Origin of the sequence: Flavobacterium soyae (assembly GCF_045348165.1) — a bacterium.
Lineage (GTDB): Bacteria > Bacteroidota > Bacteroidia > Flavobacteriales > Flavobacteriaceae > Flavobacterium > Flavobacterium soyae.
On the sequence record NZ_CP150845.1, the window covers coordinates 3,921,663 to 3,979,333 of the forward strand.

38 protein-coding genes, 4 tRNA genes and 3 rRNA genes (2 of these 45 cut by a window edge) are annotated in these 57,671 nt (G+C 34.5%); 16 read left to right on the top strand and 29 right to left on the bottom strand.

What is annotated here, in order from left to right:
• From AABD74_RS16850 to AABD74_RS16865, 4 genes are all read right to left on the bottom strand, one after another.
• Window positions 1-1,019, bottom strand: partial view of a glycoside hydrolase family 31 protein gene (locus AABD74_RS16850; protein WP_406843645.1) — the start only. 1,381 nt of this gene lie to the left of the window's left edge; only the first 1,019 of its 2,400 coding nucleotides appear in the window; its start codon is at window positions 1,017-1,019; its stop codon lies off the left edge, out of view.
• A gap of 203 nt (window positions 1,020-1,222) precedes the next feature.
• Window positions 1,223-3,127, bottom strand: a complete 1,905-nt coding sequence (glgB, locus tag AABD74_RS16855; protein WP_406843646.1) for a 1,4-alpha-glucan branching protein GlgB — start codon at window positions 3,125-3,127, stop codon at window positions 1,223-1,225.
• 111 nt (window positions 3,128-3,238) lie between these two features.
• Window positions 3,239-4,519, bottom strand: coding sequence for a glucose-1-phosphate adenylyltransferase (locus tag AABD74_RS16860; protein WP_406843647.1), 1,281 nt, complete (start codon window positions 4,517-4,519; stop codon window positions 3,239-3,241).
• Entirely contained in the window at window positions 4,509-5,936 is a 1,428-nt protein-coding gene (locus AABD74_RS16865; protein WP_406843648.1) for a glycogen synthase, read from the bottom strand. The genes AABD74_RS16860 and AABD74_RS16865 overlap by 11 nt, the downstream gene beginning before the upstream one ends.
• Window positions 5,937-6,054: 118 nt before the next feature.
• Between AABD74_RS16865 and AABD74_RS16870 the strand changes: the two genes are divergently transcribed.
• Both AABD74_RS16870 and nth read left to right on the top strand, forming a co-directional pair.
• Window positions 6,055-6,921 carry an alpha/beta hydrolase gene (locus tag AABD74_RS16870; RefSeq protein ID WP_406843649.1) on the top strand — a complete coding sequence of 289 codons (867 nt, stop codon included), beginning with the start codon at window positions 6,055-6,057 and terminating at the stop codon, window positions 6,919-6,921.
• Window positions 6,922-6,967: 46 nt separating this feature from the next.
• Window positions 6,968-7,618, top strand: a complete 651-nt coding sequence (gene nth, locus AABD74_RS16875) for an endonuclease III (protein ID WP_232677833.1) — start codon at window positions 6,968-6,970, stop codon at window positions 7,616-7,618.
• A gap of 1 nt (window position 7,619) precedes the next feature.
• Here nth and AABD74_RS16880 read toward each other — a convergent pair whose 3' ends face one another.
• The 10 genes from AABD74_RS16880 to AABD74_RS16925 form a co-directional block, all read right to left on the bottom strand.
• Window positions 7,620-8,054: a nuclear transport factor 2 family protein gene (locus AABD74_RS16880; RefSeq protein ID WP_406843650.1), complete on the bottom strand. Its 435-nt coding sequence runs from the start codon at window positions 8,052-8,054 to the stop codon at window positions 7,620-7,622.
• A 14-nt stretch (window positions 8,055-8,068) separates the two neighbouring features.
• A complete protein-coding gene (locus AABD74_RS16885; protein ID WP_406843651.1) occupies window positions 8,069-8,521 on the bottom strand; it encodes a DUF1569 domain-containing protein in 453 nt (150 codons plus the stop codon).
• A 108-nt stretch (window positions 8,522-8,629) separates the two neighbouring features.
• A tRNA-Leu gene (locus AABD74_RS16890) sits at window positions 8,630-8,715 on the bottom strand.
• A gap of 6 nt (window positions 8,716-8,721) precedes the next feature.
• A tRNA-Phe gene (locus tag AABD74_RS16895) sits at window positions 8,722-8,794 on the bottom strand.
• Window positions 8,795-8,862: 68 nt separating this feature from the next.
• A 5S ribosomal RNA gene (rrf, locus tag AABD74_RS16900) occupies window positions 8,863-8,972 on the bottom strand.
• A 172-nt stretch (window positions 8,973-9,144) separates the two neighbouring features.
• A 23S ribosomal RNA gene (locus AABD74_RS16905) occupies window positions 9,145-12,026 on the bottom strand.
• Between the two features lie 195 nt (window positions 12,027-12,221).
• A tRNA-Ala gene (locus AABD74_RS16910) sits at window positions 12,222-12,295 on the bottom strand.
• 169 nt (window positions 12,296-12,464) lie between these two features.
• Window positions 12,465-12,538 (bottom strand) — tRNA-Ile (locus tag AABD74_RS16915).
• 126 nt (window positions 12,539-12,664) lie between these two features.
• Window positions 12,665-14,178, bottom strand: a 16S ribosomal RNA gene (locus tag AABD74_RS16920).
• Together the 16S, 23S and 5S rRNA genes with 4 tRNA genes alongside form the textbook arrangement of a ribosomal RNA operon.
• A 1,053-nt stretch (window positions 14,179-15,231) precedes the next feature.
• Complete coding sequence (locus AABD74_RS16925; protein ID WP_406843652.1) at window positions 15,232-15,915, bottom strand: DUF4294 domain-containing protein; 684 nt, start codon at window positions 15,913-15,915, stop codon at window positions 15,232-15,234.
• 81 nt (window positions 15,916-15,996) lie between these two features.
• On the opposite strand from AABD74_RS16925, the gene AABD74_RS16930 reads away from it, so the two are divergent.
• The 6 genes from AABD74_RS16930 to AABD74_RS16955 all read left to right on the top strand — a co-directional run bounded on the left by AABD74_RS16930 (window position 15,997) and on the right by AABD74_RS16955 (window position 24,722).
• The gene (locus tag AABD74_RS16930) at window positions 15,997-17,085 is read left to right on the top strand and encodes a M42 family metallopeptidase (protein ID WP_406843653.1); all 1,089 of its coding nucleotides are present in this window, start codon (window positions 15,997-15,999) and stop codon (window positions 17,083-17,085) included.
• Window positions 17,086-17,148: 63 nt separating this feature from the next.
• Window positions 17,149-17,829, top strand: coding sequence for a response regulator transcription factor (locus AABD74_RS16935; RefSeq protein WP_406843654.1), 681 nt, complete (start codon window positions 17,149-17,151; stop codon window positions 17,827-17,829).
• Window positions 17,826-19,187, top strand: a complete 1,362-nt coding sequence (locus tag AABD74_RS16940; RefSeq protein WP_406843655.1) for an ATP-binding protein — start codon at window positions 17,826-17,828, stop codon at window positions 19,185-19,187. The genes AABD74_RS16935 and AABD74_RS16940 overlap by 4 nt, the downstream gene beginning before the upstream one ends.
• An 87-nt stretch (window positions 19,188-19,274) precedes the next feature.
• Complete coding sequence (locus tag AABD74_RS16945) at window positions 19,275-20,522, top strand: TolC family protein (RefSeq protein ID WP_406843656.1); 1,248 nt, start codon at window positions 19,275-19,277, stop codon at window positions 20,520-20,522.
• A gap of 12 nt (window positions 20,523-20,534) precedes the next feature.
• Window positions 20,535-21,620 (top strand): efflux RND transporter periplasmic adaptor subunit, encoded by a 1,086-nt coding sequence (locus AABD74_RS16950; RefSeq protein ID WP_406843657.1) that lies wholly within the window; start codon window positions 20,535-20,537, stop codon window positions 21,618-21,620.
• 3 nt (window positions 21,621-21,623) lie between these two features.
• Complete coding sequence (locus AABD74_RS16955; protein WP_406843658.1) at window positions 21,624-24,722, top strand: efflux RND transporter permease subunit; 3,099 nt, start codon at window positions 21,624-21,626, stop codon at window positions 24,720-24,722.
• A gap of 505 nt (window positions 24,723-25,227) precedes the next feature.
• Here AABD74_RS16955 and AABD74_RS16960 read toward each other — a convergent pair.
• The 5 genes from AABD74_RS16960 to AABD74_RS16980 form a co-directional block, all read right to left on the bottom strand.
• The gene (locus AABD74_RS16960; protein ID WP_232681882.1) at window positions 25,228-25,614 is read right to left on the bottom strand and encodes an ankyrin repeat domain-containing protein; all 387 of its coding nucleotides are present in this window, start codon (window positions 25,612-25,614) and stop codon (window positions 25,228-25,230) included.
• 691 nt (window positions 25,615-26,305) lie between these two features.
• Entirely contained in the window at window positions 26,306-27,259 is a 954-nt protein-coding gene (locus AABD74_RS16965; protein ID WP_406843659.1) for a phosphoribosylaminoimidazolesuccinocarboxamide synthase, read from the bottom strand.
• A gap of 211 nt (window positions 27,260-27,470) precedes the next feature.
• On the bottom strand, window positions 27,471-28,295 hold the full coding sequence (locus AABD74_RS16970) for a Cof-type HAD-IIB family hydrolase (protein WP_406843660.1): 825 nt from the start codon (window positions 28,293-28,295) through the stop codon (window positions 27,471-27,473).
• A 137-nt stretch (window positions 28,296-28,432) separates the two neighbouring features.
• On the bottom strand, window positions 28,433-28,795 hold the full coding sequence (locus AABD74_RS16975; protein ID WP_406843661.1) for a DUF1801 domain-containing protein: 363 nt from the start codon (window positions 28,793-28,795) through the stop codon (window positions 28,433-28,435).
• A 190-nt stretch (window positions 28,796-28,985) separates the two neighbouring features.
• Entirely contained in the window at window positions 28,986-29,936 is a 951-nt protein-coding gene (locus AABD74_RS16980) for a PhoH family protein (protein ID WP_053472652.1), read from the bottom strand.
• A gap of 272 nt (window positions 29,937-30,208) precedes the next feature.
• Between AABD74_RS16980 and AABD74_RS16985 the strand changes: the two genes are divergently transcribed.
• The 7 genes from AABD74_RS16985 to AABD74_RS17015 all read left to right on the top strand — a co-directional run bounded on the left by AABD74_RS16985 (window position 30,209) and on the right by AABD74_RS17015 (window position 37,951).
• Window positions 30,209-31,036 carry an S-adenosyl-l-methionine hydroxide adenosyltransferase family protein gene (locus AABD74_RS16985; RefSeq protein WP_406845645.1) on the top strand — a complete coding sequence of 276 codons (828 nt, stop codon included), beginning with the start codon at window positions 30,209-30,211 and terminating at the stop codon, window positions 31,034-31,036.
• Between the two features lie 369 nt (window positions 31,037-31,405).
• A complete protein-coding gene (locus AABD74_RS16990; protein ID WP_232681887.1) occupies window positions 31,406-31,702 on the top strand; it encodes a putative quinol monooxygenase in 297 nt (98 codons plus the stop codon).
• Between the two features lie 379 nt (window positions 31,703-32,081).
• Window positions 32,082-33,167: an IS110 family transposase gene (locus AABD74_RS16995; RefSeq protein WP_406843547.1), complete on the top strand. Its 1,086-nt coding sequence runs from the start codon at window positions 32,082-32,084 to the stop codon at window positions 33,165-33,167.
• Window positions 33,168-33,270: 103 nt separating this feature from the next.
• Entirely contained in the window at window positions 33,271-33,996 is a 726-nt protein-coding gene (gene gldF, locus AABD74_RS17000; protein WP_232681888.1) for a gliding motility-associated ABC transporter permease subunit GldF, read from the top strand.
• Window positions 33,996-35,681 (top strand): gliding motility-associated ABC transporter substrate-binding protein GldG, encoded by a 1,686-nt coding sequence (gldG, locus tag AABD74_RS17005; RefSeq protein ID WP_406843662.1) that lies wholly within the window; start codon window positions 33,996-33,998, stop codon window positions 35,679-35,681. The genes gldF and gldG overlap by 1 nt, the downstream gene beginning before the upstream one ends.
• Window positions 35,682-35,788: 107 nt before the next feature.
• Window positions 35,789-36,907: a DNA polymerase III subunit beta gene (gene dnaN, locus AABD74_RS17010; RefSeq protein WP_232681890.1), complete on the top strand. Its 1,119-nt coding sequence runs from the start codon at window positions 35,789-35,791 to the stop codon at window positions 36,905-36,907.
• A 414-nt stretch (window positions 36,908-37,321) separates the two neighbouring features.
• On the top strand, window positions 37,322-37,951 hold the full coding sequence (locus AABD74_RS17015; RefSeq protein ID WP_232681891.1) for a DsbA family protein: 630 nt from the start codon (window positions 37,322-37,324) through the stop codon (window positions 37,949-37,951).
• A 63-nt stretch (window positions 37,952-38,014) separates the two neighbouring features.
• Here the strand turns inward: AABD74_RS17015 and AABD74_RS17020 are convergent, their stop codons facing one another.
• From AABD74_RS17020 to AABD74_RS17065, 10 genes are all read right to left on the bottom strand, one after another.
• Complete coding sequence (locus AABD74_RS17020) at window positions 38,015-38,914, bottom strand: ROK family protein (protein ID WP_406843663.1); 900 nt, start codon at window positions 38,912-38,914, stop codon at window positions 38,015-38,017.
• Between the two features lie 24 nt (window positions 38,915-38,938).
• Window positions 38,939-40,402, bottom strand: a complete 1,464-nt coding sequence (locus tag AABD74_RS17025; RefSeq protein WP_406843664.1) for a glycoside hydrolase family 125 protein — start codon at window positions 40,400-40,402, stop codon at window positions 38,939-38,941.
• A gap of 5 nt (window positions 40,403-40,407) precedes the next feature.
• Complete coding sequence (locus AABD74_RS17030; RefSeq protein ID WP_406843665.1) at window positions 40,408-42,687, bottom strand: GH92 family glycosyl hydrolase; 2,280 nt, start codon at window positions 42,685-42,687, stop codon at window positions 40,408-40,410.
• Window positions 42,688-42,873: 186 nt separating this feature from the next.
• Window positions 42,874-45,168 carry a GH92 family glycosyl hydrolase gene (locus tag AABD74_RS17035; RefSeq protein ID WP_406843666.1) on the bottom strand — a complete coding sequence of 765 codons (2,295 nt, stop codon included), beginning with the start codon at window positions 45,166-45,168 and terminating at the stop codon, window positions 42,874-42,876.
• 299 nt (window positions 45,169-45,467) lie between these two features.
• Window positions 45,468-47,456: a glycosyl hydrolase 2 galactose-binding domain-containing protein gene (locus AABD74_RS17040; protein ID WP_406843667.1), complete on the bottom strand. Its 1,989-nt coding sequence runs from the start codon at window positions 47,454-47,456 to the stop codon at window positions 45,468-45,470.
• 445 nt (window positions 47,457-47,901) lie between these two features.
• Entirely contained in the window at window positions 47,902-49,416 is a 1,515-nt protein-coding gene (locus AABD74_RS17045; protein WP_406843668.1) for a SusD/RagB family nutrient-binding outer membrane lipoprotein, read from the bottom strand.
• A gap of 11 nt (window positions 49,417-49,427) precedes the next feature.
• Window positions 49,428-52,520 (bottom strand): SusC/RagA family TonB-linked outer membrane protein, encoded by a 3,093-nt coding sequence (locus AABD74_RS17050; RefSeq protein ID WP_406843669.1) that lies wholly within the window; start codon window positions 52,518-52,520, stop codon window positions 49,428-49,430.
• A 294-nt stretch (window positions 52,521-52,814) separates the two neighbouring features.
• Entirely contained in the window at window positions 52,815-53,825 is a 1,011-nt protein-coding gene (locus tag AABD74_RS17055) for a LacI family DNA-binding transcriptional regulator (protein WP_406843670.1), read from the bottom strand.
• Window positions 53,826-54,468: 643 nt separating this feature from the next.
• Window positions 54,469-56,241, bottom strand: coding sequence for a MutS-related protein (locus AABD74_RS17060; RefSeq protein WP_406843671.1), 1,773 nt, complete (start codon window positions 56,239-56,241; stop codon window positions 54,469-54,471).
• A 70-nt stretch (window positions 56,242-56,311) separates the two neighbouring features.
• Window positions 56,312-57,145: a universal stress protein gene (locus tag AABD74_RS17065; protein WP_232681902.1), complete on the bottom strand. Its 834-nt coding sequence runs from the start codon at window positions 57,143-57,145 to the stop codon at window positions 56,312-56,314.
• A gap of 184 nt (window positions 57,146-57,329) precedes the next feature.
• On the opposite strand from AABD74_RS17065, the gene mnmE reads away from it, so the two are divergent.
• Window positions 57,330-57,671 carry the start of a tRNA uridine-5-carboxymethylaminomethyl(34) synthesis GTPase MnmE gene (gene mnmE, locus AABD74_RS17070; RefSeq protein WP_232681903.1) on the top strand. Its footprint extends 1,059 nt past the window's final position, so the window shows 342 of its 1,401 coding nt (coding positions 1-342); the start codon lies at window positions 57,330-57,332; its stop codon lies beyond the right edge, outside the window.

Consider the following 57,671-nt stretch of genomic DNA (forward strand, 5'->3'; position numbering starts at 1 on the left):
TTATCAATTTTTATTCCCGGATCGATAATTACAACAGTTTTAAAACCGTCTTCGGCTAATTCGGCGACCATTCTTTTTGGGTCTGGAAAATAGTTTTTATTCCAGGTAAAACATCGAAAGCCTTCCATATAATCAATGTCGAGATAAATGGCATCGCACGGAATTTTAAGTTCTCGAAATTTTGAAGTGATTTCTTTTACTTTACTTTCAGGATAATAACTCCATTTACATTGGTGATATCCTAAAACCCAAAGCGGCGGCAGTTCCGGTTTTCCGGTCAAATCTGTATAAGTCGTTACAACATCCTGCATTTGAGGGCCATAAATGAAATAATAATTCATTTCTCCACCTTCTGCCCAATAACTGGTTACATTTCTTCTTTCCTGACAAAAATCAAAGAAAGTTCTAAAGGTATTATCAAAGAAGATACCGTAAGATTGTTTGTTATGTAAACCAATATAAAACGGAACTACTTTATAAAGAGGATCTTGTTCTTTTTGATAAGCATATTGATCTGTAGCAAAATTTTCTACTCTTTTGCCTTTTAAATTCATTTGAGTCGCCTTATCTCCAAGACCGTAAAAACATTCACCGTCTTTAGAAGATTTGCTCATTTTTACAATATTTCCGCCATATTCATAACTCTCTTCCCAATGAAAACCAAGCTCATCTTCAAGAATCAGGAAATCATTTAAATCGTAAATTGAAAGACGAAGATCTGCCTTTTGAATTTTACATTTTACTTTACTGGTTCTGATCTGAAAATAGGTTTCTTCCTCTGTAAGTTCAAGAAAATTATAGCCGTGAAGCTGGGTTTTATCTATTGCATACGAAAAATCATTGCTGAAATACCCTTTTGTAGTAAAGCGAAATCGAATTAAACTGTCTCTAAGAATAGTGACTTTTAAGATTACTTTATTATCTGTATTAAAAAAAATAGAATCTCCTTCATGCTCGTACGAAACAATCTTTGATGGATATAAATCGCCTTTGTATTCTAATGATGTGTTTGTAATCATATCGCCAATGAATTAATTATAACAATAATCTCTATTTCAAACATACGAAAAAAGTTAGTAAAGGGCTATGAATAAAAGGTTTATTCACGAAAACGTTTTTTCTGACTGAGTCTTTAATTAGAGATCAAAAAATCGACAAATCGATAATTTAAAAAGGATAAAATGACAAAATAATACCGTAAAAAATATTTGTCAGATTTTATTTAAACGAAAGAATAAACGGTTACACTTAAAGGCGGTAAAATTAATTCGACAGAAAAATCCCTTCCGTCATAAGGTTTTGATTCAATTTTTAATGATTTTCCGTTTCCAACACCGCCGCCGCCATAAATTACGGCGTCGCTATTAAAAATCTCTTCTAACTGACCTTTTTTCGGAATTCCAATTCTGTAATTTTCTCGTACCACTTGCGTGAAATTGCAGACTACAATTACATTTTCATCTTGATTATTTCCTTTTCGAATATAAGATAAAACCGCATTTTGATGATCTGAATAATTAATCCATTCAAAACCTTCACCCGTAAATTGCTTTTCATACAATGCTGGACGTGATTTATACAATTGATTTAAATCTGTAATTAATCTCTTTATTCCCGAATGAAAATCATATTGTAATAAATGCCAATCTAAACTTTGTTCGAAATTCCATTCGCTGGTTTGACCAAATTCAGCTCCCTGAAACAATAATTTAGTTCCGGGATGTGTAAACATATAACCATATAATAGTCTCAAATTGGCAAATCGCTGCCATTCATCGCCCGGCATTTTATAAATAAGAGATTTTTTGCCGTAAACCACTTCGTCATGAGAAAACGGAAGCATAAAGTTTTCGGTAAAAGCATATGTCATCGAAAAAGTCAAATCATTTTGATGGTATTTTCTATAAACGGTTTCTTTTTGAAAATACTTTAAAGTATCATGCATCCAGCCCATCATCCATTTCATTCCGAAACCTAATCCTCCTGTAAATGTTGGTCTTGAAACCATCGGAAACGAAGTACTTTCTTCTGCAATAGTTTGAACTCCATTAAAATTAGCATAGATAACTTCATTAAATTCTTTAAGGAAACTTATACTATCTAAATTTTCTCTACCGCCAAAAATATTGGCTTCCCACTCGCCTTCTTTTCTGGAATAATCAAGATACAACATTGAAGCTACAGCATCAACTCTTAATCCGTCTATATGATAATTTTGAAGCCAAAAAACAGCGTTACTAATTAAAAAAGCACGAACTTCATTTCTACCATAATTAAAAACCAAGCTTTTCCAATCAGGATGATAACCTTTTCTGCGATCCGGATGTTCATATAAATGCGACCCGTCAAAATAGCCTAAACCATGTGCATCGTCTGGAAAATGCGACGGAACCCAGTCTAAAATCACACCAATTCCTTCCTGATGCAGCCTATCGACCAAAACCATAAAATCCTGTGGTTTCCCAAAACGCGAAGTCGGCGCAAAATATCCCGTCAACTGATAACCCCATGAAGGATCATAAGGATATTCCATAATAGGCATAAATTCTACGTGTGTAAAACCGGTTTCTTTTACGTATTTAACCAAATCATCCGCGAGTTCTAAATAACTTAAAAACCGATTATGTTCTGCTCGTTTCCAGGAACCCAAATGAACTTCATAAACAGAATAAGGTTTGTCTAAAGCATTTTTCTCCTGACGATTCTGCATCCAGTTTTCATCTTTCCAGTTATAATCTAAATCCCATACTACAGAGGCTGTATGCGGAGGTTTTTCACAATACAAAGCAAAAGGATCTGCTTTTTCAGTTACGATTCCGTCAATATTCGATTGGATTTTATATTTATAAAGTGCACCTTTTGAAATATCCGGAATAAAACCTTCCCAAATTCCCGAAGAATCCCAGCGAACATTTAAAAGGTGTTCTCCCTGTGTCCAGTAATTAAAATCGCCCACAACCGAAACAGAATGTGCTGTAGGTGCCCAAACGGCAAAATAAACACCTTTAACTCCATTAACTTCAACTAAATGCGCTCCTAATTTTTCATATAATTTGAAGTGTTTTCCGGCTTTGAATAAATCAATATCAAAATCAGTAAATAGAGAATGTGTAATTACTTTAGTCATATTTGTTTTTTAAGGCAAAAATTGATATTGAATTGATATTGAATTGATATTGAATTGATATTGAATTGATATTGAATTGATATTGAATTGATATTGAATTGATATTTTATTCTATTCTATTCTAAAATTATCCGATAATGTAACTCCTTTTTTAATTACAACAATTCCGTCTTTAATACTGTACAATTCATTGGTAAAATTGTCCAGATGCTTTCCGCCGCTTATGTGAACATTGTTTCCAATTCGTACATTTTTATCTACCAATGCATTTTTTATAAAACAGTTTTCACCAATACCAATATGAATTTTATTAATGCTGCTGTCATGATTCATCTCATCAAGGTCCTGATAAAAATCGTTCCCCATGACATAACAGTTTTCTAAAATAGTACCTTCGCCAACTCTTGAACGAATGCCAATTACCGAACTTTTAATCTCTTTAGCATTTATGATACAGCCTTCAGAAATTAAAGATTGATTGATAATTGAATTTCTGAATTTTGACGGCGGTAATAATCTTGGTCTTGTAAAGATTTTGTTTTCGTTATCAAATAAATTAAACTCAGGAATATCAGCTGTTAAACCAATATTAGCTTCAAAAAATGATTCGATGTTTCCAATATCTGTCCAATACCCTTCGTATTGATAACTTAATATTTTATGTTTTCCAACAGCTTGCGGAATGATTTCTTTACCAAAATCTTTTGTTTCCTTATTCGCCATTAATTCCTCCAACAATGGTTTATTAAAAATATAAATTCCCATTGAGGCAAGGTATTTTTTACCTTTTTCCTGCATATATTCGCTCACTTCAGATTCCCATTCAGGCAGCAATGAAGCGTTTGGTTTTTCGATAAAAGCATGAATATTATTTTCATTATCAGTTTTAAGAATTCCAAACTCTGGAGCATCTTTAGCATTTACTGGCAGAGTTGCAATCGAAATTTCAGCGTCAGCGGCAATATGAGCTTCCAGCATTTCGTTAAAATCCATTTGATACAATTGATCGCCCGAAAGAATTAAAGCATGGTCAAAATCGTGTTTCAAAAAATGCGACATACATTGTCTAACAGCATCTGCCGTTCCCTGAAACCAGGTTGGATTATCGGGAGTTTGTTCTGCCGCCAGAATATCAACAAACGACTGGCTGAAAATACTAAAATTAAAAGTGTTTTTGATATGTGCATTTAAAGATGCAGAGTTAAACTGTGTCAAAACAAATATTTTAAAAATATCAGAATTGATACAATTCGAAATTGGAATATCAACCAATCGATATTTTCCTCCAATCGGAACTGCTGGTTTTGATCTTGTTTCTGTCAATGGAAACAAACGTGATCCTTGCCCTCCTCCTAAAATAATGGCAACTACATTTTTCTTTTTAAATTTCATTTTGCTGAATTATTAAGTTGTATATTTCGATATATTCTTGGCAAACACTTTCCCAGGAATGGTCTGCCGCCATTCCTCTTCTTAAAACTGTCTTAAAATTTATTTTATCATCGTACAATTTAACCGCACGATTTATTGAATAACAAATATCTCCAACCGAAGCCTGATCGTGGCAGATTCCGTTTCCTTCATCGCCAAAATCAATAACAGTATCACGTAAGCCTCCGGTTCTCCTAACAATTGGAATTGTTCCATAACGCATAGCATACATTTGGTTTAAACCGCAGGGTTCTACTCTTGAAGGCATTAAAATATAATCTGAACCTGCGTAAATCAAATGCGCTAATTCTTCGTTATAACCAATAAAAACATTATAATTTCCTTTATAATCATTACGCAATTGGGTTAATTGCGATTCAATTTCAGCGTTTCCTGAACCTAAAATTAAAATATTGATCTCTTCAAAATGTTCTGATAAAGCTAAAGCAGAAGCCTGAGGCAGTAAATCACCGCCTTTTTCTTCAAACAAACGTCCTATAAAACTAAACAAAGGCTTTGAAGGATCTAAATCAAATTGGTCACACAGTTTTTCTTTATTTTTCTGTTTTCCAATTTCAAAGTTTTCTATTGAATAATTTTCTGCAATCATTTGATCTTTTATTGGATTCCAGACTTCAATATCAATTCCGTTCAAAATTCCTTTAGATTTGTTTCTAACGGATTGAAACAAGGATTCTAAACCATTTGCATTATAATTGATTTCATTTAAATAGCTCGGAGAAACTGTTGTTACTGTATTGGCACATTTTACACCAACTGCCAATGAATTAATCGAATTACTCCACTCTAAAAACCCAACATGTTTTAAATCGAATTCCGGCAGATAATATAATTTATCAAAACCAAACCAGCCCTGATATAAACCATTATGAATTGTTATAACAGTTTTAACATCCTTTAATGTTCCATATTTATAAGCAAATTGCAGCAAAAACGGAATTAGTCCGGTATGATGATCGTGACAGTTAATTATATTAGGAATTTTATTTCGGGCGATAATCCAATCTAAAACTGCAATTTGAAAAGATAAAAAACGTTCAATATCATCTTCATAACCATATACATTCGGACGATTAAATAATTCATTAATTTCAATGAGATACAATTCGTAGCCTAATTTATCTGTGCTTTCTTTTAAAACGCTGAAAGGGAAATTAAAATTTCCCAATTTAACTGTTCCCCAATGTACACAGTCAAAATTATTTTCATTTCTAAATTTTGTATCATAAGCCGGAACAACAACCCTTACATCATGCCCTGCGTTCTCCTGGTACTTTGGTAAAGCACCAACGACATCAGCCAAACCACCGACTTTTGCCATTGGATAACATTCTGCGCTAATATGAAATATCTCCATTTCAGAAATTAATTTGTGATTATTTTTCAAGAAACAATCATTAATATGCTATTTTTATCTTTTTTTAAATTTAGCAAAAAAATAGGCAAAGTACTGCTTCTAAATCAGATTTATTGAAATGGCAAAAAAGGCAATTAATCCTACTAAATCATTAAAAATTCCACAGATAATTATACTATCTGCCAAAATTTGCGCATTTGTATCCACTAAGTTGGCAACTAAATTTGCTGCAAGACTGTTTACAACGCCTATAAAACATAAGGTTCCCAAACGTGAACTTGAAATGGACAATAAAAGCATTCAAAAAATTATTCGCGTGCCAGCCATTAATAAAAATGTTGTCACTTATCAATATGGTCAGAGTGAACGTAAAGTTTTACTAGTTCATGGCTGGTCAGGCAGAGGAACCCAATTATTTAAAATAGCCGATGAACTTTTGCAAAATGGCTATTCAACTATAAGTTTTGATGCACCTGCACATGGGAAATCAGAAGGAAAAACAACTATAATGTCTGAGTTTATTGCATCTATTTTGGAAATTGAAAAAGAATTTGGTCCTTTTGAATTTGCAATTGGACATTCATTAGGCGGAATGTCTGTATTAAATGCAATTAAAGATGGTTTAAAAGTAAATAAAGCTGTAATAATTGGAAGCGGAGATATTGTACAAGATATTTTAGACGAGTTTATTTTTAAATTAAAGCTGAAAAAGGAATTCAGCGAACGTTTAAAACTATTTTTCGAAGATAAATACCAATTAAAAATGGATGATTTTTCGGCGTACAGAGCTGCGCAAAAAATTAAAATTCCTGTATTGGTAATTCATGATAACGATGATCCGGAAGTTTCTGTAAAAGCAGGAATTCATATTCATGAAAACCTTCAAAATGGATTCTTATTTTTAACCGATGGATTGGGTCATAGAAAAATACTTGGGAATCAAACTGTTATTAAAAAAACTTTAGAATTCATTAAAAATAGTTAACTTTATATATAACTATTTAAATATCAAACACTAAAGAACAGTAAAAATGGATTTATTTGGAAAGACATTAAATTGGGAAACTAAATTAAAACCCATTTTAAAAAAATATAAAGGCAAAAAACACCCGTTAGATTATCAAAACACTTACCAGCTTTTGGTTATGGTAGTTTTATCAGCTCAGGATTCTGATGCTAATATTAACAACATTGCTCCAGCTTTATTTGAAAAATATCCGACTCTTACAAGTTTATCAAAAACTGATTTCGAAACTTTTATTCCTTACATAAGTAAAGTTCGAAATAATGCAACTAAAGCTAATTGGCTTTTAGAAATTGCCAAAACAATTCAAAATGACAAAGATATTCCTTTAACAATGCCTGAATTGACTGCTTTGAAAGGTATTGGAAGAAAATCTGCGAATGTAATTTTAAGAGAAACCAATAAACCTGCAGAAGGTATTATCGCCGATTTACATGTTATAAGAGTTGCACCCAGAATTGGCATAATAAAAGAAGCGAAAGACGGAAATAAAGCAGAAAAAGACTTGATGGAAGTTTTACCAAAAAGTATATGGTCAGAAATTGGGATGGCGATTTCTTTTCTAGGCCGGGAAATCTGCAGACCAAAACCTAAATGTGAAGAATGTCTTCTAACTGATATATGTTTGTATTACAACACTGTAGTTCTAAAAAATTAGATTATTTTCTACGTGTATCAATTAAGTAAATGATTTTCCAGGAATCTTTTTCTTTAAATAATGTGAAAGAATTTACTCCGGTATGACTTAATTTATCATTTAAATAAAATTCATATGGTGCCCAAACATGAGCCATACTACCATCAATTTGAACGTTATAGCTCAAAATTTTCTCCAGAAATTTCATAGTTGAGGGAATCGTACCAATAGATTTATAGAATTCACCTGCACTTTCATTCGATAATTTGTTTCCTTTTACAGAACTTTCACTAATAGATTGCAGAATCATTTTATCCGCACAAACGGTTTTTATTTTCACTGAATCTTTTTGATGAAATCCTTCAAAGAATATTTCAATAGCCTTTTGAACTTCCTGTTTCTGTGCATTAGATGATAATCCTAAAAGCAGAAAAAATAGAATAAAATAAATTCTCATATAATAAACTTAAATTAAACGCCAAATTGAGATAAATGATGGTCTAAATGTTTAGCAAACATATTATTCCATTCCGAAGAATTTAATTTACCCAAAGAAAGAGATTCTTTTCCCTGAAATTCACTTTCTCCTAATTCTTGTGTTTTTAAAATATAGGAAATCAATCTGCTTTTTTCCAGTTCAAAATCACGACCTCCTGCAATAATAAATTGTGGAGCTGTATGAATATTCCTTGCATAAGGTTTTTCGCTTACTATTGCATTTTTAGCTAATAGTTTTAAAATTAACCTCATAAAAACATTTGGCTTGGCATGAATATTATCATAGACCATTTCATACGTTACATTACAATGGGCCAGCATCTGATCAACAGACATTTTGCCCCAAAGTGGTTGTGAATCTATTTTAAGCTGATTGATTCTAGTAATAAATTGATCACAATCTTCTTTAAGAAAAACGTTTTGCATAGTTTAATTATAAGGTAAAACATTAAAGTAAAAGTATAAAATTTACTATTAAAATTAGTTTTATGGCAAAAAAAAACTTCAATTAGCCTAGCCAATTGAAGTTTTTAGTACTCAGAGCGGGACTTGAACCCGCACGAACATTGCTGTTCACTGGATTTTAAGTCCAGCGTGTCTACCAATTTCACCATCCGAGCATTATGTGGTACCTCCAGGGATCGAACCAGGGACACATGGATTTTCAGTCCATTGCTCTACCATCTGAGCTAAGGTACCTTTGTTGCTTATAAATAAGCAAAATTTAGAATAAAAAACCCCGTTTCTTGGAAACAGGGTTTTCAAAAGAAAGGCGACGACATACTCTCCCACAATACTGCAGTACCATCTGCGCAGGCGGGCTTAACTTCTCTGTTCGGGATGGGAAGAGGTGAGCCCCGCCGCAATAACCACCTTAAGGTTTTTAGTTGTTGGTTTGTGGTTGTCGGTTGATGGATTTCTCCAACAACTATCAACTCTTGACCATCAACTGCTCTGCGTCGAGCTAATATTTTAACATACTGAGATAAAGAAAAGTAAGTTTTTGTTTAGAAAGTTTCTTCTCCCGACCGTAGTCGGGAGAAAAGGGTGTACATAAGCTTACGGATTATTAGTACTACTCGACTATGACATTACTGCCTTTACATCTATAGCCTATCAACGTGGTCATCTTCCACGATCCTTAAAAGAAATCTCATCTTGTGGTGGGTTTCGCGCTTATATGCTTTCAGCGCTTATCCCTTCCAAACGTAGCTACTCTGCGGTGCCCCTGGCGGGACAACAGATACACTAGAGGTTTGTCCAATTCGGTCCTCTCGTACTAGAATCAGATCCACTCAAATTTCTAACGCCCACAGTAGATAGAGACCGAACTGTCTCACGACGTTCTGAACCCAGCTCGCGTGCCACTTTAATGGGCGAACAGCCCAACCCTTGGGACCTTCTCCAGCCCCAGGATGTGACGAGCCGACATCGAGGTGCCAAACCCCCCCGTCGATATGAGCTCTTGGGGGAGATCAGCCTGTTATCCCCGGCGTACCTTTTATCCTTTGAGCGATGGCCCTTCCATGCGGAACCACCGGATCACTATGCTCTACTTTCGTACCTGATCGACCTGTATGTCTCTCAGTCAAGCTCCCTTATGCCATTGCACTCTACGCACGGTTACCAAGCGTACTGAGGGAACCTTTAGAAGCCTCCGTTACTCTTTTGGAGGCGACCACCCCAGTCAAACTACCCACCAAGCAATGTCCCCCACACTATGGGGTTAGGCCTCAGATAAACAAAGGGTTGTATTTCAACAATGACTCCACAACGCCTGGCGACGCCGCTTCACAGTCTCCAACCTATCCTACACATCATTTATCCAAGGTCAATACTAAGCTATAGTAAAGGTGCACAGGGTCTTTTCGTCCCACTGCGGGTAAACGGCATCTTCACCGTTACTACAATTTCACCGAGCTCATGGCTGAGACAGTGTCCAGATCGTTACACCATTCGTGCAGGTCGGAACTTACCCGACAAGGAATTTCGCTACCTTAGGACCGTTATAGTTACGGCCGCCGTTTACTGGGGCTTCAATTCAATGCTTCTCCGAAGATAACATCTCCTCTTAACCTTCCAGCACCGGGCAGGTGTCAGGCCCTATACTTCATCTTACGATTTTGCAGAGCCCTGTGTTTTTGATAAACAGTCGCCTGGACCTCTTCACTGCGGCCCCGATTGCTCGGGGCGACCTTTCTCCCGAAGTTACAGGTCTATTTTGCCTAATTCCTTAGCCATGAATCTCTCGAGCACCTTAGGATTCTCTCCTCAACTACCTGTGTCGGTTTACGGTACTGGTACTAATTACCTGAAGTTTAGAGGTTTTTCTTGGAAGCCCTTAGGCGCACTATCTCTTTGTCCGAAGACTCCGAGTACTATCGTATTTCACCAGTCTCTGCGGATTTGCCTGCAGAGCCTATAGCTAGGTACTTTAACGAACTATTCCGTCAGTTCGCGGCGCTTTCATCACTCCGTCACCCCATCACAGTAATTAGTAGTACGGGAATATTAACCCGTTAGCCATCGACTGTCCCTTTCGGGTTCGCCTTAGGACCAGACTAACCCACAGCTGATTAGCATAGCTGTGGAAACCTTAGTTTTTCGGTGTGCGGGTTTCTCGCCCGCATTATCGTTACTTATGCCTACATTTTCTTTTCTAACCAGTCCAGCTCTCCTTACGAAAAACCTTCTGCCCTGTTAGAATGCTCCCCTACCACTTACAATTGCTTGTAAATCCATAGCTTCGGTAATATGCTTATGCCCGATTATTATCCATGCTCGTCCGCTCGACTAGTGAGCTGTTACGCACTCTTTAAATGAATGGCTGCTTCCAAGCCAACATCCTAGCTGTCTGGGCAGACAAACCTCGTTCTTTCAACTTAGCATATATTTGGGGACCTTAGCTGATGGTCTGGGTTCTTTCCCTCTCGGACTTGGACCTTAGCACCCAAGCCCTCACTGCTGAGAAACATTATACAGCATTCGGAGTTTGTCAGGAATTGGTAGGCGGTGAAGCCCCCGCATCCAATCAGTAGCTCTACCTCTATATAACTTAATTCAGCGCTGCACCTAAATGCATTTCGGGGAGTACGAGCTATTTCCGAGTTTGATTGGCCTTTCACCCCTACCCACAGGTCATCCGAAGACTTTTCAACGTCAACCGGTTCGGACCTCCACTGTGTGTTACCACAGCTTCATCCTGCCCATGGGTAGATCACACGGTTTCGCGTCTAACACTACTGACTAAAGCGCCCTATTCAGACTCGCTTTCGCTGCGGATCCATGGCTTAACCACTTATCCTTGCCAGCAGCGTTAACTCGTAGGCTCATTATGCAAAAGGCACGCCGTCACCCCACGAAAGGGCTCCGACCGCTTGTAAGCGTATGGTTTCAGGATCTATTTCACTCCGTTATTCACGGTTCTTTTCACCTTTCCCTCACGGTACTGGTTCACTATCGGTCTCTCAGGAGTATTTAGCCTTAGCGGATGGTCCCGCCAAATTCAGACAGGGTTTCACGTGCCCCGCCCTACTCAGGATACCACTATCTATTACATTTATTACCCATACGGGGCTGTCACCCTCTATGGCCCGACTTTCCAGTCAGTTCCGGTTCTGCATGCATAAAATGTCGTGGTCCTACAACCCCATCATTGCCGTAACAACAATGGTTTGGGCTAATCCGCGTTCGCTCGCCACTACTTACGGAATCACTTTTGTTTTCTTCTCCTCCGCCTACTTAGATGTTTCAGTTCAGCGGGTTTGCCCACCTATCGGTGTACTATGTCTTCAACATAGTGGGTTGCCCCATTCGGGTATCTGCGGATCAATCAATGTGTGCTTGTCCCCGCAGCTTTTCGCAGCTTATCACGCCCTTCATCGCCTCTGAGAGCCTAGGCATCCCCCATACGCCCTTATTTTGCTTATTGTACCAATCTTGTTAATTAAAACAAGACCGTTTTTTTTTGTTTTTTGTTATAAATAACAAAAAACGCTTTCTACTTTCTTATTATTTTCTTATCTCAATATGTCAATGAACTTTTATTTAGCCCAAGGTCTAAAGTCTAAAGTCTTAAAGTAAATCACTTTGGACTTTATGACTTTAATCTTTATGACTAAAATCGTGGAGAATAACGGAGTCGAACCGTTGACCTCCTGCGTGCAAGGCAGGCGCTCTAGCCAGCTGAGCTAATCCCCCATTTTTCAATCTTAGATTGTAGAATTCAGATTTTAGATTTAAATTCCTATCTAATTTCTTTGGTGAATCCCAGCTTCCAGAATTTCCTTTATTTCTTAAGTTTTCAGTTTTTAATTTGTTGTTTTTATAATTTACAATTCATAATTTATAATTAACAATTCTTAAAAAGTAGTCCCGGGCAGACTCGAACTGCCGACCCCTACATTATCAGTGTAGTACTCTAACCAGCTGAGCTACGAGACTCTGTTTTACTTAAGTTTTCATTATTTTTTTTAAATTAACAGCAAGAGTAATACAATCTCAGACTAAAACCAATAGGTTTCGCATCTTTTTCCCTCAGCGTGCATATAGCTAACACTAAGGCTCTAGAAAGGAGGTGTTCCAGCCGCACCTTCCGGTACGGCTACCTTGTTACGACTTAGCCCTAGTTACCAGTTTTACCCTAGGCAGCTCCTTGCGGTCACCGACTTCAGGCACCCCCAGCTTCCATGGCTTGACGGGCGGTGTGTACAAGGCCCGGGAACGTATTCACCGGATCATGGCTGATATCCGATTACTAGCGATTCCAGCTTCACGGAGTCGAGTTGCAGACTCCGATCCGAACTGTGACCGGCTTTATAGATTCGCTCCTGGTCACCCAGTGGCTGCTCTCTGTACCGGCCATTGTAGCACGTGTGTAGCCCAAGGCGTAAGGGCCGTGATGATTTGACGTCATCCCCACCTTCCTCACAGTTTGCACTGGCAGTCTTGTTAGAGTTCCCGACATGACTCGCTGGCAACTAACAACAGGGGTTGCGCTCGTTATAGGACTTAACCTGACACCTCACGGCACGAGCTGACGACAACCATGCAGCACCTTGTAAATTGTCTTGCGAAAGTTCTGTTTCCAAAACGGTCAATCTACATTTAAGCCTTGGTAAGGTTCCTCGCGTATCATCGAATTAAACCACATGCTCCACCGCTTGTGCGGGCCCCCGTCAATTCCTTTGAGTTTCATTCTTGCGAACGTACTCCCCAGGTGGGATACTTATCACTTTCGCTTAGCCACTGAAGTTGCCCCCAACAGCTAGTATCCATCGTTTACGGCGTGGACTACCAGGGTATCTAATCCTGTTCGCTCCCCACGCTTTCGTCCATCAGCGTCAATCCATTAGTAGTAACCTGCCTTCGCAATTGGTATTCCATGTAATATCTAAGCATTTCACCGCTACACTACATATTCTAGTTACTTCCTAATAATTCAAGTTCAGCAGTATCAATGGCCGTTCCACCGTTGAGCGATGGGCTTTCACCACTGACTTACTAAACCGCCTACGGACCCTTTAAACCCAATGATTCCGGATAACGCTTGGATCCTCCGTATTACCGCGGCTGCTGGCACGGAGTTAGCCGATCCTTATTCTTACGATACCGTCAAGTCCCGACACGTCGGGATGTTTCTTCTCGTACAAAAGCAGTTTACAATCCATAGGACCGTCATCCTGCACGCGGCATGGCTGGATCAGGCTTGCGCCCATTGTCCAATATTCCTCACTGCTGCCTCCCGTAGGAGTCTGGTCCGTGTCTCAGTACCAGTGTGGGGGATCTCCCTCTCAGGACCCCTACCCATCGTTGCCTTGGTAAGCCGTTACCTTACCAACTAGCTAATGGGACGCATGCTCATCTTTCACCGTTGTGACTTTAATAATTAAACCATGCGGCTTGATTATACTATGAGGTATTAATCCAAATTTCTCTGGGCTATCCCTCTGTGAAAGGCAGATTGCATACGCGTTACGCACCCGTGCGCCGGTCTCTATATCCGAAGACATATACCCCTCGACTTGCATGTGTTAAGCCTGCCGCTAGCGTTCATCCTGAGCCAGGATCAAACTCTTCATCGTATATTGTAATATTATATATTCGACGCTTCCTCTAGTGGTTTATTCTAATCTTACCGATTCTATTACTCTTATTCTTTTGTTCCGATCTGCATCGGAACGGCTGTCAATTCAATATGTCTACGAACGTATTTCTTTTTGTTTTCCGCTTGTCTCTCAAAGCGGGTGCAAAACTAAAACTTCTTTTTGTTTCTCGCAAGAAAAATTTAAAAAAATTTGAAACTTTTTTTTCGTTTCTTTTTTCTTAATTTCTCCTCCAGTCTCTCAATGAACTTCCGTGTTTTGCGGGGTGCAAATGTAAAAAGCATTTTCAAATCTCACAAGCTTTTTTTAATCTTTTTTCTGAAAAATTTTTCAGTTTTGATTTTCATTTCTTGCCAGTGTTTCAGGGAACGTCTTTCGCTGTTGCGGGTGCAAAAGTACACAACAATTCCAGTTACGCAAGCCTTTTCGCAAACTATTTTTAATCTTTTTTATAAACCGCTGGTTTTGCGTTTTTTACAACGCAAAGTTTTTTTCATCGTTTTATCTCTATTGCGGTTTTTAGCCATTTTGCCCTGCTTGGTCCGGTTCTGCCGCGAAGGCAGTAAGTCTCGAAGTCTGGTTTTTTCGGGGTTCTTTTTAATCTCGCAGAGACGCAAAGACGAAGAGTTTTCTTTTTTTTCTTCGTTTTTTCTTCTGAGATTGTCTTTTCCTTCGGGAATTTTATTCTGGAAACTCATGCCCCAGTCCCGATAGTAGTGGAAATCCTTTTATGTTGGAGTTCAAAATAAAAGATTGGAACGGATAGCGGGAAATAGCTCCTTATTGAAAGTAAATTCCAAATTTTTTAAATTCCAAACTCAAAAGGGCTTCGACTTCGCTCAGCCGGACATTACTATATAGTATAGTATCGTGAATTAAATTTTCTTTATACGTGACGTAGACGCACTGCTGTGCGTCTCTACGGAAAATTGGGATTCAATTTATCTATACATATATATGTATAAAAAACAAACCCGACAGGTTTTTTAAATCTGTCGGGTTCTTTGAATGAAATTTACACTCTTATATATATTATTTTTTATTGAGTTCCTTGGCTTTTGTTTCCCAATGTTCCATAAGGTTATTATAATTTACAGGGTTGGCTGGAGTTTGATTCAATAGACGTCCAGATTCAAATGCTCGTACCAGGATTGTTTCTATCAAATAATCTTCGTTTACTTCGTAGGGTTTGTATTCAGTCTTTAAACTTATATCGAATAAATTGGCTGTTGTATTTGAAACGAAGGCTTTGAAACCACTTTTTAGGTTTTTGATTAACTCATAAGTTGTTTTTCCGGTTTGGCGATGCACTAGTTTTACAAGAATCTGCCCTTGTTTTCTGGAAAGCTTTTTAAGTCTGTCTTCGAATTCATTATTAAGGTAGTCCTCTACAATCTTAAAATATTTCTTTTTTTCACGATTGGTTTTCAATCGCGCCATTCCATTATTAAGTGCTGTCAATCTATCTGCAGCCAGTCTTGCATACGGATACACTTTATAAACTCTGTTTTGCAGGATCTGAAACTGCTTCATTTCCTCGGCACTCATCTTTTCTCCTTTCGAAATGATTATCTCAGGGAGCTGAATTGTATCACTCAGAATAGAGTCTTGCTCGGTTAATATATAACCCATTTCCTGATTTTCTTTTGGAGTAACCTGGGCTTGACTTGTAAATGCAATCAATACTAAAAACAAAATACTATAGCTAAATCTCATGGAGTCTTAATTTAAATGTAAAATTATATATTTATACACAACTCTAATACCAAATTTATAAATTAGCGCAAAAATATTTTTATGAGTACAAAATCTATCTTAAATGATACTTCTGTTGCTTTCCTGGAAAGCTATCTAAATAACGCTTCGCCGACTGGTTACGAAAGTGAAGGGCAAAAATTATGGATGAATTATTTAAAACCTTATGTTGATACTTTTATTACTGATACATATGGTACGGCTGTGGGAGTTATTAATCCGGATGCTCCTTTTAAAGTTGTAATTGAAGGGCACGCTGATGAAATTTCATGGTATGTAAATTATATTACGGATGATGGTTTACTATATGTAATAAGAAATGGTGGTTCAGATCACCAGATTGCTCCTTCGAAAAGGGTTAATATTCATACTAAAAAAGGAATTGTAAAGGGTGTTTTTGGATGGCCGGCGATTCATACTCGTTTGCGTGATAAAGAAGAAAATCCGAAATTGAGTAATATTTTTATTGATTTGGGCTGCGAAACTAAAGAGCAGGTTGAAGCAATGGGCGTTCATGTGGGCTGTGTGATTACTTATCCTGATGAATTCATGATTTTGAACGAAAACAAATTTGTCTGCCGCGCGATTGATAACAGAATGGGTGGATTCATGATTGCTGAAGTGGCTCGTTTATTACATGAAAATAAAAAGACGCTTCCTTTTGGTTTATATATTGTAAATTCGGTTCAGGAAGAAATTGGTCTTCGTGGTGCAGAAATGATTGCACACACGATTAAACCAAACGTTGCCATTGTGACTGATGTTTGTCACGATACCACAACTCCAATGATTGATAAAAAGGTTGAAGGTGATTTAAAAATGGGAAAAGGGCCTGTTATTGCCTATTCTCCGGCTATTCAAAATAAACTTCGTGATTTAATTGTAGATACTGCCGAAGAAAATAAGATTCCGTTTCAGCGTCATGCAACATCGAGAGCGACCGGAACTGATACTGATGCTTTTGCTTACAGTAATGGCGGTGTGGCATCGGCATTGATTTCTCTTCCGCTGCGTTATATGCATACAACAGTTGAAATGGTTCACAAAGAAGATGTAGAAAATGTGATCCAGCTGATTTATGAATCGCTGCTGAAAATAGAAAACAATCAAAATTTTTCTTATTTTAAATAATATTTTAAAAAACATAAATTCGGCTGTTTGTTCTAGACAGCCGAATTTATAAATAAACAAAGTATGAAAATTTTACTACTCGAAGATGATTTTACTTTATCTAAAGAAATCTCCGCATTCTTTACTACTAAAGAATTCGAGTGTATACCTTATTATGATGGTTCTTTATTATTAAAAAAGTATTTTCCTTACGAGTATGATTTAATTATTCTCGATATTAATGTTCCCGGCACAAACGGTATTGATGTTTGCAAAGGAATTAGAGAGGTTGATAAAAAGACTCCTATTATAATGCTTACGGCTTTTAGTGAAATTGAAGATAAACTGGCTTCTTTTGATAATGGTGCCGATGATTATTTGGTTAAGCCTTTTCATTTTGACGAATTGTACGCCCGAATTCTATCTTTATTACGACGAAAAGAAATCCCGCAGCAAACAGAAAAGAAAATTATCATTGAAGATTTAGAAATTCTGGAAGAAGAAATGAAAGTTTTTCGTTCTGGCGAAGAAGTTAAACTTACTCCAAAAGAGTTTAAATTGATTTTAATTTTGGCTCATGCCAAAGGAAAAGTTTTGTCTAAACAATTTATTGCTGATAAACTTTGGGATTATCATATTGAAACGAATCAAAATACGATTGAAGTTTATATTAATTTCCTTCGAAAAAAAATCGATAAAGATCACGAGATAAAACTTATCCGTACCAAAATTGGCTACGGGTATTATTTAAGCAGCGAAGAATGACTTTAAAAAACAGAATATCACTTTTGGTAAGCTTACTATTTACAATCCTTTTTGGGTTGGCTTCTACGGTGATTTTTGTTTTGTATTCTAATTTTAGAAAAGAAGAATTTCGGGATCGTTTAGAAATTAAAGCACTTTCAAACATTAAACTTTTGGTTAATGTAAAAGAAGTTGATGACCAGCTTTTAAAGATTATTGACCAAAATTCCATTAATAAGTTGTATGATGAAAAGACTTTGGTTTTTGATTCTCATTTTAAACTTATCTACAGCAGTATTGATGATGCTAAAATAAATTGGTCTGTTGAGGATTTAAAATATCTTAAAAAACATAAAACTTTCTTTAAACAGCAAGGTGATTATGAGGTTTACGGTGTTTTTTATGATACGAAAGATAAAGATTTTTATGCTTTAATTTCGGCTACGGATGATTACGGAAAGAGAAAACTGCTTTTTTTAAGATATACTCTCATTATATCTTATATTCTATTTACTTGTATCTGCTGGGTTTTAACTTCGTTTATGGTTAAAAAGGCCATGAATCCTTTAAGTTTATTCCATCAGAAAATAAAAAATATCAACGAGAATAATCTTGATACCCGTATTGCTTCAAAAAGCAACAAGGATGAAATTGATTTGATTGCCAATGAATTTAATTTCATGATGGACCGCATTGAGGTTTCTTATCAAAAACAAAAAGAATTTACGGCCCACGCATCGCATGAGCTTAGAACACCTCTTTCGAGAATAACGGCGCAAATAGAAAATACAGTTGCTGATCCTGCAACATCTGTAAAAGGAAAAACTTTTTTAACTACTATTTTATCAGATATAAATCACTTAACAGAATTGATTAGTTCTTTATTGATATTGTCTAAAATTGATAACAATAAAAATAATGAGGACAATGAAGTTCATAGAATGGATGAAATCCTATTCTCTGCAATTGAAAATTTAAAGAGAAGCTTTCCTGAATTTATTATTTTATTTGAAATTGAAGAAAGCGACAATTTAGATACGGCATTAGAAGTTAAGGGCAATAAAAACCTTTTGGAGATTGCTTTAATAAATGTTTTAAAAAATGCCTGCGTCTACTCAGATAATAAACAGGCTTTGGTAAAAATAAGTACTCAGGAAAATCATTTGGTTATTTCTGTTTTGAATACTGGAAAAACTTTGACCGAAACGGAACAAAAAAATCTTTTTCAGCCTTTTATGCGTGGAAAAAATTCTAAAGGAACATCTGGTTTTGGTCTTGGTTTACGCATTGTAAACCGCATTTTAACCCTACACAAATCATACATAACTTACAGTATACCAAATAGTAAAGAAAATTTATTCCAATTATTCTTTCATTAATATTTTATTTTAAGCTAATTTTAAGGTAGATTTTAAGCACTCTTAAAGTCTGGTGATAGCATATTTGTACAAAATAAAATAGATACAATGAGAAAACTATATGCATTATTGCTACTTGTACTGCTAAATCAGGTAGTTACGGCTCAAAAAACAGTCACACTTCAAGATTGTGAGAGCCAGTTTCTTAAAAACAATCTTTTTTTGCTGGCATCTCATTATAATATAGATGCAGCAAATGCAATGACAATTCAAGCCCGAATATGGGATAATCCTACAATTACTGCAGAATTAAATGCTTACAATCCAGATAGAGATAAACTCTTTGATGTTGGAAAAGAGGGACAAAAATCATTTGGCATTGAGCAATTAATTTATTTGGGCGGTAAAAAACGTAATGAAGTAAAACTGGCACAAACTAATGAGCAATTAGCAGAACTTCAGTTTAATGATTTGCTTCGAACATTAAAACTGCAATTACGCCAGAGTTTTTACACGGTTTATTACAACACTAAAAGTCTTGAAATAACAGATAAACAGCTTGTTCATATTGAAGACTTAATCAACTCCTACTCTATTCAGGCTCAAAAAGGAAATATTCCTTTGCGAGATGTTGTTCGTTTACAATCTCTGTATTTAAATTTTAAAAATGAAAGAATGGAAGTTGTTAATAGCAGCATTGAAGAGCAGGCAAATTTAAAATTGTTATTGAATTCGACTGAAACGATAATTCCGGATATTTCTAAAGACGATTTTAATAAATACTTAAAAGTTATTCCGTTTGATTTAAAATCTCTTGAATACGAAGCGATTGCCAATCGTCCTGATTATTTAGCTAAACAAAAAGAAATTGAAGCAAATGAATTGAATGTTAAATGGCAAAAATCTCTTTCAGTTCCTGATCTTACATTAGGTGCAAACTATGATCAAAGAGGCGGTGCTTTTAACAAAGAAGCTAATGTTACTATTGGAATTCCGCTGCCGCTTTGGAACAAAAATAAAGGAAATATTAAAAATGCCCAGGTCGTCTTAGCTCAATCAAAAGTAGAAAAACAAAATTTTGAACTTCAACTGGAAACTGAAATTACATCGGCATGGAATAAATGGGACGAGTCCCGTAAAAACTATGCGGTTATTAAACCTACTGTAAACTCAGATTTTGAAGCTGTTTACAATGGAATCTTAACCAATTTTCAAAAGCGAAATATCAGCTTATTAGAATTTACAGATTTTATGGAAAGTTATAATCAGGCTAATATTCAGCTAAATGAATTGAAGAAAAAACTGGCTCTATCTGGTGAAGAATTTAGTACTGCCATCAACAAGGATTTATTTTAAAATTAAATAATAATGAAACATACACTAATTATAGGAATTGCAATTGTAAGCTTATCGCTTACCAGCTGTAAAAAGGAAGTAGAAAATCCTCAAACTAATACTTCTTTCGCCTTAAGCGATAGTATGCTAAAAACTACAAGTACAGCAACTGCAGAAAAACAAACTGTAAAAAACGAATTGAATTTTTACGGAAAAATCACAGCCGACAATAATAAATTAATTGACGTTTATCCGCTTGTTGGTGGAAATGTGGTTAAAGTAAATGTTGAACTTGGAGATTATGTAAAAAAAGGACAAGTTTTAGCAACGATAAAAAGTACCGATGTTGCTGATTTCGAAAAACAGTCTATCGATGCTAAAAGTGATTTACTGGTTGCAAAAAATAACTTAAAAGTGGCAACAGAATTATTTGATGGGAAATTAAATTCTGAAAGTGATGTGCTGCAGGCAAAAGCTGAAGTAAATAAAGCACAGTCTCAATTGAGTAAAATTCAGGAAACTTATAAAATCTATAATATTAAAGCGGGTTCTATTTATGAAGTAACAGCACCAATCAGCGGGTTTATTATTCAAAAAAGTATCAATCAGGATATGCTTTTACGTTCTGACCGTTCTGAAAATATTTTTGATATAGCTGAAATCAGTGAAGTTTGGGCTATGGCCAATATTAATGAAATCGACATTAATAAAATTAAACTGGGAATTGATGCCAATGTAACAACCTTAAGTTATCCTGATAAAGTTTTTAAAGGAAAAGTAGATAAAATTTTCAATGTAATTGATCCTGAAACCAAAGCTATGCAGGCGCGTATTAAACTTCAAAATCCTGGTTTTTTATTGAAACCTGATATGAATGCGAATATTAAATTATCATATAACGAAAATCAAACAATGATTGCAATTCCAAGCAATGCGATTGTTTTTGATAAAAGTAAAAATTTTGTTATGATTTTTAAAGATCGTCATAATATCGAAACAAGACAGGTTGAAGTTTACAGAGTTGTTGGCGATACGACTTATATTTCAAGCGGTTTAAAGGAAAATGAAAAAGTCATTACCAATAATCAATTATTTATTTATCGCGCTTTAAACGATTAAGACATGAACAAATTCATACGAAATATAATTGCTTTTTCACTTAAGAATAAAGCATTTACCTTTTTTTGGGTTGGAATATTGGCGGTTGCCGGATTTATTTCCTTCAAAAATATGCCTATTGATGCTTTTCCCGATGTAACGAATACTCAAATTATCATCATTACGCAATGGAATGGTAAAAGCGCCGAAGAAGTAGAACGTTTTGTTACTACTCCTATCGAGATCTCAATGAACTCGGTGCAGAAAAAAACAAGTGTTAGGAGTATTACCATGTTTGGTTTATCAGTTATCAAAATTATTTTTGATGATGGTGTTGATGATACTTTTGCCCGCTTTCAGGTAAACAATTTACTTAAAAATGTAACACTTCCAGATGATGTTGAACCAGACGTTCAACCGCCTTATGGACCAACTGGTGAAATTTTCAGGTATATTGTAAAAAGTAATAGCCGCGACAGCCGCGAATTGCTGACTTACCAAAACTGGGTTATCGACAAACAATTACGTGCAGTTCCGGGAGTTGCTGATTTGAACGTTTTTGGAGGACAAACAAAAACTTATGAAGTTGGTGTTGATCCGGTAAAATTGGCTAAATACAATATTACGCCGCTTCAGGTTTATAATGCTATTGATGCCGGAAACTTAAATGTTGGGGGTGATATTATTGAAAAAAACGGACAGGCATTTGTAGTTCGAGGTGTTGGACTTCTTAAGTCGATTCAGGATATTGAAAATATTATTGTAGATGACGCTGGAGGAAATCCAATTTTGGTAAAAAATGTAGCTTCTGTTTATGAAAGCTCGATGCCAAGAGTCGGGCAAACCGGAATTGGTAAAAATGATGATGCCGTTGAAGGGATTGTTGTAATGCGTAAAGGAGAAAATGCGCAAGAAACTTTAGCCTTGATTAAAGATAAAATAAAGGATTTGAATGATAATGTTCTTCCGAAGGATATTAAAATTGAAACTTTTTATGATCGTGATAACTTAATGAATTTCACTACCGAAACGGTAATGCATAATTTATTTGAAGGTATTATTCTGGTTACGTGCGTTGTGTTTCTTTTCATGGCCGACTGGAGAACTACTTTTACGGTTTCTATCGTAATTCCGCTTTCTTTATTATTTGCCTTTTTATGTTTGAAAATGATGGGAATGAGCGCCAACTTACTGAGTTTAGGTGCGGTCGATTTCGGGATTATCATTGATGGTGCGGTTGTAATGGTCGAAGGATTATTTGTTGTACTCGATCACCGAGCGCATCAATTAGGAATGAAAGCTTATAATAAAATTGCAAAAGGAAGCATTATTAAGAAAACAGGAACAGAAATGGGTAAAGCCATCTTTTTCTCTAAATTAATTATTATTACCGCTTTACTACCCATATTTTCATTCCAGAAAGTAGAAGGAAAAATGTTCTCCCCCCTTGCCTATACGTTAGGTTTTGCCTTAATGGGAGCATTACTTTTTACCTTGACTTTGGTTCCGGTTTTATCTCATATTTTATTGAATAAAAATGTAAAAGAAAAAAATAATCCGTTTGTAAACTTTTGGGACAGAAATGTGGCAAAAGGTTTTGCCTGGACATTTAAGCATAAAGTAAAAACTTTAGTTATTTCATTAAGTGTGATTGCTGCTACTTTTTTCTCTGCAACTTTTTTAGGAACAGAGTTTTTACCTCAGTTAAATGAAGGTGCATTATGGGTAACGGCTGAATTACCGATGAGTACTTCGTTGCCTGAAAGTGTGAAAACTGCGGCAATGATTAGAAAAGATCTGGAAAGTTTTCCTGAAGTTAAAAATGTGCTTTCGCAAACCGGACGAAGTAATGACGGAACAGATCCAAATGGATTTGGATTTATTCAGCTTCAGGTTGATTTAAAACCAAAATCAGAGTGGAAACGAAAAATCAGTATGGATGAATTAATTAATGAAATGGATAACAAACTGAAAGTTCACCAAGGAATTACGTATAATTATTCTCAGCCTGTAATTGATAACGTTGCCGAGTCTGTGGCTGGTTTTAAAGCTTCAAATGCGGTTAAGATTTATGGTGATGATTTAGATAAATTAGATGAATTATCGAATCAGGTTCTGGAAAAAATCAAAAATATTCCTGGTATTAAAGATGTCGGAATTCTTAGAAATGTCGGGCAGCCGGAAATTAGTGTAATTCTGGATCGAGAAAAAATGGCTGCTTACGGCGTAACATTAAGCGATGCACAGGCTGTTTTAGAATTGGCTTTTGGAGGAAAAACAGCAACACAAAAATATGAGGATGAAAAGAAATTTGATGTTCGAGTTCGTTTTTCTAAAGAATATCGTAAAGATGAAGAAGATTTAGCCGAGTTAAAAGTACCAACCATAAGCGGTGCAAAAATTCCGTTGAAAGAAATCTGCGACATTAAAACGATAACTGGTCCTGCATTTATTTACAGAGATAATACAAAACGTTTTATTGGAGTAAAATTCTCTGTTCGTGACCGAGATTTAGGAAGTACCATTGCCGAAGCACAATCTAAAGTGGCAGAAGTAAAAATGCCGCCAGGATATACAACAGGCTGGACTGGAGAATTTGAAAATCAGGTTCGTGCAAGTGCGCGTTTAGCTCAGGTTGTACCAATCAGTTTAATTGGAATATTTGTGCTTTTGTTTATTTTGTTTGGAAATATCAAAGATTCGCTGTTAGTTTTAACTAATGTTCCGTTTGCTGTAATTGGAGGAATTATTGCTTTGCACTTAACCGGAATGAATTTTGGAATTTCGGCAGGAGTTGGTTTTATTGCTTTACTGGGAATTTGTATACAAAATGGTGTAATTCTGATATCGGAATTTCATCATAATCTCAAGGCAAAATTCTCACTTGAAGAATCCATTTTTATGGGCGTAAAAGCCAGAACAAGAGCCGTAGTTATGACTGCGCTCATGGCTTCGATAGGTTTAATGCCAGCAGCAATTTCAACAGGAATTGGTTCTGAGTCTCAAAAACCTCTTGCAATTGTTATTATTGGAGGTTTGGTAACAGCAACAATCCTGACGTTATTAGTTTTCCCAATTTTATTCTGGATATTCAACAAGAAAAAACATGCTCCTATAGAATAGAGGTATTTAAGATAGAATTAATTTGGTTAGGTTAATTTTGGTTTTAAAAAAAAAAGAGACTGTCTCAAAGGTCAAGACAGCTCTTTTACTATAATTATTTGTTTGTTTTTAAAGCAAACTTAACTTGTTTCTACAAATGAAATGTTCCTACGGAACAAAGAATATAACTTGTTATTTTTTGATTTCGGGTTTCATTCCATTAGGAATGTTTCATAGGTAGAAAAAATAGAGGTCATCCACATTTACGTTCCGTAGGAACGTTTGATTTTGACATCGTTTTTTAATAATCTGGTATATCAAACGTTCCTACGGAACGTAAACGATAATAATAATATAATTTCTACCTATGAAATGTTCCTACGGAACAAAGAAACGTGTAAAATAAATAGGGGCTGCTCTGACTTTTGAGACAGCCTCTTTTTGATTTCTGGAATTATTAAATAAAAAAACAGCCTTCCGCTCAAAGAAGGCTGTTTGTATACTAACTCAAACTTTTTAAACTATATTATTTTAAATCTTTCAAAAGTGCAATAGCTTCAGTTGCATTTGATAATTGTGCATATTTTAAAGCTGTATATCCTTTTTCATTTTTATCTGATGGACGAGCACCAGCTGCTAATAAAACTTTAATGATTTCTGCTTTGTTATAACGAGCAGCAGTCATTAATGGAGACATATCATCTGCTTTTTCGTTTACATTAACTCCGTATTCAATAAATTTCTTAACAGTATCGATATCTCCTTTGCTTACTGCAACTACCAGAGGTGTTCCGTCATCGTATACAGCTGATACTGCAACTTGATTTTTAACAGCAGATGTGTTATTTGAAGCTGCTGCAACATTTGCAAATGTTACTAAAGCTAATCCTAAATAAATAATTGAATTTTTCATAATGATTGGGTTTGTTAAATTGATTGATAAATATTTGATTGATAATGAATTGATTTTAAATCCTTGACAAATGTAATCTAATTTCAGTACATTGCATTACAAAGTACCTTGTTTCAACTAATTCTTAACGTTTTATTAATGAATTCGAAATATTGACTTTCTAAAATTGAAATTCTATATAAAAGACGCTGCAAATGTAGAAATGTTACACGAATTCAAATATTTTTTCAATTTAGACAGCAGATTTTTTAAGAAAAATTAAAAGCAATACTCTATCTTTTTAACTATACAGTATTATTATGCGCAAAAAAGACAGAAATTTTTCATTAAAACAAAATTTTTAAGCAAGATTTTGTAGATTTCTCACTAAAATAAAAAACTTTCAATACAAATACATAAAGTAAGAAAAATCATAAGATATAACGAAATAGTTTTCCGTTTTTAACATATCAAAAAACTTAAAAAAGGCAATTATCGTAATGATTCCTTCTCATAAATATTTTTAAAATCAGTTACTAATTTTGTATTTGATTTGTTTGGTTCTTATAACATAGAATTTTGGCTTCTTTTTTGACATTTTTATCAATCTGCACAAAAAGAAAATGCCCTGTTATCATAAATATTGATAACAGGGCATTTTTTATTTGAAATAAACTTCATGGCTTAAAGGTTAGTTTAAGCCAAAGAATTACTATTTAGAGGCTAAGTATTGTAACACGTTTTTATTAATACGCTGGTCAATATTATCAATATCTGCTTTCACGAATTTTTCTCCTAAAATATTCTCATACAATTCAATATATCTTTCAGAAACAGATTCAATATAAGTATCTGTCATATCAGGAATCTGCTGTCCTTCCTGACCTTGAAAACCATTTTCGATTAACCAGCGGCGAACAAATTCTTTAGAAAGCTGTTTTTGCTCCTCTCCTTTTTCTTGTCTTTCAGCATATCCTTCAGCATAAAAATAACGAGAAGAATCCGGAGTATGAATTTCATCAATCAAAACAATAACGCCGTCTTTAGTTTTTCCAAATTCATATTTAGTATCAACTAAAATTAATCCGCGAGAAGCAGCTATTTCAGTTCCTCTTTGAAATAAAGCGCGAGTATATTTTTCTAAAACCAAATAATCTTCTTCTGAAACAATTCCTTTAGCCAGAATATCTTCGCGAGAAATATCTTCATCATGTGAACCATTATCTGCTTTTGTAGTTGGTGTAATAATTGGTTCCGGGAATTTATCATTTTCTTTTAAACCTTCTTCCATAGTTACGCCGCAAATTTGTTTTCTTCCTGCTGCATATTCACGTGCTGCGTGTCCCGAAAGATAACCGCGAATTACCATTTCTACTTTAAAAGGCTCGCATAAATGTCCAACAGCAACGTTTGGATCTGGAGTTGCAATTAACCAATTCGGAACAATATCCTGCGTTAATTCCATAAATTTTGTCGCTATCTGATTCAAAATTTGTCCTTTGTACGGAATTCCTTTTGGTAAAACCACGTCAAAGGCCGAAAGTCTGTCAGTTGCTACCATTACTAAAAGATCGTCATTGATGTTATAAACTTCTCTAACTTTTCCGCGGTAAACTGATTTCTGATTCGGGAAATTAAAATTGGTGGTTGTAATTGTATTACTCATTATCTTAGTTGTGTTGTTTTTTATGAATGCAAATTTAAAATTATTTCAGAGAGTTACATCATCAAAGAAAAAGATAAATAAGAAATATGATAATTTGTATTTGGTTTGCCACGAATTACACAAATTTTCACGAATTTTTTAGCAGCTAAATCGGTTTGATTACTTCAATAAATAATTCGTGGAAATTTGTGTAATTAGTGGCAAAAAAACTCTAGACTAGTTCTTTGTCTAATATTTTTGAAGCGATATATTTTGCTACGCCATCTTCGGCATTTGTTTTAATAACTTCTAAATCTGGCAAAGTTTCTTTTAATAGTGCTGGAGCATTTCCCATAATTAAACCTTTTCCAGATGCTGATAACATTTGAAGATCATTGAAACCGTCTCCAAATGCAACTGCTTCAGACAAAGTAAAACCTTCTTTTTCTAAAACCTGCTCAACTGCGACAGCTTTATCTATCGATTTGTCCATAAATTCCAAACAAGTTGGTAAACTAAAAGCATGGTGTAAATATTCTGATGAATTGGTTAAAACGGCATCTTTTAGCTTTACTAATTTTTCATGGTTATCACATGAAAAGAATATTTTAATAGCTTCAAAATCTTCCAGCGTTTTATAATCTACTAATTCTGGGCGATATTTTAATTCAGCTTGAAAAGAATTAAGTCTTTCGTTCCATTTATTAGTCTGCCAAACATTTTCTTTAAATAAAACAACAGTGATTTCAGAGTCGATTTCAACATTTAAAGCTGCTTTTACAATATCACTATCTAAGTTAAATGCAAAAAGTTCTTCTTTATTTGGCGAATGAATTCTTGCTCCGTTTGAACTCACTAAATAAACGGGAACTCCAAGCGTTTCAACAATAGCCATTGCATCAAGATGATGGCGGCCAGTTGCAACAACTAAAAGATAACCTTGATTGTGAAGTTCCTGAAAAATTGATTTGGTATAATCTGAAATTTTGTGCTGAGTGTTTAGTAAAGTTCCATCTAAATCACTTACTACAACTTTTATATTTTTAAGTTTTGTCATATCAATATCAAATATTTATGATGTGCAAATTTACGGCTTTACGCTCAGCTGAGCAAAGATTACAAGCCTTGAAAGCCAAAAATGAGGCAAGTTTATTATTTATTTAACTATTCCGTTAAATACTGCATTTTAAACAATTAAACTTTAACAATTCCAGATTTGTATAAATTTATTGCTTTCTGAATAACCAATTCAATCTTTTCTAAAGGCAAGTCTTCCTCAGAATTAAACATCATAATTTTCATTCTGGAACGCTTTTCCTGAATCAAAAAAGATTCTTCAAAATGTTTTCCTTCTACAATTCCAATATATGGCTGTTTCAGTTTTTTATGAATCCATAAATAGCAGAACATTTTTCCTTTATAGCAGAAAAATGGCATTCCGTATTTTAAAACATGTGTAATGTCTTTGTCTTGTTTTAAGATAATATCTTTTAATGCCAGAAATGTTCCTTTTATGGGTTCTTCTTGGTTTAGGTAGAAATCATCTAGTTGTTTCATTTTTTTTGATATAAAAAATATTCGTTTTACTCAGTTCTAAATAACATGAATAAAACGAATACTTTATAGCTTTATTTATTCTGCCACAGATTAAAAGATTAAAAAGATTCTCACAGATTATAAAAATCATTTTAATCTTTTAATCTGTGGCAGAATTTATTAAACATTCACTAACCATCTACACACGAAATTAGTCGTGGTTTTCTATTTGCTTATAAGCGTCGATTACCTTTTTGACTAATCTGTGGCGTACGATATCTTTATCATCAAGATAAATAATTCCGATGCCGTCTATATCCTTAAGAACCAAAATAGCTTCTTTAAGACCCGAAATAGTTCTGCGTGGTAAATCGACCTGACCAGGATCTCCCGTAATCATAAACTTGGCGTTTTTTCCCATACGGGTCAAAAACATCTTCATTTGTGAGTGCGTTGTATTCTGCGCTTCATCCAGAATTACAAAGGCGTTATCAAGTGTTCTCCCGCGCATAAATGCCAAAGGCGCAATCTGAATAATTCCTTTTAAAATGTAATCTTCGAGTTTTTCATTTGGTAACATATCTCTCAAAGCATCATAAAGAGGCTGCATGTAAGGATCTAGTTTTTCTTTCATATCGCCGGGTAAAAAACCAAGATTTTCTCCTGCTTCTACCGCCGGACGCGTTAATATGATCCTTTTTACTTCTTTGTCTTTAAGTGCTTTAACAGCCATTGCAACACCCGTGTAAGTTTTTCCGGTTCCGGCAGGTCCAATTGCAAATACCATATCATTTTTTCTGATTGTATCTACCAGTAACTGCTGGTTAGGTGTCATGGCTTTAATAATCTTACCACCAACTCCGTGAACTAATATTTTGTCATGATCGTATGCTTTTTTTTCATCCTGACCATCACTCATTATTACACGTTCAATTACATTATCATCAATGTTGTTGTATCTGGTAAAATGAAGCATAAGCCTCTGAAATCTCTTTTCGAATTCATCTAAAACATCTTTTTCGCCAAAGGCTTTTAAAGTTGTCCCTCGCGCTACGATTTTAAGCTTTGGGTAGTACTTTTTAATTATTTCAAGATGAGAATCCTGCGCGCCCCAAAAGTCTTTTGGAGCGATGTCTATAAGCTCGATAATTCTTTCGTTCAAATGAGATAAATTTAAATTAAAAATAAATTTGTTTTGTAAATCTATTGCTGTCGGGTATTTTTTTAGTTCACAGTTTGCAGTCGCAGAATGCAGCAGCAGTTTTTCTCAAAAAAAATTAACTCTATATTTTAGACTGATAACTGAAACTGAAAACTGAGACTATAATAATTGTATTTTCTTTCTTTCAATTTGCATTTACTATTACTAGATTTGCATTTCTCAAATTTAATGAAAATTCGAGTTAAATACTATCAATAGTTATAAACAAAATGATGTCAATAATTACCCTCACTACTGATTACGGCTTAAAAGACCACTTTGTTGGTTCGCTGAAGGGTAAAATTATTTCTGAACTTCCAGATGCAAAAATCATTGACATTTCGCATGACATTGATCCATTTAACACAGCCGAAGCAAGTTACATTATTGGAGCCTCTTATTTGAGTTTTCCAAAAGGGACAGTACATTTAATTGGAGTTGATATTGAACGCAATAAAGAGAACCAGCATATCGCTATGCAATGGAACGATCACTATTTTATTTGCGCCGATAACGGAATCTTAAGCATGCTTACGCAGAAGATTGTACCGCAAAAAATTGTAGAAATTAATATTCATGACCGTTTTCCTATTGAATTCAGCGATTTGGATATTTTTATTCAGGTGGCCTGCCATATTGCAAAAGGCGGTTTACTGAATGTTATTGGCAAAGAAATTCCAGCAGTTAAAGAAGTAACGGAATTGCAGGCCGTAGTTGCTGCAGATGGAAATTCATTAAAAGGCTACGTTATTTATATTGATCATTTTGGAAACGTGATAACAAACATTTCAAAACAGCAGTTTTTAGAAGTGGCAAAAGGTCGTCCGTATGAAATTGTGATGAAGCCAAAAAGTATTAAAACGATTCTTCCAAATTATTCGGCTATAGCGACTTCAGACAAATATCCTATTAAAACTTATGAAGGTGAAAAACTGGCGATTTTTAATGAAGCTGGTTTTCTTGAGATTGCTATTTTTAGAAGTAATCCTTCTAAAGTGGGTTCTGCAAATAGTTTGTTGGGACTGAATTATCGTGATGTGATTACGATTAAGTTTTCGTAATTAATTTTAGATTTTAGGGTTCAGACTTTAGATTAAATGGCTCGCAGATTTTGTGGATTGAACGGATTTACACTGATGTTTATTCACTTTATTGTTCTTCTCAATTATTCATTGCCTTATAAACATAGCCCGTGGTTTCAACCACGGGAACACATTCTGAACACATTATTATACGTATCGTGATATGCATAGTGTTCCTACGGTCGAAACCGCGGGCTATATTTGAAATACTTTATGATATCACTGCCTAAAAAGTATGTATTATAATATTTTATTTTTTCTTAAAAAGAACAATCAATTTTGGTATTTTTGCGCACCTGTAAACGATTTTCAATCTAAAATCTAAAATCAGAAATCTAAAATTATAATATGTTCGTAAGAATAGTAAAAATGAGTTTTCACGAAGAAAAAATTCCTGATTTTTTGGAGAATTTTGAATCGGTGAAAGATAAAATACGAAATGCAGACGGAAATCGTTTTTTAGAATTGTATCAGGATAAAAATGATAAGTGTATTTTCTTTACCTATAGTTATTGGGAAACCGAACAAGATTTAGAAAACTACAGACAATCTGAATTATTTAATACAGTTTGGGATTTTACAAAGAAATTATTCAAGGCAAAACCAGAAGCGTGGAGCGTTGATAAACTGGTCAGCTTAAATTAATGAACGATTTAACCGCAAAGAGCGCAAAGATTTATATTAAAAAGGTTTTATAAAAACGCAAAGTTCGCAAAGCGTTGAGAAAAAAACTTTGCGAACTTTGCGTAAAACTTTGCGCTCTCCTATGTTTGTCAAGTTAATTTACGATGAGTGATCGTTATGTTTAAATTTGCAATAATTAAGTGAAAAGGAATGAGAGTCCATTGGCGCCTAAATAGTTCAAGAAACATATTCTCGCAAAGAAATTACCTCATTCTTTTTTATCTTTTAGAGTCTGAACAGAATGTAAGGAATTATGCAATGCTTAATATCCAGAATATCCAATCAGGAGAAAAGACGAGGGAAGATTCATCACTTTATAATTAAATTTAAAAAGACAAAGATGAGTAAAGCAGTAAAACAAGTAGCAGGAATTGATGTAGCCCAAAAAGAATTAGTGGTTACCTTAGGTCGTCTTTTAGATGATTTTACTATAGAATTATTTGCCTACAGGATATTTAGGAATAACGATTTAGGCTTTAAGTCGCTGGTTGAATGGACAAATTCACTCACTGACAATCAAATCCCTGTTCGATATGTAATGGAAGCCACAGGTGTGTATCATCAGAAATTTGCCTATTATTTATCTGACAATAACCATGAAGCAAGTATTGTGCTGCCTAATAAAATCAGCAATTATATGCGGACTTTGGAGTTAAAAACTATTACAGATAAAAGCTGCTCACAAGCAATAGCCCAATTTGGGTTAGAGAGAAAATTGGATATTTGGAGCAGGCCAAAAGCTGTTTATAGGGAATTGCAGCAGCTAACCCGCGAAAGAGATCAAATAGTACAGGAAAGAAGCATTATTAAAAATCAAATGCATGCCGAAAATGCAGAAGCGGAGCCAAATCAAAAAAGTATGCAGCGAATGCAGTCAAGAATAGGATTTTTAAATTCACAGGAAAAGGAAATCAAAGAAGACATTGCAGGTCTAATAGCTGCAGATCTTAACTTAAAGCAGACCATCGATAAAATCACTTCAATACCTGGAGTTGGAGAATTGACCGCAGTGATTGTTTTGGCAGAAACAAATGGATTTGAACTCATTAGGAATAAATCACAATTAACAAGTTATGCAGGACTTGATGTAAAGGAGAAGCAATCAGGAACCTCAATAAAAGGAAAGCCCAGAATATCAAAAAAGGGAAATCGAAATTTAAGAAAAGCCATGCATCTTCCAGCATTAACTGCAGTAAAATGGGACGATAACTTTAAAGATATATACGCACGACTGGCATCTAAGCATGGCATTAAAATGAAAGCATTGGTAAGCATTCAAAGAAAAATACTAGAACTTATCTATGTTTTATTCAAAAACCAAACTCTTTACAATAAAAACTATACAACAAAAAATAGCGTGAAAACACAAATGGCTTTACACGCTATAGAGACTAGCTCAAAGACTGTCTTGAAAAAACAAAACTAATAAAAATTAAGATTTTAATTTGGAAATCAACACAGAATCTTTGCGGTTAAAAAAACAATTACACGATTAAACAAATAAACGAATAAACGAATAAACGTTATACATGAAATCAATCATTTTACGAGAAATAAAATCCTTTTTTGGCTCTCCTATTGGCTATTTAGTCATTGCGATTTTCTTAATCAGCAACGGGCTGTTTTTATGGGTATTTGAAGGAGATTACAATATATTGAATACAGGTTATGCCGATTTGACCCCGTTTTTCACATTAACACCGTGGATTTTAATTTTTCTGATTCCGGCTGTTACGATGAGAAGTTTCTCCGACGAAAGAAAACAAGGAACTCTTGAATTGCTTTTAACCAAACCACTATCGATTTGGGAAATTGTAAACGGAAAATTTTTAGGTTCATTTTTCCTGATTATTTTAGCAATTATTCCAACTTTCATTTATGTAAAAGTAATTTCAAGTTTAGGTCTGCCTGAAGGAAATATCGATATGGGAAGCACAATTGGCTCTTATTTCGGATTGTTATTTTTAATTGCTTCTTATTCCGCAATTGGAATCTTCACTTCTACTCTATCAGAAAATCAAATCGTTGCTTTTATTATTGCTGTGTTTTTATGTTTTTTGTTTTATTTTGGATTTGAAGGTCTAGCCTCGTTAGTTCCGGGACAATCAAATATTATTTCGGCATTTGGAATGCAGGATCATTTTAAAAGTATGAGCCGGGGCGTTATTGATACCCGCGATGTAATTTACTTTTTAAGCATCAGCGTTTTGTTTTTATCTTTTACCGTTTATCAATTAAAATCTTTTAAAGCGTAATGAAAGCATCTAATAAATTAAATTTAAAGACATTAGGCATTACAATTTTTATTTTAATTGTTTTAAATGTTCTCGGAAGCTTATTTTTTCATCGTTTTGATTTAACGAAAGACAAACGATATACTTTATCACCAACTTCTTTACAAATTGTAAAACAGGTTAAAAATCCGTTGTCGATTAAGATTTATATGCAGGGCGAACTTCCTGCAGATTTTAGACGCTTACAACTGGAAACTAAACAATTACTGGAAGAATTTCAGGCTTATAACAGCAATATTGTTTTTGAATTCGTTAACCCGATGGAAAACGAAGACGAAAGTATGGAAGTTGTAAAATCGCTTTATCAAAAAGGACTTACGCCAATAAACATAACGGTGGACGATAAAGGAAAACAATCTCAGGAAATGGTTTTTCCTTGGGCGGTTGCGGTTTACAATAATAAAGAAGTTAATATTCCTTTGTTGAAAAACATTATGGGAGCTTCGACTACACAAAAAGTAATTGGATCGATTCAGCATTTAGAATATTCGATTGCCGATGCTATCAATAAAATCACGAAAGACAGACAAAAGAAAGTTGCGATTATAAAAGGTAATGGCGAATTGTCTGAAATTCATATTGGTAAATTATTGAGACAAATTAAGGAAAGTTATTATATCGGACCTTTTACTTTAGATTCTGTTGCTAAAGATCCAAACGGAACTTTAGATGCCCTTGAAAAATATGATTTAGCGATTATCTCAAAACCAACTGAAAAATTCTCAGACGAAGAAAAACAAGTTTTGGATCAGTTTATTATGAACGGCGGTAAAACGTTATGGCTGGTTGATCAGGTTGCGGCTGATATGGACAGTTTATACAATCAGGCTGGTGCGACTTTGGCGTATCCACGAGATTTGAATTTAAACGATATGTTCTTCAAATACGGATTCAGAATTAATCCTGATTTGGTTAAAGACGAAAACGGAAGCCCAATAAAACTAGCAACAGGAGAACAAGGAAGTGCAACACAATATCAGGATTTTATCTGGAAATTTGCGCCATTAGTTCAACCTTCAAGCCAGCACCCAATTGTGAAAAATTTAGGCGGAATCAAATTTGATTTTGCCAGTCCGATTGACACTTTAAAAAACGGAATCAAAAAAACCGTTTTATTGCAATCGTCTCAATATTCTAAAACCATTGGAACACCGTCAGAAATTAATCTGAATATTGTAACAGAGAAAACTACACCAGCAGATTATGCTAATAAAGGAAATATAAATCTTTCTGTTTTATTAGAAGGAAGTTTTCATTCAGCATTTGAAAATCGTGTTTTACCTTTTAAAGAAAGTTCTTTTCTGGCAAAAGGAAAACCAACCAAAATGATCGTAGTTGCAGATGGAGATATTGCCCGAAATCAATTGGATAAAAACATGATGCCTGTTGAATTGGGCTATGACCAAAGAACCGGAAACCTTTATGACAATAAAGATTTTATGATGAATTGTGTCAATTATCTTCTTGATGATACAGGACTTATTAACATTAGAAGCAAAGATGTTGAACTGCCATTATTGGATAAAGAAAAAGTTTACGAAAATTATACGACAACGCAATTCATAACTATCGGGCTTCCAATCCTTATTTTATTGGTTTTCGGATTGGTATTTACCTTTATCAGAAAAAAGAAATACAGCCGATAGATGTTAATAAAAAAATTGCGAAACTTAAGAATGTTTACGATATATTTGTAATCCGTATGCCCAGCGCCTAAATGCTTGGTAATACCTCAAAAAATAAAACAAAAGAGATGAAATTTATAGTATCGAGTTCGTACTTATTAAAACAATTACAAGTTTTAGGTAGTGTAATTAACAGTAACAATACGTTGCCTATTTTAGACAACTTTTTATTTGAACTAAACAATAGTGAGTTGACTGTTTCGGCTTCAGATCTCGAAACGACAATGTCGGCTACATTATCAATCGATTCTAAAAGTAAAGGAAGCGTTGCTGTACCGGCAAAACTTTTACTTGAAATTTTAAAAACATTTCCAGAGCAGCCTTTAACTTTTACTGTTGAAGACAATAATACAGTTGAGATTAGTTCTAACTCAGGGAAATATGCATTAGCATATGCTGCCGGAGAAGAATTTCCTAAGTCTGTACATCTTGAAGATCCGTCTGTAACTTTAGTTCCTGCTGATGTTTTGGCAACTGCAGTAAGCAAAACAATTTTTGCTGCCGGAAACGATGATTTACGTCCGGTAATGTCTGGAGTATTTTTCCAGTTCTCTCCAGAAGGTTTAACTTTTGTTGCTACAGATGCTCATAAATTAGTAAAATATGCCCGTGCAGATGTAAAAGCATCTCAGGTTGCAGATTTTATCATGCCAAAGAAACCTTTGAATATCTTAAAAAGTATTTTAGGAAGTTCTGACGCTGAAGTAAAAATTGAATACAATGATTCAAATGCGACTTTCTCATTTGATAATTATATCTTACTGTGTCGTTTAATCGACGGAAAATACCCTAATTACGAAGCGGTAATTCCAAAAGAAAATCCAAATAGATTAATGATCGACCGTTCTTTATTTTTAAGTTCTGTTCGTCGTGTTGCGATTTTCTCAAACAAAACTACACACCAAATTCGTTTAAAAATTGCAGGAGCTGAATTAAATGTTTCTGCTGAGGATATCGATTACTCAAACAAAGCAGAAGAAAGACTGACTTGTGATTATCAAGGTGATGATTTACAAATTGGTTTCAATTCTCGTTTTTTAATCGAGATGCTGACAAACCTGCAGTCAGATATGATTATGTTAGAAATGTCGTTGCCAAACAGAGCTGGTATTTTAACGCCAGTTGATGGTTTAGAAGAAGGTGAAACAGTAACAATGCTGGTAATGCCTGTAATGTTAAATAGTTAACATCAAAACTTCTTTTTGTTACAGGGATTTTTTTTAATTTAAAATTAAAGACATATCATTGTAAAAAAAAATATCGCTATTAACCAACCATTTTTTATACCTAAAAACCGCAATTCTTTAAAAGAGTTGCGGTTTTTTATTTTCGGTCATTGCGAGAAACGAAGCAATCTCAACTGCAGGGTTAAACTTTGTGCTGTATTTTTAACGCAAAGCACGCTAAGATTTTTTGATATAGATTGTATTTACAATGTGCTAAGTTCGCAAAGCTTTGTGTTCATATAGCTTTGCGAACTTTGCGGTTTTATAAAAACCTAGCTTATTAAAAAATCTTAGTGTGCTTTGCGTTAAAAATTACACAAGCTATGCAACCTGAAACTTTAAACCTGAAACAAATTTTTCTTTAACTTTGCACTTATGAAAATAGAAATTTGGTCGGACATCATGTGTCCGTTTTGTTATATCGGAAAAAGACAATTGGAAACAGCTTTAGAACAGTTTCCAGATAATGAATTTGAAATTGAGTGGAAAAGCTTTCAGCTTGATCCATCTATTACACCACAGCCAGAAAAAGATGTTTATACGTATTTAGCAGAACGAAAAGGCATGTCTGTTGAACAATCAAAAGAAATGCATAAAGGTGTCGCAGATCGCGCAAAAAGTGTTGGTTTAGATTACAACTTTGATAAAGCGGTTATTTCAAATTCTTTAGAAGCGCATAGAATCATCCAATTGGCTAAAACAAAAAAATTAGGCGATGAAATGGAGGAAATCTTCTTTAAAGCTTATTTTACAGAAGGAAGAGATTTAAACGACGGTCCAACTTTAATTGAATTAGCTGAAAAAGCGGGACTGAGTAAAAATGATGTTTTAGAAGTTCTGGAAAGCGAAAGTTTATATTTAAAAGAAGTTCAAAGCGATATTAAAGAAGCACAGGAAATTGGCGTGCAAGGCGTTCCGTTTTTTGTTTTTGACCGAAAATATGCTGTTTCGGGCGCTCAGCCAGTTGAAGCTTTTGTCCAGACAATCAAAGAAGGTTTAAAATAATTTAAATTTGAAATAGTAAAATAAATACGGATGAGTAAATTGCTCATCCGTTTTGTTTTTAATCTAATCCCGAAGAAAGCTTACTGCCCCTAACAAAGCCGCAATTTCATTATCTGTAGAAATAGAAACCTTTGTTTCTAAACCTGATTCTTTTATAGTTTTATTAAATGAAGACAAAAATAAATTACTTGCATTGGCAATTTTACCGCCAATAATGATGTGATCTGCTGAGAATTTTTTTATCCACGGAATTATTACTGCTGCCAAATCTTCTCCCATTGTTTCAAATACTTTTACAGCTTGCTGATCTCCATTAACAGCTAAATCATAAAGCTCTAAACCATTCTTAAGTGTAAAACCACTTAAAGTTTTATAATGAGACAAAAGACCTCTCACAGAAACATAATCTTCGGCAATACCTTCTTTATATTCAAGATTGTAAATTTCCCCATCTGTCGGCACCTGATTTCCTGTACTTATTGATACACCTTTATCAATAAAACAAGCTCCTAAACCTGTACCTAAAGTAACTGCCATTACTTTTTTAGAAAGATTTTCCTGCTGCTTAAAAACTTCTCCTTTTCCAAAACAAACAGCATCATTTTCAAAAAGCACCGGAAAATCATTTGAAAAATTTAAACTTTCTAAAAGCAACTCTCTAACATTCAATCCGTAAAAATGTTCGTATTTAGATTGATCTTTAATCCAGCAGATCCCTTTTTCATAATCAAATGGGCCGGGCATGCATATGGAAATCCCTTTTATGTTTTCAACTTTTGAATTTTCTATTGAAGTATTAATCACATCTTTCCAAATATTCATCACCTGATCTACTGGTAAATTAGAATCAAAAGATTCTTTAAATAATGAAAAGTCAATCACTTTCATTTCTGTTTTATTGATAACTGCTGCTGTAATATGTGTTCCTCCTATATCTAGCCCAATGGCATATGATGTATTCATTTTTAATCGTTTAGCTTTTTAGTACTAGATATTTTTGTCTTTTAAAATTTGAGGATAATGAATACTTGTGTGTACAATCATTTCTCCGAATAACGTATTTGCCCATGCAAACCATTTACGGGTAAATTTGTTTACATCGTCTTTATGAAAAGATTCGTGCATAAATCCTGTATCGGCATTTGTTTTAATCAAATTGCTGATACAAGTTTTAATCTCTTTTTCGTCTACACTTGTAATCGCTCTCAAAACAATACTCATTGGCCAAATGGTATCAACTCCGGTATGCGGGCCGCCAATTCCTTCTCCGGCTTTTCCTTTATAGAAAAACGGATTGTTTTCTGACAACACCACTTTACGGGTATTTAGATATAAAGGATCATTTGGAGCAATCGCACCTAAATATGGAAGTGATAATAGTGAAGGAACATTAGCATCATCCATCATATGGAAACTGCCGTATCCGTTTACTTCAAAAGCAATGATTTTTCCGAATTTTGGATGTTCGATGATTCCGTTTTCTTTTAAACCTTTTTGAACCTGATCTCTTAACTCTGTAGCTTTGGCAACCAAATCATTGTCTTTTAAAGCCGGTAAAGAGAAAATTTCGATTAAATAACCTAATATTTCAATCGCAAACATATTGCTCGGAATCAAATACCCAAACAAAGTACTGTCGTCACTTGGCCTGAAAGTAGAAACAATTAAGCCGCAAGGTTTTACCGGATAGCCGTAACCGCCTAACGGAACTCCGTCTGTAGCCCAGGCAGTCTGACGCTGAAAACTATATGGGCCGCCTTTTCCATCAAGTCTTTGCTGTTCTTTAAAAGTCTGCAGAATCAACAGCATGGCTTCTTTCCATTTTGCATCAAACAAACTGATGTCTCCGGTTTCTTTCCAATAGCCGTGTGCTAATCGAACAGGGTAACATAAACTGTCAATTTCCCATTTTCTTTCGTGAATTCCGGGCTGCATTTTAGTCAGGTCGTTTTTCCATTCACTTTCTTTAGTAAAATCTTTATAAAAAGCATTCGCATAAGGATCAAGCAAAATACATTTTGCCTGACGGTTGATTACTCCTTTTACTAATTCGGCCAATTTTGGGTCTTCTTTTACAAATGGAATATAAGGCCAAATCTGCGCTGTACTGTCACGCAGCCACATTGCGTCGATATCTCCGGTTATTACGTATGTATCAGGTTTTCCGTCGATGATTTCAAAATCGACTGTAGTGTCTAGTGTATTTGGAAAACAATTTTCAAATAACCAGGCCAATTCCGGGTTTGCTATTTGTTTTTTGATTCTTACAATTGCCGCTTCGACTGCTTTACTTGTAAATTTTCTTTCGGCAAGCGGAGGTCTTTTACTGATAAAATCTTTTAAAGGAAATTGAAATGTATCTGAATTAAGTCCAAAAGCATCTGTTTGAAGTGCTAATAATCCTGCGGAAAAAATTCCTGTGTTTTTTATAAATTTTCTACGTGACTGCATAAGTTTTATTTTGAAGTTGAATAAGAATACGGATACGCCTCTGATGTTGTACCTCTTTTTAAATTTGGAGAACTCGTCATATCAAAATTTAGTTCTCCGCCTTTTAATACATCAAAATGATTGATATAGTTTTTAGTATAAGCTGCATTATCCCATTTCAATTCATTTACATATTTGCTTACATCTGAATTATTTGGAGCATTTATAATAAGCTGTTTTCCGTTTTCAAGCTGTAAAGTTGTTTTCTTAAATAATGGCACACCTAAGACGTATTCTTCTGTTGCGGGACAAACCGGATAGAATCCCATTGCAGAGAAAATATACCATGCAGAAGTCTGTCCGTTATCTTCATCTCCGCAATATCCATCAGGCGTTGGTTTATACAAACGGTTCATAACTTCTCTTGACCAATATTGCGTTTTCCAAGGCTCGCCTGCATAATTGTATAAATAAATCATATGCTGAATGGGTTGATTTCCGTGTGCATACTGCCCCATATTCATAATCTGCATTTCTCGAATTTCATGTATAACAGAACCGTAATAACTGTCATCAAAAACCGGAGGTGTTGAAAATACAGCGTCTAATTTTGAAGTAAATTTTTTCTCACCGCCCATTAAATCAATTAAACCCTGAATGTCGTGAAATACGCTCCAGCTATAATGCCAGCTGTTTCCTTCTGTAAAAGCGTCTCCCCATTTAAACGGATTAAATTTTGGTGGAAAACTGCCGTCTTTATTGCGTCCGCTCATCAATCCGATAGAAGGATTAAACAACTTTTTATAATTCATCATTCGCTTTTCAAGCAGATTGATTTCTTTTTTCGGACGATCTAAAGCTTTGGCTAATTTCCAGATTGCAAAATCATCATAAGCGTATTCAAGTGTTCTGGCTGCATTTTCATTAATCTCAACATCATAAGGAACATATCCTAAGGTATTGTAATACTGCACTCCTTTTCTGCCTACAGCTTCAAGCGGCCCCTCATTATTGGCTCCGTGCTGCAATGCTTCATATAAGGTATTAATATCATAACCACGTAATCCTTTCATATAAGCATCAGAAACTACTGAGGCAGAATTATTTCCCACCATAACATTTCTAAAACCCGGACTTGACCATTCTGGTAAAAATCCGCCTTCTTTATAATCGTTTATTAAACCTTCCTGCATTTCTTTATTTATAGAAGGGTAAACTAAATTTAGCAAAGGATATAAAGCACGGAAAGTATCCCAAAATCCCGTTCCTGCATACATATATCCCGGCAGAATTTTTCCGTTATACGGGCTGTAATGTACAATTTCACCGTCTTTATTTATTTCATATTGTTTTTGTGGAAAACAAACGGTGCGGTATAAACAAGAATAGAAAGTTTTTAATTGATCCTCATTTGTATCTTCAACCGTAATTTTTCCTAAAACTTTATTCCATTCATTTTTAGACTGTGCTAAAGTTTCTTCAAAAGATGCTGAACCTAATTCGTTCTTTAAAGTCAGTTCAGCTTGCTCCGGACTTATAAAAGAAGAAGCGACTTTTATGTTTACTTTTTCTCCTTTTTGGGTTTTAAATTCAACTATTGCGCCTGTATGAAAACCAACTGCTGTTAATTTGTCTTTTGTCTGTGCTTTGTCAATCCAGGTTGAATTAGCTGCAAATGGTTTATCAAATACTAAAACAAAATAGTTTTTAAAGTTTTGCGGAACTCCGCCGCTGTTACGGGTTGTATAACCAATAATTTTATTTTCTGATGGAATTATTTTGATATAAGATCCTTTATCGAATGCATCAATTATAATTGAAGATTTTTCGTTTTCCGGAAATGTAATCTGAAAATGAGCCGCGCGTTCTGTTGTTGTAATTTCGGTTGTTATATCATAATCTGCCAGATAAACGCTGTAATAATAAGGTTTTGAAACTTCTGCTTTATGACTGAACCAGCTCGCTCTTTCCTCTTCGGCGAAAGCCACTTTACCTGTAACGGGCATAATCGAAAACTGACCGTAATCGTTCATCCACGGTGAAGGCTGATGTGTTTGTTTAAATCCTCTTATTTTTTCTGCAGTATACGTATACGCCCATCCGTCGCCCATTTTACCGGTCTGCGGTGTCCAGAAATTCATTCCCCAAGGTCTGCATATTGCGGGATAGGTATTTCCGTTTGAAAGGTTATGCAGCGACTGCGTTCCCATTAACGGGTTTACATATTCTACGGGTTCTTTAACTTGCGCATTTACAGAAATGCAATACTGTATTAATCCAAAAAAAATTAAACTTTTTATTTTCATAGTTTTTGTTTTTTTTATGCTATACGCTTTAAGCTTTAGGCTGTAGGCTTTAAGCTTTAGGCTTTAGGCTTTAGGCTTTAGGCTGTAGGCTTTAAACTGGATTTTAATTTTATACCTGCAAGGTTTTAAAAGCCTTGCAGGAAACTGAAAATCTAAAATCTACACTCTAAAATCTAAAATCTAAAATCAATTAGGCCTGTTTTCTTTTTTTACTCCAAATGTCAATGAAGGCTTGCTTCCCATGTATAATTTTAGTTCTCCGCCTTGGGCTATCATTTCTTGTGTGATATACGATTTTGTATATGGGTTTCCATTATACTCTGCTCTTTGAATGTAAATATTATCTGCGCTGTTATCAATTGCATTTATTTTAAATGAAATACCTTTTTTATAATTTATAACGGCAGAATTTACTAACGGGCTTCCTAAAACGTAAATTCCGTTTGCAGGATTTACAGAATAAAATCCCATTGAAGATAAAACATACCAAGCCGACATTTGGCCTAAATCTTCATTACCGCATAATCCGTCTGGTTTTGTAGAGTAAAATTTATTATCTATTTCACGAATTAATTTTGCTGTTTTCCAGGGCTGTCCTGCATAAGCATACAAATACGGAATATGGTGATTCGGTTCATTTCCATGAGCGTACTGCCCTATCAAACCGCTGATATCTGGTGAAACGTCTTCTCCTTCTACTTTATCGGTTATTAAAAACAGAGAATCCAGTTTGTTTAAAAAGCTTTCTTCGCTTCCAAATAAATCGATTAAACCATAAGGATCCTGAGGAACCAACCAAGTATACTGCCACGCATTTCCTTCAACATAATCATCTTTTCGGTGTGCAGATGAAAGCGGATTAAATGGCGTTCTCCATTTTCCATTGGTTAATTTACCTCTCATGAAAGTCGTTTCTTTATCAAAATAAAGTTTGTGTAAATTGGCTCTTTTGGTGAAATAAGCGTAATCTTCTGTTTTATTTAAAGCTTTTGCCATTTGTGCAATGCAATAATCGTCGATTGCATATTCAAGCGCATTTCCAACAGATTCAAGCATTTTATCGGCTGGGATATATTCTAGTTTTTGAACATAATCCATTCCGTCACGGGTTTGCATGGCTGTTTTTTTGATGGCTTCGTAAGCTAATTCGGTATCATAATCTCGATATCCTTTTAAGTAAGCATCGGCAATAACGGCAATTGAGTGATTTCCGTTCATTGTGTTGGTTTCGTTACCCATTAAATGCCAAACGGGTAATCTTCCCTGCTGCTGATAAATTGTCAAAAATGATTTAACAATATCATTAATTTTTTCCGGCTGTGTAATGGTGTATAAAGGATGTAAACCGCGATACGTATCCCAAAGTGAAAAAGTAGTGTAGTTTGTGAAATTCGCTTTTTCGTAAACTTTTTTATCTGTTCCCAGATAATCTCCGTTCGCATCATTGAAAATAGATGGCGCAAACATGGTGTGATACAATGAAGTATAAAAAACTTTCATTGTTTTTTCGTCTCCTTTTATCTGAACCTTATTGAGTTCTTTATTCCATTTTGAATTGGCTTCTTTTACCACTTTATCAAAATCCCAATTCGGAATCTCGGCTTTAATATTCGCACCAGCATTCTCTGAACTTACCGGAGATATTCCAACTTTTACCAGAACTTGTTTATTTTTTAAGGTATTAAAGTCTAATACTGCCTTCATTTTTAAACCTTCACCTCCATTACCTCTTACTACTGCAGTACTGTCATGTAAAGTAATATTTGCAATTGGTTCTGAAAATTCCATTGCAAAATAAATACGCTGATCTGCTGCCCAGCCTGCTGAATAACGGTAACCTTCAATTTTAGTTTCATCAACTTTTCTTATAAAGGTTTTTACAGGTCTGTCCCAGCCTATTCCGTCTGCAAGGTCTACTAAAATATGAGCATCATCATCTGAGTTGAAAGTGTATTTATGAAAACCTACTCTTTCGCTCGCTGTTAATTCTGCTTTGATGTTGTATTTATCTAATAAAACGCTGTAATATCCAGGTTTAACAATTTCATTATTATGGGAGAAATAAGAGCCATAACCGGTTGCCATGTCTTCTTTTGTTCCTTTGGTAAGCGCTGCTTTTCCAGATACTGGCAAAAGTAAAATATCATTCAAATCGCCAATTCCTGTTCCGCTTAAGTGGGTATGCGTAAACCCTAAAATTGTATTACTCGCATAATTGTATCCGCTGCACCAATCCCAGCCTTCAAAAACATTTACAGGCCCTAACTGCACAGCTCCAAACGGAACATTAGCGCCAACAAATACGTGACCGTGACCTGCAGAACCTATCAACGGATTTACGTATTGTGTGTAATTTATATCCGTTTGTTTTAGTTGTTTTGTTTGTTTTCTCTTTTTATGCTGTGATATTGCTGGATTTGCAAAAAATAGGTTTAAAGCCAGAATACCGCTAAATGCTATTTTATTGTATTTTTTTATCATTTCGTTTATTTTATTATTTCAATGTATATCGGTTGGCCCACAGGTTATTCGGATTAAACGGATTTACACAAATGTTTTAATTTCTGTGTGTTAGACGCACTGCTGTGCGTCTCTACGGAAAATCTTTGTCGCTTTTATTATATTGGTTTAGCCCGCAGACGACACGGATTAAACTGATTTACACGAATGTTTTAATTTCTGTGTGTTAGACGCACTGCTGTGCGTCTCTACGGAAAACCTTTGTCGCTTTGTCACTTTGAACCTTTGTCTCTTTCTTAGCAACTTAGAACCTTAGCCTCTTAGTACCTTCCTAAAACCTCATATAATGAAAAAACCTTAATCTCCGGATTAACAATTTTCCCTTCAAACGAAATTATTTTCTCTTCTCCGGCGGCTAAATCTATATAATTATCACTCCATTTTCCGGTATAATCTTTCATCGAAATATAGACATATTTTGCAGTTTTTTGGGCTTTTAAAAATACTTTATTTCCTTTTATCTGCCAGCTTATTTTTGGGTCTTCTAATTTTAAATTTATTGGGCGTGTAAGATCAATTTCTGGTGTTTTATCATCTCTGTACGCTTCACGAATAGCATACCAGGCCGCTTTTGGCTGTCGGTTATCATAATCCGTTATGCTCCAGCTTGCAACAGGCCAGCAGTCGTTTAACTGCCAGACTAAAGTTCCCATATTATAAGGCGCTTTAGAACGATGAATACCTACGATATTTTTTATTGAATAATACTGCAAACATTGTGTCAGATACGTATAATCCTCCACATTCATCTTTTTTATTTTGGTTGAATCGATAAAATATCGGTTCAAATACGAATTCAGTTTTATAAATCCTTTACCTGATTTTTGATGCGCATTTATTACATCTGAATATAAATGTCGGTCTTCCGGCAATGTGAAATTTTCTGTAGACGAATAATTCGGCATAGACAACATTCCATATTCGCTCACAAACCGCCCTGTTTTTTTCTGTACCGCTTCAATATCTTCTAATCCCCACCATAAACCCCAATAATGACTGTCTCCTTCGGTAATACTTTTTTGTTTTGACCAATGATGTAAAGGTGAAGAACTTAAGTACGGACGTTTATCATCGACTTCTTTAACCCATTTTGGAATACTATCATGAAATAAACGAACGTAATCGTGCCACAAACGGGTAGAATCTTGTTTTGATAATTTCATGCTTTTCATCCAGCCCCAGTTTTTAAAGGCTTCATCAGATTCGTTATTACCGCACCACAAAACTATACTTGGATGATGACGCAGACGTTTTACCTGATACTGAACTTCTTCTTTTACATTATCAAAAAATGCTTTATCTCCAGGAACCATTGTGCCGGCAAACATAAAATCCTGCCATACATTAATGCCGTATTTATCGCATAAATCATAGAAATAATCGTCTTCATAAATTCCGCCGCCCCAAACACGAAGCATGTTCATATTGGCATCTTTGGCAAGAGAAACTACTTTTTCATATTCTTTTTTGGTTACCCGGGAAAGAAATACATCTGACGGAATATAATTGGCGCCTTTCATATAAACAGGTTTTCCATCTATTTTAAAATAAAAAGATCGGCCAAGACTATCCGGTTCTTGTATTAATTCTATTTTACGATTAAGAATGTATGGTTTCTCTGGAGTTTTTTCATCATAAGTCTCAAGCCTTGGCGTTTTCCAAATTCCGCAGGTTGTGAATTTTGGTCCCCAATCCCATCCAAAATGATACTGCGCTTTGCGAACATAAGCACGAGGATTGTCCGGTATTTTAAAAGGTAAATCTTTTTTAGCAAGTGAATCAACCACATTTTGTGCCGATTTAAATACTATAACTAAATTATTATTGCCTGATTTGAGTACTTTTTTAACATCTACCCGCCATTGACGGAACATGTTATCGGCTTTTAAAACCAGCTGATTATTTAGGTATACAGATGCATATGTATCTAATCCGTCAAAAACCAATTCTGTGTTTTTCTTTTTCAGCATTGCTGCTGTAGCCTTAAATGTGGTTTTATATTCCCAGTTTTTGCGTTCTATCCACAATAACTTCTTTTCGCTGTCTCTGTAAAATGGGTCTGGAATTAATTTGTTGTTTAACAAATCTGTATGGATTTCTCCCGGAACAGTCGCTGGAAACCATTTTTGTGTTTTTTCTTCCCGATAACTCCAATTATTCTTCAAATCAACATTTTGTGCAAAGGCTGCCAATGAAAAATTTGAAAGATAAAGGAAGATTAACCAAAAAAGTTTTTTATCAGAATTCATTTTACTGAGTAATAATATTAATGCCTTTAAAATTCCTAAAAAGGTACAACAATTTAGTCATTTGGCAGTTTAGAGAAGGAACTGAACGTACTAAAGTTATTCCTTCTCCTTAGAATTTATTTTTCGTTATTAACTCAAAAAACAACTCGAAATATTTTCCTTTACTACCGCCTTATATTTTATTTAATGTGATGCGGGTTATTTTAAATCTGATTATAAATGAACTTTAAAACATCTGTATTTTTTTGAGATTTTTTAATTTTTGAAAATAATCCCACCTTTTTCAGCAGAAGCACTCTTTGCTGCTGCGAAAAAAAAGGCATTTAGATCAACAAATCAAACTCATTTAATAGCAGCTGTTTTTAGGATTATTAATAAAGAGATTTAAAAATAAGCCGGGCCTGCTCATGCCCGACTTATCTTAACTAACCAACCAATTTAAAAATTATTTATCCCACCAGATTCTAGTAGTCATTAAATCTAAACCTTGACGTTGAATTGCTTCTCTATAATTAGCCGCGTTTGTTACAAGCTCTGACTGATCGTAAATTAATCTTCTTGGGATAGTTCCATTTGTCTCTCCCGTTGGGTCATTTACCGGAACTAATACTGGATAACCAGTTCTTCTGTATTCTGAAAAAGCTTCAAACCCATTGAATAATAAAACAATCCATTTTTGTGTAATAATCTGTTCGATTTTTTGAGCATCTGTTCCAGCAGTTTTAAAAGGATACGCTGTGATGTAAGTATTGTATTCTGCTGGTGTAACTGCAGGTACTTTGTCCCCAAAAATCGTTAAAATGTTCATCGCTGCTCTTACTCCGTTTTCGTAATAAGTCTGTGCCGATCCGCCAACACTCCAGCCTTTTACTGCTGCTTCAGCCAATAAAAATTGTACTTCTGCATACGACATAATTAAAGTAGGTGCATCTAAACGTAATACTGTTGATGTATTAGGATCTGAGAATATTTTTTTGTCTCCGCCCGGAAATTCTTTTGCATCATTTGCCAGACCTTGCTGACTTGCCGGATTGTTATCTCCTGTAGCTTCTAATTTTGCATAAATTCTTAAACGCGGGTCGTTTGTATTTTTCAATAAATCGATAAATGTTTTACTGAATTTGATGTTTGATTCTCCACCATTTAAGTCATTTCTAACCCATGAAGATGTAATTGGGTTTGTTTTAACCCCAGCAGGACCTGCATCGTGTTTTAAAATTAAACTATCATCATTTGAAGTAAAAACTCCTTTTGAGTATGCTTTTTCTACATATTCTTTTGCTTTTGCAGGATTTACTTTAGACAAACGCATTGCTGCTCTCAGCATTAAAGAGTTTGCAAGTTTTTTCCATCTTGCAACATCACTTTGGTAATACAAATCAGCATTGCCTACAAAAGGTTTAGTCGCATCTAAAGCAGTTCCAGCTTCATCTAATTCTTTTAGAAGGTCGTTGTAAATGGCTTCCTGCGTATCGTATTTTGGAGAAAAAACGTTTCCGTTATATCCTTTTCCTGCTTCAAAATAAGGAACTTCACCGTAAGTATCTGTCAATTTTTGGAACAAGAAAACCTTCATGATTCTGCAAGCTTGAATCATATTTGAGTTCTCAGGCGTATCTTCAAGAACAGATAACAATTGGAAAATCTGATTTAATCCTTTTCCATAAGTTTCACCAAAAAGCGCGGCAGAATATTCAGAAGAATAAGTGTACTTTGAACCTGCACCTGTAGGTGACGAAAATTGCTGTACAATCTGCGCTGCGTATATGTTATTCCCTCTTGTGTTAGAAAAATCCTGTCCGTCTACATAAATCTCAGCGAGTGTAAACATTGATTTTACAGCCGGATCTGTTAAGGCATTTGGATTCGTATTCATTTCTTCGAACCCTTTATCGCATGAAGCTAATGTTAAAGCACCAACAATTGCGGCACAAAATATTTTGATATATCTATTTTTCATCTTTTTTAGTATTAGAATTTGACATTAAGAGCAAAACCATAATTTCTTGTCAATGGCATTGAAGCTCTCTCCATACCTTGTGCATTACTATTAGAATAGTTTGACTCTGGATCAATGTTTGGCACTTTGTCATAAATTGTCCATAAATTGTGAGCCGAAAATGCTAAACTAACAGACTGAAACGGTGTTTTTTGTAAAAACATTTTTGGAAAATTATAAGCAAAAGAAATCGCTCTTAATTTCACAAAATCAGCATCGTATACAAAGTTTGATGTTACATCACTATAACTTCTCCAGTAATCGTAGGCAGAAACTGTTGTGTTAACCGGATTTCCGTTAACATCATTTCCACTTACCGCTACACCACCTTCACGACCAGGAAGTGTAATTTCAGATAATCCGTAACGAGTTCCTAACTGGTTTGTAGCAGAATAAATTTCTCCTCCAAATTTAGCATCTACAAAAACCGAAAGTGTAAAGTTTTTATAAGAAAAATCATTTGAAAGTCCCATTGAAGCTGGCGCTACACCCTGACCGGCAATGATTAAATTTCCTCGCATAAACTTGCCATTTGTATCAATAACAATATTTCCATTTGCGTCTCTTAAATAATCATAAGCTTTAATTACTCCAAAAGGCTGTCCTTTTTCTAAAACTACAGAAGCTCTTCCGTCTCTGTTTCCTTCTAATGATTTTGTTGTAATTTTATCAGAAAGACTAATAACCTCACTATCATTATAAGCAAAATTATACCCTACGCTCCATGAAAAATTTGGTGTTTTAACTGCTTTTGCAGTAATAGCAAACTCCACCCCTTTATTCATGATTTCTCCAACGTTGATTTTTGTAGTTCTAAAACCAGAAGCCATAGAAATATCTGCATCAGCAATATCTTTTGTTGTTTTCTTTTGATAGAAAGTCAAATCAGTACTAATTCTATTATTAAAGAATGTATTTTCAAAACCAAATTCGATTGTACTTACATTATAAGGTTTTAAGTATTTGTTTGGAACTGTATCACCATTAATACCTAAAATTGGCTGTCCTAATGAATCAGTTTGTCCATCTGGCGTAGTGTAAGTCAATGTTAAGGCATAAGCTTCCTGCAAGCCGCCTCCTACGTTACCCCATCCTGCTCTAAGTTTACCGTAAGACATCCATTCTGGTAAATTAATAACTTCAGAATAAATAAAACTCGTACTTACAGAAGGGTAAAAAATACTGTTATCCTCAATATTTAAAGTTGAAAACCAATCTTCACGGCCTGTCAAACTAAGATATAAGAAATCTTTATACCCTAAATCTGCCGAATAAAAAAGAGAGTTTACCTGTCTTTCAGAAAATAATTTTTCAGTTCTGTCAGGCTGTGTATTAGCATAGAAATATTCAAACGGAACAATAAAATTATTTCCTTTCATTTTGATACCGCTGTATCTGTTATCCTGACGGTTTGCTCCTACAAACGCATCCAATGAAAGATTTTTAACGATATCACCTTTGTATCCCAAATATCCTGAAGCATTTACTTCTGAACGGTTTTCTACTCTGTTTTCATAAGATCCTCCGGGGCTGTAATTAATTCCTGTAGGCTCAATTTCAGTATATTCATAATTGATATCATCAATTCCAATTACACCTTTTGCATAAATCTTATCTGTAATGTTGTAAGTTACTTGTGCAGAACCAATAAAACGCTTTCTAAGATCATCATTTAATGGCGAATCTACAGCAAAATAAGGGTTTGTATGATAAACGTTTGCCCCTAAGAAATCTTCTTCACCACCATTTGCATCGTATGGATTACTTAACCATCTAATATCTGTACCAGGTGTCATGAAAGTAGTTGGGAAAGATGGGTTTCTTGGCGAGTCATTCAAATAAGGCCTGTTATGACTTTTCTCAGAAATATATTGTGCATTGGTTTCTACCGTAATTTTTTTATTTGGAGAAGAATTTAAACTTAATGCTACGTTGTTTCTACCAAAAGTAGTTCCCGGCATAATAGATTCGTCTTTAGTATTTCCGAACGACAATCTGAAATTTGTTGTTTCATTTCCTCCAGAAACTGCTAACGTATTACTGAAAGAATATCCAGTTCTGTAGAAATTTTCAACATTATCTTTTCCGTATGCTTTGTATGGTCTTGTCGAACCATCCAGAGCTATAGAAGGTGTTCCGTCATATTTGTCACCCCAGGCAAAATAGTACGAATCTCTAAGTTCCTGTAAATTAGCAAATCTTGTTGGAACGCCGCTTGCATTCGGAGCTCCCGCACCATATTGGTCCTGCCAGTTCAAAAGGCTCGCCGGAGTATTAAAAGTCGAATTTGTACTAAAATCAACCCCTATTCCTGTTCTGTTTTTACCTTTTTTAGTTGTAATTAAGATAACACCATTTGATCCTCTGTAGCCGTAAAGAGCAGAAGCGGCACTACCTTTTAATACAGACATTGAAGCAATATCATCTGGATTGAAAGAAGACATACCATCACCCTTATCGGCACCTCCCCACATTCCGGCATTTCCTTGCTGCGTATTGTCAATCGGAATTCCGTCAACGACATACAATGGCTGGTTAAGCCCTGATGCAGAAGTTGCTCCACGAATAACAACACGGCTAGAACCAGATGGCCCTGTAACCGGCGCAGAAACATTTACCCCCGCAATTTTACCTTGCAAAGCGTTTCCTAAGTTAATTTCTTTATTTTTTGTCAGGTCTTCGCCTTTAAGTTCCCCTACGGCGTAACCTAAACTTTTCTTTTGTTTTTTTACCCCGAAAGAAGTTACTACAACATCTTTTAATTCTTGTGTAGTCTCTGTTAATGTAACAGCAGCTCTTGTTTCATTTTCCTGAAGTACTACTGACTTTGACTCAAATCCTATAGAAGATACGTTTAGGGTAACTTTACCTTCAGGAACATTCATTCTAAAACGCCCTTCGGCATCTGTAACTGCACTAAATGGTTTTCCTTGAACTTCAATTGATGCAGCTACAATTCCTTTGTTCTCTGCATCTGTTACTATGCCTGTTATTAATCGGTTTTGCGCTGCTGCACTTAAGCTGCTCAACAATACCATTGCTAACACTGCTAATATTCGTTTCATAAGCATTCTTTTTGGTTATTGGTTTTGGATTTTGTTTTGTTTCGTTTGTGTTTTTGTTTTTGTTTTGTCTGCTTTAAATAATTAATAAAATTTTGAACTTAATTTTGGATATTAAACCATGTAATAATGCGATGAATATTCAAAAAACGCAGTTATTTTACGGTTTTTACTATATAAATAATTCTTAAAAAATCCTGCTGAAAAAACAGTAAAGTCTAGGAATATTTTCACTAAAACGATTTAGTAAAATGATTAAAAAAAAGCTTTAACTTTTTCTGCCATTTTTTATTTATGTCAAACTGATTCTCTTATAATCAATGTTCCTTTTTTAAGGATTTTTTCAATTTTAAAATCATCATAATTTGTCATTTGTCCCATGAGCAGTTGTATTGATTTAACTGCTATATCTTCTATGGGCTGAGCAATCACTGTGATCGTAGGCGTATGCAGTTTGAAACTGTCGTGATCATCAAAACTTATAACAGAAATATCATCTGGAATTTTATATTTTAAACTCCTAAAAGCCTGAAGTCCTGCAAGCCCAAGATAATTGGCCAAAAATAGTACGGCATCAATCCCCGGGTTTTCTTTAAAAAAACTTATAATCGCATCAATTCTATTTTTTTCACTCGAGTGGTAATCTAATTGCAGCGTATAATTCTCATTATAAATTCCTTCTTCTTTTAACGCTTCTATATATCCTTTTTTTCTTAATTTCATCTGGATCATTCCAGATTTATTATTTACAACGGCTATATTTTTTCGGCCTTTTTCAATCAAATATTTAACAGCAGAATGAGAACCTTCATAATTATCCATCAAAACGTGACTTACTTTTTGATTAGCAAAATACCTATCAATCAATACAACGGGTTTTTGCATTTTTAAAAGCATGCCAATTGTTTTCTCTAAATTTCTGGTTGGTGTAATAATAAAACCTTCAACATTTGCCTGCAGAAGACTTTGAACCAGTTCTTCAGAACGGTGATTATCATCTCCGGTACTACAATAAAAAACCCTGTAATCTATATTTTTTGCTTCATCTTCAATTACTCTCGCCAAATCTGCAAAAAACTGGTTTGATATATCCTCAACTATAAGCCCAATTGACCTCGTTTTTCCGGTTCGCAAACTGCTGGCAATCATGCTTGGCTTATACTGAAGTTTTTGTGCTACGTCCTGAACTTTTTTAATTACAGCCGGACTTATCGCCATTTTCTCCCCTTTTCCATTGATAACAAAAGACACTGTAGAAATAGATACTTCTGCCTGTTTAGCAATATCTCTAATTGTAATCTTTTTCATCAGATATTATATTTATTGTTGCATATTTTAGTACATCGCAAATATAGCAAACGAAACTTACAAAAACGTTTTAGTAAAATTTATTTTTAATAAATCGTTAATTTATTGCCAAAATAAAGCAAAATAATCAGTAATTACAGGATTTTACCTAGTTATTGTCATTTTGACTTTTAATATCAGTTTGATGGTTTTTATACTGATTTGATGAGTTTTTGATGTGGTAAAATGCTGCTCTTTTATGTCATTTAAAAAAAACGATATAAAATATTTAATTTAATTTTTAGGGAATTTTAAAAATAAAGTAAAAACTGTCCGAAAATTGCAAAAAAAAATGCCTGAAGAATATTAGTATTCGTCAGGCATTTTTATAAGTAATTTTTTTGTTTCAGGTTTGAGGTTTCAAGTTTCAATCCTGATGTGCAATTTTAATGCAAAGCACGCTAAGGGTTTACAATAGAAGGTTTTATAAAAAAACAAAGTTCAAAAAGCTTAGTCAGCACAAAGCTTTGCGAACTTTGCGTATTCTAAATACAATCTATTGTAAACCCTTAGCGTGCTTTACGTTAAAAAAACATTCAGTTCGGAATTAAAATCTACATTCTAAAATCTACATTCTAAAATCTACATTCTAAAATCTAAAATTCTAAATAACTCCCATTTTCTGCATTAAAAAAGTCGCACTTTTGTTTTTACAGATTCCGCTGCGGAGTTTATAATCGAAATGCAGTTCGTTATTTTGAATTTCAACTTCAAAACATTGATTGGTTAAAATATCAGGATATTCATTGGTTGTTAAGCAGACTTCAATGTCGTGTGTTGCAATCGCACCAATTGCTTTTTTAGCTATTACTTTTTTCACGACCTCAATAGTTCCGTTACGTTTATCATCAGAATTTGTTCCTCTCAAAATTTCATCTAATAAAACAAAAGCAGGACTTTCTTCCAGAGCGTCCATAATTTGTTTTAGACGCTTAATTTCCGCAAAGAAATACGATTCGCTGTCTGCCAAAGAATCTGATAATCGCATTGAAACTAATACTGGAAGTGGATGAATATTAGCTTTTGAAGCACAAACAACTGAACCAATTCCACCAAGAACCATATTGATTCCTAAGCTTCTTAAAAAAGTACTTTTTCCGGACATATTAGATCCTGTTAAAATCATAAAAGATTCCGGATAAAAATGAGTGTCATTCCCTACTCTTGTCGCAGGATTTAATAACGGATGTCCTAAATTTTCAAATCCAATTTTATATTCTGAATTGATTTCCGGAAAAACAAAATCTGCATTGTTGAACGCTAAATTTGCCAAACTATTTAAGGCTTCAAATTCTCCAATAATGTTAATCCAGTTCTCTAGTTCATGCGCATAATCTTCTTTCCATTTTAAAAGGGCTTTTAAAACATGCAGATTAAATAAAAACGATCCGTTGAAAACAATGGCTGTCACAAAATTACTGATGGTGTCCATTCTTGAGAACAGCTCTGATAATTGTTTTAAATGAGAACTCGCCGAAGCATTTTTAGAAACAAGCTGTTTTTGTAATTCAATTAACTTTTTAGATTCAAATTTTTCCGATTCAATCTTTTGCACTAATAGACTATAATGCTTAATAGTTTTATCAATATTATCAGCCTTTGCAATTTCAGATTGGATTCGTTTTAATGATCTTCCCAAAATAATCAAATTGAAAATAAAAATATAAGTTGCATAAGATAACAGTATTGCTTTTGAAGTGATAAAATAAGCAATTACAAAACCAAAAAATAGCGCTGGGAGAATAATTGAAAGTGAAATTAAAACTTTAGATAAAGAATTATTTTTAAATGAAATCCAATGAATTAATGAGTCATAAGAACTTTTACTGTCAGTACTGACAATAGCAAGAGCTTCAAAATCCTGACGCCAGTCAATTTTAGTTTTTAATTCATCTATTGCTGCCTGATTTTCTAGAATAACTTCATTAGATGATAATCTTAATAACTTCTCTGCTAATGTTTTTTTACCTATAAAAACTGCCGTTCTATTTAAATTTTGGAATAAGGAATGTTCTCCAAAAATATCCAGATCATACGCATACGGGTGATGAAAATCGTTGAATTCAATTCCGTTTTCAAAGGGAAGTTTTTCTCTTTTTAAATAGGATATTTCATCTTCATTGATTTTTAAAATGGCTTTTGTCAACTCTCTTTTAAAAGATAGTTTCGAATGGATCCGCATTAAAAAAAGAAAACCGGCAAAAAATAAAAAAGCAGTTACGGCATACCCTGTTTCATTAGTTTTGATGTAATAAAACAACATAAACAGACAAAAAAATATGCTTAAAAGCCTTAAAAGACTTATGCTGTTGTACTTTTTGCTGGTTTGATTAAAAACTTTTGAATAATGCTCGACCTTACTTAAATATACTTCCATTTTTTAAATTTAATGAAATACAAATATAGGTTTTACACTTACAAAAAAGCTATTCATTTAAAGTAGAATTTCAATTTTCATGCATTACCAAAACAGGAATAGAAACTTCTTTTGTGATTTTTCGACTAAAGCTTGTATCAAAAATAGATTCAAAAAAAGATCTTTTATGGGTAATTGTCGTTAAGATGTCAATATCCTTGAATAATATAAAATCAAGAATTGTTTCCTTTACTTCATCACTTGGTAAAACCAGGAATTCTACATTTTCATTGGCAAATTCTGTTTCCCATTCTTTAATAGTCATATCAGAAACATCAGTATTAGAAGACCTAACATATAAGCTTTTAACCTTTGCATTTGTTTTTTTTGCAATTTTAAGTACTTTTCTAAGTTCGGCTTTATCTTTTTCTCGGTATCTTGTTGTAAAACCAATTGTTTTGATTTTCTTGAATTTAGCATCAATCGGAACACATAAAACCGGAACTTTTACTTCTGAAATTACCGAATTTGTATTAGATCCGGTAAAGAATTTTGTCCAGTCAGAAACACCTGTGGTTCCCATTATTACAAAATCAATTTCGTCTTCTTCAACAGCGTTTCTCAGGTTATAAATCAAATCACCATCCATCAGTCGGTGTTTTATTACAATATCATCGAGGTTGCGTTCGGCTGCAATAGCCCGAAGTTTTGGGATTTCATCCTTAAACATTTCAAATTTTGCCAATTCTATAGAACTGTATATCGATGCATAATTTTCTGGAAAAAACTGGCTGTCATAAACCGGAATCTCAAATGTATGCAATAAAATAAGTTCCGCTTTGACAACTTTTGCAAATTCTAAAGCGTGTACAAAAGCGTTTGTTGCGGCTTCAGAAAAATCGGTAGGAAATAATATCTTTTTCATTTTATTTCAGATTATAGGTTTGTTATTCAAATTTAATCATTCTAAACACAAAACAACCTGATAATTATCAGGAATTTAACAGTTAATCATTTCTTAATAAATTACCGTTTTCAATCTGTATATCTGGATAACTAACCTATGATTAAGACTTTAGAAATTTCTGCTTTTTTCTTACCTTTGCGGCATGATAAATCAAGATTCTATAGTGGCATTGGCAACTCCGTCCGGAGCGGGAGCTATTGCTATAATCCGTATTTCTGGCGCTGAAGCCATTTCAATAGGAAATTCTGTTTTTAAATCCATAAAAAATAAAGATTTAACGAAGCAAAAAACCCATACTTTGCATTTGGGGCATATTGTAGATAATGAAAAAACACTTGATGAAGTCTTAGTTTCTGTTTTTAAAGCCCCTAATTCGTATACAGGCGAGAATACTATTGAAATTTCCTGTCACGGATCTACTTATATTCAACAGCAGATTATTCAGTTATTATTGAGAAAAGGCTGCAGAATGGCCGATGCGGGT

Excerpts from the sequence above, each read along its gene's own strand:
- glgB (WP_406843646.1), bottom strand. The coding sequence starts at position 3,127 with ATGACTAAAGTAATTACACATTCTCTATTTACTGATTTTGATATTGAT.
- AABD74_RS16860 (WP_406843647.1), bottom strand. The coding sequence starts at position 4,519 with ATGAAATTTAAAAAGAAAAATGTAGTTGCCATTATTTTAGGAGGAGGG.
- AABD74_RS16865 (WP_406843648.1), bottom strand. The coding sequence starts at position 5,936 with ATGGAGATATTTCATATTAGCGCAGAATGTTATCCAATGGCAAAAGTC.
- AABD74_RS16870 (WP_406843649.1), top strand. The coding sequence starts at position 6,055 with ATGGCAAAAAAGGCAATTAATCCTACTAAATCATTAAAAATTCCACAG.
- nth (WP_232677833.1), top strand. The coding sequence starts at position 6,968 with ATGGATTTATTTGGAAAGACATTAAATTGGGAAACTAAATTAAAACCC.
- AABD74_RS16880 (WP_406843650.1), bottom strand. The coding sequence starts at position 8,054 with ATGAGAATTTATTTTATTCTATTTTTTCTGCTTTTAGGATTATCATCT.
- AABD74_RS16885 (WP_406843651.1), bottom strand. The coding sequence starts at position 8,521 with ATGCAAAACGTTTTTCTTAAAGAAGATTGTGATCAATTTATTACTAGA.
- AABD74_RS16925 (WP_406843652.1), bottom strand. The coding sequence starts at position 15,915 with ATGAGATTTAGCTATAGTATTTTGTTTTTAGTATTGATTGCATTTACA.
- AABD74_RS16930 (WP_406843653.1), top strand. The coding sequence starts at position 15,997 with ATGAGTACAAAATCTATCTTAAATGATACTTCTGTTGCTTTCCTGGAA.
- AABD74_RS16935 (WP_406843654.1), top strand. The coding sequence starts at position 17,149 with ATGAAAATTTTACTACTCGAAGATGATTTTACTTTATCTAAAGAAATC.
- AABD74_RS16940 (WP_406843655.1), top strand. The coding sequence starts at position 17,826 with ATGACTTTAAAAAACAGAATATCACTTTTGGTAAGCTTACTATTTACA.
- AABD74_RS16945 (WP_406843656.1), top strand. The coding sequence starts at position 19,275 with ATGAGAAAACTATATGCATTATTGCTACTTGTACTGCTAAATCAGGTA.
- AABD74_RS16950 (WP_406843657.1), top strand. The coding sequence starts at position 20,535 with ATGAAACATACACTAATTATAGGAATTGCAATTGTAAGCTTATCGCTT.
- AABD74_RS16955 (WP_406843658.1), top strand. The coding sequence starts at position 21,624 with ATGAACAAATTCATACGAAATATAATTGCTTTTTCACTTAAGAATAAA.
- AABD74_RS16960 (WP_232681882.1), bottom strand. The coding sequence starts at position 25,614 with ATGAAAAATTCAATTATTTATTTAGGATTAGCTTTAGTAACATTTGCA.
- AABD74_RS16965 (WP_406843659.1), bottom strand. The coding sequence starts at position 27,259 with ATGAGTAATACAATTACAACCACCAATTTTAATTTCCCGAATCAGAAA.
- AABD74_RS16970 (WP_406843660.1), bottom strand. The coding sequence starts at position 28,295 with ATGACAAAACTTAAAAATATAAAAGTTGTAGTAAGTGATTTAGATGGA.
- AABD74_RS16975 (WP_406843661.1), bottom strand. The coding sequence starts at position 28,795 with ATGAAACAACTAGATGATTTCTACCTAAACCAAGAAGAACCCATAAAA.
- AABD74_RS16985 (WP_406845645.1), top strand. The coding sequence starts at position 30,209 with ATGTCAATAATTACCCTCACTACTGATTACGGCTTAAAAGACCACTTT.
- AABD74_RS16990 (WP_232681887.1), top strand. The coding sequence starts at position 31,406 with ATGTTCGTAAGAATAGTAAAAATGAGTTTTCACGAAGAAAAAATTCCT.
- AABD74_RS16995 (WP_406843547.1), top strand. The coding sequence starts at position 32,082 with ATGAGTAAAGCAGTAAAACAAGTAGCAGGAATTGATGTAGCCCAAAAA.
- gldF (WP_232681888.1), top strand. The coding sequence starts at position 33,271 with ATGAAATCAATCATTTTACGAGAAATAAAATCCTTTTTTGGCTCTCCT.
- gldG (WP_406843662.1), top strand. The coding sequence starts at position 33,996 with ATGAAAGCATCTAATAAATTAAATTTAAAGACATTAGGCATTACAATT.
- dnaN (WP_232681890.1), top strand. The coding sequence starts at position 35,789 with ATGAAATTTATAGTATCGAGTTCGTACTTATTAAAACAATTACAAGTT.
- AABD74_RS17015 (WP_232681891.1), top strand. The coding sequence starts at position 37,322 with ATGAAAATAGAAATTTGGTCGGACATCATGTGTCCGTTTTGTTATATC.
- AABD74_RS17020 (WP_406843663.1), bottom strand. The coding sequence starts at position 38,914 with ATGAATACATCATATGCCATTGGGCTAGATATAGGAGGAACACATATT.
- AABD74_RS17025 (WP_406843664.1), bottom strand. The coding sequence starts at position 40,402 with ATGCAGTCACGTAGAAAATTTATAAAAAACACAGGAATTTTTTCCGCA.
- AABD74_RS17030 (WP_406843665.1), bottom strand. The coding sequence starts at position 42,687 with ATGAAAATAAAAAGTTTAATTTTTTTTGGATTAATACAGTATTGCATT.
- AABD74_RS17035 (WP_406843666.1), bottom strand. The coding sequence starts at position 45,168 with ATGATAAAAAAATACAATAAAATAGCATTTAGCGGTATTCTGGCTTTA.
- AABD74_RS17040 (WP_406843667.1), bottom strand. The coding sequence starts at position 47,456 with ATGAATTCTGATAAAAAACTTTTTTGGTTAATCTTCCTTTATCTTTCA.
- AABD74_RS17045 (WP_406843668.1), bottom strand. The coding sequence starts at position 49,416 with ATGAAAAATAGATATATCAAAATATTTTGTGCCGCAATTGTTGGTGCT.
- AABD74_RS17050 (WP_406843669.1), bottom strand. The coding sequence starts at position 52,520 with ATGAAACGAATATTAGCAGTGTTAGCAATGGTATTGTTGAGCAGCTTA.
- AABD74_RS17055 (WP_406843670.1), bottom strand. The coding sequence starts at position 53,825 with ATGAAAAAGATTACAATTAGAGATATTGCTAAACAGGCAGAAGTATCT.
- AABD74_RS17060 (WP_406843671.1), bottom strand. The coding sequence starts at position 56,241 with ATGGAAGTATATTTAAGTAAGGTCGAGCATTATTCAAAAGTTTTTAAT.
- AABD74_RS17065 (WP_232681902.1), bottom strand. The coding sequence starts at position 57,145 with ATGAAAAAGATATTATTTCCTACCGATTTTTCTGAAGCCGCAACAAAC.